Source organism: Marinobacter mobilis (assembly GCF_900106945.1).
GTDB classification, from domain to species: Bacteria; Pseudomonadota; Gammaproteobacteria; order Pseudomonadales; family Oleiphilaceae; genus Marinobacter; species Marinobacter mobilis.
Map to the genome: position 1 here is coordinate 177,729 of NZ_FNNE01000008.1, position 57,671 is coordinate 235,399.

Consider the following 57,671-nt stretch of genomic DNA (forward strand, 5'->3'; position numbering starts at 1 on the left):
CCAGAGCCAGAGCCAGAGCCAGAGCCAGAGCCAGAGCCAGAGCCAGAGCCAGAGCCAGAGCCCGTCGTCCCGATTATTCCGGTGAGCGACGTGGTGGTATCAGGAGAAGCGGCAGGCTCTCCAGCCGAGCCCCGGTTTGTGCCAGCCCGCACTGATCGTTTTGTGCCCCTTGCGGATCTGCGTGCCAGCGATGGCTATACCGCTCAGTACATTGCCGGATACGAAGAAAGCACCGCCCTGAGCTTCATCCAGACCCATGCGGCCGTGCCCGAGCTTCGTTACACGCGAACCAGGCGGGGCGAACGCAACTGGTTTGTGGTATTCTTTGGTGAGTTTCCGGGGTATGCGGAAGCTCGTGCAGTGGTGGAAAACCCACCGCAGAGCCTGGCCAATTCCCAGCCTTGGATTCGAAAGCTGTCCGATATCTGAGATCCCGCCTGAAGCCATATAACAAAAGACCTCCAGGGCACGTCCAACCAGGGCAGGCATAGCTGCCAACGCGCGTTAATCGGCACGCAAACTTGCATCAAAGTTTGAGTACGTATTTCTACGCGTGTAAAATAGCCAGCCCCCATTTTCAGTGTCAGAGGGTGTATTTGGGGAGTTTCTCCCTTAACCTTTTGATTGAAAAGCATTTATACGCGAGAGAACGCTTATGATGACAGGTTTGTATCATCCCGATGAATTCAGGGACAACTGTGGATTCGGTCTGATCGCCCATATGAAAGGCGAGACTAGCCATAAGTTGTTGCAAACTGCCATCGAGTCGCTGACCTGCATGACCCACCGTGGTGGTATTGCTGCGGACGGTAAGACCGGCGATGGCTGTGGCCTTCTTATTCAGAGTCCGGACGCATTCCTGCGCAAAGCGGCAAAGGCCGCCTTTGGCACGGAACCCGGTGAAATGTTTGCGGTTGGCCAGATCTTTCTGAGCCAGGATGAAAGCAAAGCCGCCGCTGGGCGCGCCGCGATTGAAAAGAGTCTGGTCGAGCAAGGGCTGGAGATTCTGGGTTGGCGCGAAGTGCCTACCGACAGTGAGTGTCTGGGGCCCATGGCGCTGGACTGTCTGCCGCGTATCGAGCAGGTTTTTGTCGCCCCTGCCGGCAAGGCTGAGCGTGAGTTCGCTATCGCCCTGTTTGTTGGTCGTCGCCATGCTGAGCGCGACATGGCGGAAGATCAGGACTTCTACATCTGTAGCTTGTCGCACCGCACCTTGTCGTATAAAGGTCTGATGATGCCGGCCGACCTGGCCTCCTTTTATAAGGATCTGGGCGACCCGGAGCTGGAAACCGCTATTTGTGTCTTCCATCAGCGCTTCTCCACCAACACCATGCCTCGGTGGCCGCTGGCCCAGCCTTTCCGGTATCTGGCCCATAACGGTGAAATTAATACCGTTCAGGGTAACCGTAACTGGGCGCTGGCTCGTGCAGCGAAATTCAGTTCCCCGGATCTGCCGGATCTGCAGACCCTGCAGCCGCTGGTGAACCTGACCGGTTCAGATTCTTCCAGTATGGACAACATGCTGGAAATTCTGCTCGCCGGTGGCGTTGATCTGTTCCGCGCAGCTCGAATGATGATTCCACCTGCCTGGCAGAACGTGGACACCATGGACGCCGATCTGCGTGCATTCTACGAATACAACTCCATGCACATGGAGCCTTGGGACGGTCCGGCCGGTCTGGTTCTGTCCGATGGTCGCTACGCGGTCTGTATGCTTGATCGTAATGGTCTGCGTCCTGCTCGTTGGGTCATCACCAAGGATGACTTTATTACCCTGGCGTCGGAAATCGGCACCTATGGCTATCAGCCTGATGATGTGGTGGCCAAGGGCCGGGTCGGGCCGGGTCAAATGCTGGCAATCGATACCGAAACCGGCGAAGTGCTGCACACCAAGGATATCGATGATCGTCTGAAAAGCGCTCAGCCCTACAAGCAGTGGTTGCGTGACAACGGTTTGCGGGTTGAGGCGACCCTGAATCAGGCGACTCCCGAGTTCAAACTGATGGACGCCGACGAACTGCTGGTCCACCAGAAGACCTTCATGGTGTCCTTCGAAGAGCGGGACCAGGTTCTGCGTCCTCTGGCCGAGAGTGGTCAGGAAGCGGTGGGCTCCATGGGTGACGATACGCCGATGGCGGTTCTGTCGAGCCGGGTGCGTCACGTTGGGGATTACTTCCGTCAGAAGTTTGCGCAGGTGACCAACCCGCCTATTGATCCGCTGCGTGAAGCCATCGTTATGTCCCTGGAAACCTGTCTGGGGGCTGAGCGCAACGTCTTTGAGGAAACACCGGAGCATGCCAACCGGATCATCCTGTCCACCCCGGTGCTGTCACCGGCGAAGTTCCTGCGTATCGTTAATGACGAGCGTCCGGGCTTTGAAATGGCCAAAATCCGTTTGAGCTATCGCCCCGAGGTTGGTCTCGAGCAGGCCATCCGCAATGTCTGCGATGAAGCGGCAGACGCTGTGCGCAACGGCAAAGTGCTGCTGGTGCTCTCCGATAAGGATCTGGTTGAAGGTGAGCTGCCGGTAAACGCAATGATGGCGACGGCTGCGGTCCATCACCATCTGGTGGCCCAGGGGCTGCGTTGCGATTCCAACCTGATCGTGGAGACTGGCTGGGCCCGTGACCCCCATCACTTTGCTGTACTGTTCGGCTTTGGTGCCACCGCGGTCTATCCGTACCTTGCCTATCAGGTGCTGAATGATCTGATTCGTACCGGCGAGGTACTGATGGATCCGATTGAGGCCAAGAACAACTACCGTAAGGGTATCAACAAGGGGCTGTTGAAGATTCTCTCGAAAATGGGGATCTCCACCATCACCTCCTATCGGGGTGCCCAGCTGTTTGAAGCGATCGGACTGGCCGATGAGGTGGTCGACCTTTGCTTCAAGGGCGTGGCCAGCCGTATTCAGGGTGCAGGCTTCTACGATTTCCAGCAGGATCAGGAAACCCTGGCCGCCGTAGCCTGGAAGCGTCGCAAGCCGATCTCCCAGGGTGGAATCCTGAAATACATCCATGGTGAGGAATACCACGCGTTCAATCCTGACGTGGTTCGCACGCTGCAGGATGCAGTCACCAGTGGAGAGTACGGGCAGTACCAGGAGTATGCGGCGCTGGTGAATGAGCGTCCGGTGGCAACATTGCGGGACCTGCTGGGCTTGCGCAAGGATGTTCCGGCGATTGAGCTGAGTGAGGTGGAGCCGGTGGAGGCGATCTTCCCGCGCTTTGACTCTGCAGCGATGTCACTGGGTGCCTTGTCCCCCGAGGCCCACGAGGCACTGGCCGTTGCCATGAATACCCTGGGTGGTCGTTCCAACTCCGGTGAGGGTGGTGAAGATTCTGCCCGTTATGGCACAGAGCGTCGCTCAAAGATCAAACAAGTCGCTTCTGGTCGTTTTGGCGTTACCGCAGAGTACCTGCGCAGTGCGGAAGTCATGCAGATCAAGGTGGCTCAGGGCGCCAAGCCCGGTGAGGGTGGCCAGCTGCCGGGTGGCAAGGTCAATGACCTGATTGCACGCCTGCGCTACTCCGTACCGGGTGTTACCCTGATTTCACCGCCGCCGCACCACGATATCTATTCTATCGAGGATCTGGCTCAGCTGATTTTTGACCTCAAGCAGGTCAACCCGGAAGCGTTGGTGTCGGTCAAGCTGGTCTCCGAGCCTGGTGTCGGTACGATTGCCGCCGGTGTTGCCAAGGCTTACGCTGACCTCATCACCATTTCCGGCTATGACGGTGGCACCGCGGCCAGCCCGCTGACGTCCATTCGTTACGCCGGCTCTCCCTGGGAGCTTGGTCTGAGCGAAGCTCAGCAGGCACTGCGGAGCAACGATCTGCGCGGCAAGATCCGCCTGCAGACTGATGGTGGTATCAAGACCGGTCTGGACGTGGTCAAAGCTGCGATCCTCGGGGCCGAGAGCTTTGGCTTCGGTACCACGCCGATGGTGGCGCTGGGCTGTAAATACCTGCGTATCTGTCATCTGAACAACTGTGCAACGGGTGTTGCCACCCAGAACGATCACCTGCGTGAAGAGCACTTCAAGGGCACCGTGGAAATGGCCATGAACTTCTTCCGGTTCGTTGCCGCGGAAACCCGTGAGTGGATGGCGAAACTGGGCGTTCGTACCCTGGAAGAGCTGGTCGGTCGTGTTGATCTGCTGGAAGTGCTGCCGGGGCAGACTCCGCGTCAGCAAAAGCTGGATCTGATGCCGTTGTTGTCCAATGACATGGTGCCGGCTGACAAGCCGCACACCTGTCAGGTTGAGCGCAACGTACCGTTTGATGAAGGTCAGCTGGCCGAGCAGATGGTGGCTGATATGGCCGACGCCATTGCGGGCAAGCAGGGTGGTACCTGGTCTTACAAGGTGACCAACTGTGACCGTTCCATCGGTGCTCGTCTGTCTGGTGAGATTGCCGCTCGTTACGGCAACCAGGGTATGGCTGATGCGCCGATTACTCTGGAACTGAACGGTACCGCCGGGCAGAGCTTCGGTGTCTGGAACGTTGCCGGTCTGAACCTGAATCTCGAAGGGGATGCCAATGACTACGTTGGCAAGGGAATGACCGGAGGCCAGCTGGTGGTGCGTCCGCCCAGAGGCAGTGCCTTCAAGACCCAGGAAACGTCCATTGTTGGTAACACCTGCCTGTATGGTGCGACGGGTGGCAAGCTGTTTGCTGCGGGTACCGCAGGGGAGCGCTTCGGTGTCCGTAACTCCGGTGCCCACGCGGTTGTGGAAGGTGCGGGCGACCATTGCTGTGAATACATGACCGGCGGTCTGATCACCGTGCTGGGTAAAACCGGCCATAACTTCGGCGCCGGTATGACCGGCGGCTTTGCCTACGTGCTGGATGAAAACAACACCTTTGTGGACAAGTACAACCACGAACTGGTGGAAATTCAGCGTATTTCCAGCGAAGACATGGAGCCGTACCGGAATCACCTGCGTAGCGTGATCCGTGAGCATGTGGCTGAGACCCAGAGTGAGTGGGCGGCCCACATTCTTGACAATTTCGATGACTATATTGGCCGCTTCTGGCTGGTTAAGCCCAAGGCGGCGAACCTCCGGAGCCTGTTGGCCAGCACCCGTGCCCGCCCCGAGTAACGTGGCGTAGAGACAGGGAGGGGCGCCCGACAATGAGGCGCTCCCATCGAAATTGAGCTGATGAGAGCATCATGATGAAAGAACGTTTGAATAACGACTTCCAGTTTGTTGAGGTTGGTCGCGTAGATCCGGCCAAGGTGCCGGCCAAGAAGCGTAAGAAAGAATTTGGTGAGATCTACGAGCCGTACAAGCCGGAAGATGCTGCCAGCCAGGCCCATCGTTGTCTGGCCTGTGGCAACCCCTACTGTGAATGGAAATGCCCGGTTCATAATTATATTCCGAACTGGCTCAAGCTGGTGTCCGAAGGCAATATCCTGAAAGCGGCGGAGTTGTCTCACCAGACCAACTCCCTGCCGGAAGTCTGTGGTCGGGTGTGCCCACAGGATCGCCTGTGTGAAGGGGCCTGTACCCTGAATGACGGTTTCGGTGCGGTTACGATTGGTTCGGTGGAGAAGTACATTACCGATACGGCGTTTGCGCTCGGCTGGAAGCCGGACATGTCTGCGGTCAAGTGGACCGATAAAAAGGTTGCCGTCATCGGGGCAGGCCCTGCCGGACTTGGCTGTGCGGATGTTCTGGTGCGTAACGGCGTCAAGCCGGTGGTCTTTGACCGCTATCCGGAAATTGGCGGTCTGCTGACGTTCGGTATTCCCGAGTTCAAGCTGGAGAAGTCGGTCTTGAGCCGTCGTCGTCAGGTATTCGAGGAAATGGGCGTTGAATTCCGTCTGTCGACAGAGGTAGGTAAGGATATCCAGCTCCAGGACATCATCGATGAATACGATGCCGTGTTTATGGGTATGGGTACCTATAACTACATGAAGGGTGGCTTCCCGGGTGAAGACCTGCCGGGCGTTTATGATGCACTGCCGTTCCTGATTTCCAATGTGAACCGTCGTCTGGGCTTTGAAAAGTCAGCCGATGAGTTTATCGACATGCAGGGCAAGCGGGTGGTTGTTCTCGGTGGTGGTGATACTGCCATGGACTGTAACCGTACCTCGATCCGTCAACAGGCCGCGAGTGTGACCTGCGCCTACCGTCGGGATGAAGCGAACATGCCGGGCTCCCGTCGTGAGGTTGCCAACGCCAAGGAAGAAGGAGTGAAGTTCCTCTTCAACCGTCAGCCTATCGCGATTATCGGCGAAGATCAGGTTGAAGGCGTAAAGGTGATCCAGACCCGTCTTGGTGAGCCTGATGAGAATGGTCGCCGCCGTCCGGAAGTGGTTCCAGGCAGTGAGGAAGTCATTCCGGCAGATGCCGTGCTGGTCGCTTTCGGTTTCCGTCCCAGCCCTGCCGACTGGTTTGGTGATCTGGGCGTGAGTACGGATGATTCCGGTCGCGTTGAGGCCCCTGAGCAGGCCGAGTTCGCATTCCAGACCAGCAACCCGAAGATCTTTGCGGGTGGCGATATGGTTCGTGGTTCTGACCTGGTGGTCACTGCGATCTGGGAAGGTCGGCAGGCCGCGGAAGGTATTCTCGATTACCTCGACGTTTAATACCTTCTGGATTGGGGTCGGACGGAAGTCTTTCCCCGGGTGAGTATCAAGGGCGAAGCATGAATAACGGCTCCGCCCTTTTTTATTGCCCAAGAAACGCTATTATTGCAGCCTAATTTTGACGAGCGAGATTGTGCCATGACTGAGTTGAAGAACGATCGCTTTCTCCGTGCCCTGTTGCGGCAGCCGGTAGATCGCACGCCGGTTTGGATGATGCGTCAGGCGGGCCGGTATCTGCCGGAATACCGCGCTACCCGTGCCAAAGCCGGTGACTTCCTCAGTCTGTGCAAGAATGCCGAGCTCGCCTGTGAGGTCACTCTGCAGCCGCTGGAACGTTACCCCCTTGACGCCGCTATCCTGTTCTCGGACATCCTGACCATTCCCGATGCGCTTGGTCTGGGGCTGTACTTTGAAACCGGAGAGGGGCCTCGTTTCCGTCAGACTGTGCGCACTGCAGCCGATGTTGCCGCCTTGCCGGAGCTGGATTCCAGTGTCGACCTGGACTACGTCATGAACGCGGTGTCCACCATCCGTGGGGCGCTCAATGGCCGGGTGCCGCTGATCGGCTTCTCCGGCAGTCCATGGACGCTGGCGACTTACATGGTTGAAGGCGGGTCCTCCAAGGACTTCCGTGAAGCCAAGAAGCTGATGTACTCCCAGCCGGAAGTCATGCATCAGTTGCTGGCCAAGCTGGCGTCGGCGGTGACCGACTACCTGAACTGTCAGATCCGCGCCGGCGCACAGGCGGTGCAAATTTTTGATACTTGGGGTGGGGCGCTGAGCAGTTGGGCCTATGGAGAGTTCTCGCTGGCGTACATGAAGCAGATCGTTGATGGCCTGATTCGTGAGCACGAAGGTCGCCGAATCCCGGTGATCCTGTTCACCAAGAACGGTGGTCAGTGGCTGGAATCCATGGCAGACACCGGAGCGGATGCGCTGGGTCTGGACTGGACCACGGATATCGGTCTTGCCCGCCAGCGGGTTGGTGATCGGGTGGCGTTGCAGGGCAACATGGACCCGGCGATGCTGTATGCGCCTCCCGGCCGGATTCGTGAGGAAGTTGCAGACATCCTTGCCCGTTTCGGTAATGGCAGCGGTCACGTCTTCAACCTTGGCCACGGTATCACCCCGGATGTTGATCCGGCTCACGCTGGCGCCTTTATCGAGGCAGTGGTTGAATTGAGTTCTGCTTATCACGTCTGATTTCGGGGGGGTATAACGGTGGAAGGCGGCGGCGCTGACGGCTATAGTCAATGAATCATGACCGTGTCAGCCAGGAGTCGTCGCTTGAGTAAATCATCCACTGAAAAACGCCGGTTTCACCGGGTTATGTTCGATGCCCCCTGTGATATTCACTGGCAGGATGAGGTGTGGTCGAGCGAGATTCTGGATATTTCGCTCAAGGGACTGCTGGTCAAGCTGCCAGAGGGCTGGAGTGTGCCGCTGAATCAGCCCTGTGAGGTCGTGATTCATCTGGACGGCGCTGCTGCTGCGATCGTGATGGCGGTGGAGTTGCGGCATGTCGAGGGTGGCAAGCTGGGCTTCAAGTGTCAGTACATTGACCTCGACAGTGCCACCCATCTTCGTCGTCTGGTGGAATTGAATCTCGGCGATCAGGCCCTGCTGGAGCGGGAGCTCAATCACCTGATCGACTCTTGAGTCCCGGGGCTGTCCTAGAGGTCTGCCAGGGCTTCCAGCGCATCGCTCAGCTTGCTGACCGGGATCACTTTCATGTTCTCAATGGGTTTGCGGGGGACGTTTGCCTTGGGGACCAGTGCCCGGGTGAAGCCATGCTTGGAGGCTTCATAAACCCTCTCCTGGCCATTGGGCACCGGACGAATCTCGCCAGAAAGCCCCACTTCGCCAAAAATGACCAGATCCTGAGGCAGCGCCCGATCCCGGAATGAGGATACGATGGCTGCCAGTAGCGCCAAATCGGCGCTGGTTTCGTTGACCTTGACGCCACCCACCACATTGACGAATACATCCTGATCGGCAATGTGCAAGCCGCCGTGCCGGTGCAGGACGGCCAGTAGCATTGACAGCCGGTTCTGATCCAGGCCGACCGCCACCCGTCGGGGGTATCCGCCCTGGGCCATATCCACCAGTGCCTGGATTTCAATCAGCATGGGGCGGGTACCTTCCCAGACCACCATGACGACGCTGCCTGGGGCGGCCTCTTCACCGCGGTTGAGGAAGATGGCGCTGGGATTCTTGACCTCCTTCAGGCCTTGTTCCAGCATTGCAAATACCCCGAGTTCATTCACGGCACCGAAGCGGTTCTTGATGCCCCGGAGTGTGCGGTAGCGGCTGTCGCTGGAGCCTTCCAGAAGAATTGAACAGTCGATCATATGCTCGAGGACTTTCGGGCCCGCGAGACTGCCATCCTTGGTCACGTGGCCGACGAGAAACAGGATGGTCCCGGTCTGCTTGGCCATGCGGGTGAGGAAGGCTGCGCTTTCCCGTACCTGGGAAACGCTGCCTGGCGCCGACTCGATTTCGCCGACGTGCATGACCTGGATACTGTCCACCACCAGAATACGGGGCTTTTCGGTTTCGACCACCTGAACAATGCGCTCAACGCTGGTTTCCGACAGGATTTTCAGGTCGCCGGTTGGCAATCCCAGTCGGCGGGCCCGCATCGCTACTTGCTGCAGTGACTCCTCTCCGGTGACATAAAGGGCGGGGACCTGGCCGGCCAGGTGGCAAACCGTCTGCAGGAGCAGCGTGCTCTTGCCCGCCCCGGGGTGGCCGCCCATCAAGATGGCGGAGCCTTCCACCAGCCCGCCACCAAGCACCCGGTCAAGTTCCTGCATGCCGGAGCTGATCCGGCTTTGCTCGGTCAGGCTGACCGAATCCAGGGTCTGGATCGTGGACAGGCTGCCGGCAAAACCATCGAAGCGAGCGCCCCGGTTGGCTTTGCCGTTGCCGGACACGCCACGAACTTCGCTGACGGTGTTCCAGGCCTGGCAGGCAGTGCACTGGCCCATCCACTTGGAGTAGTCGGCACCGCAGTCGGTACAGACATAGGCGGTCTTGGCTTTGGCCATGGTGTCAGGCCAGTTTCTTGTATTTCATGCGTTGCGGCACCAGTGCTGAATCGCCCTTGCGTTTCTTGAGGTCTTCATCGTATTCGCTGAAGTTACCCTCGAAGTACACCACGTCTCCGTCGTCCTCAAAGGCCAGGATGTGAGTGGCTACGCGGTCGAGGAACCAGCGATCGTGAGAAATAACCAGGGCCGCACCCGGGAAGTTGAGCAGCGCTTCTTCCAGCGCCCGCAATGTTTCCACGTCAAGATCGTTGGTGGGTTCATCGAGCAGCAACACGTTGCCGCCTTCCTTCAGGAGCTTCGCCAGATGCAGGCGGTTTCGTTCGCCGCCGGACAGGTCGCCGACGCGCTTCTGCTGATCGGAACCCTTGAAGTTAAAGCGGCCAACGTAGGCCCGGGACGGCGTCTCGTAGTTGCCAACCTTCATAATGTCGAGGCCGTCACTGAGCTCTTCCCATACGGTCTTGCTGCCATCCAGGTCGCGCATCTGGTCAACGTAGGCCAGTTCAACGGTTTCGCCAACAGTGATGGTGCCAGAATCGGGCTGGTCTTTGCCGGCAATCATCCGGAACAGTGTGGATTTGCCCGCGCCGTTTCCGCCGATGATGCCAACAATGGCTCCGGGTGGTACCCGAAACGAAACATTTTCATACAGCAAGCGGTCGTCGAACGACTTGCTGATACCGTCAACCTCAATGACCTTGTCGCCGAGGCGGGGGCCGGGCGGGATGTAGAGTTCGTTGGTCTCGTTGCGTTTCTGGAACTCCTGTGAGCTCATTTCCTCGAAGCGGGCCAGACGGGCCTTGCTCTTGGACTGGCGGCCCTTGGCATTACTGCGAACCCATTCCAGTTCGTGCTTGACGGCCTTCTGGTGGGCGGCTTCCTGCTTGGATTCCATCTCCAGGCGCTTTTCCTTGTTTTCCAGCCACTGGCTGTAGTTGCCTTCGAACGGGATGCCGTGGCCGCGGTCGAGCTCAAGGATCCAGCCGGCGACATTATCGAGGAAGTAGCGGTCGTGGGTGATAGCAACAACGGTGCCGTTGTAGTCATGAAGGAAACGTTCGAGCCAGGCAACGGATTCTGCGTCCAGGTGGTTGGTGGGCTCATCCAGCAGCAGCATGTCGGGGCTCGACAGCAGCAGACGGCATAAGGCGACCCGGCGGCGCTCGCCCCCGGAAAGATTGGCAACCATGGCATCCCAGGCCGGCAGCCGCAGGGCATCGGCAGCAACTTCCAGCTTGCGCTCGATATCGTGACCTTCGCTGGCCTGGATGTAGGCTTCCAGCTCGCCCTGACGTTTGGCAAGGGCGTCGAAATCGGCGTCCGGCTCAGCGTAGGCCGCGTAGACCTGGTCAAGTTCGGCAAGGGCTTCGTGAACACCGGATACGGCCTCGTCGACGACCTCCTTTACGGTCTTGCTGTCATCCAGTTCCGGTTCCTGTGGCAGGTAGCCAACCTTGATGCCCGGCTGCGGACGTGCCTCACCGATGTAGTCCTGGTCAACGCCGGCCATGATGCGCAGCAGGGTGGATTTACCCGCACCGTTGAGGCCGAGTACGCCAATCTTGGCGCCCGGAAAAAAGCTCAGGGAGATGTCTTTGAGAATTTCGCGCTTGGGTGGAACCACCTTACCCACGCGGTTCATGGTGTATACGTACTGAGCCATAACTGGCGCCTTCCTCCGGGTTAACTTCAATCAGGTCTGTAAGGTAGCGAAAGCGCCCGGCTATAGCAATCCGGGAGCACCGGGGCAGAGCCCGCAGCCATTGCCGGCGAAAGGGTGATTTTCCACCACGGAATACGGTAGAATAGCCGGCCTTTTTTCCGGGAGCAGCAGCTGGGGTGTCACCCGTCGGCGTTTGCAGTTCCCGACCCGCTTTCTAACTAGGTCTGCTGGGCAGACGCAGCACTCACAGGGGCAGCGCATCCATGTTTAATCGTGAAATGAAAATCGCCGGTTTTGACGACGAGCTCTGGAACGCCATGCAGGCGGAAAGCAAGCGTCAGGAAACGCACATCGAACTGATTGCGTCCGAGAACTACACCAGCCCGCGGGTGATGGAAGCCCAAGGCAGCGATTTGACCAACAAGTACGCTGAAGGCTACCCCGGCAAGCGCTACTACGGTGGTTGCGAGTATGTGGATGTTGCCGAGCAACTGGCCATTGACCGCGCCAAGGAACTGTTCGGTGCCGCCTACGCCAACGTGCAGCCGCACTCCGGCTCCCAGGCCAACTCGGCGGTGTTCATGGCGCTGGTCAAGCCGGGCGATACCGTTCTGGGTATGAGCCTGGCACACGGTGGTCACCTGACCCACGGGGCCAGCGTTAACTTCTCCGGCAAGATCTATCATGCGGTTCAGTACGGCCTGAATCCGGAGACCGGTCTGATCGATTATGACGAAGTCGAAGCCCTGGCTGTTGAACACAAGCCGAAGATGATCATCGCCGGCTTCTCTGCGTACTCCCAGGCCCTGGATTTTGCCCGGTTCCGCGCGATCGCCGACAAGGTGGGTGCCTACCTGTTTGTTGATATGGCTCACGTGGCTGGTCTGGTCGCTGCAGGCGTATACCCGGACCCGGTACCTCACGCTCATGTGGTCACCACCACCACTCACAAGACCCTGCGTGGTCCTCGTGGCGGCCTGATCCTGGCGTGTGACGATGCTGACATCCAGAAGAAACTGAACTCAGCTGTTTTCCCGGGTGGCCAGGGTGGCCCGCTGATGCACGTGATTGCCGCCAAGGCTGTGTGCTTCAAAGAAGCCATGAGCGAGGAGTTCAAGAGCTACCAGCAACAGGTGGTCAAGAACGCTGCAGCCATGGCCAACGTGTTCATTGATCGTGGCTATGACGTTGTTTCCGGCGGCACCACCAATCATCTGTTCCTGGTCAGCCTGATCAAACAGGACATTACCGGTAAGGATGCAGATGCTGCGCTGGGCAGCGCCAACATCACCGTCAACAAGAATGCGGTTCCAAACGATCCGCGCTCCCCGTTCGTTACCTCTGGCCTGCGTGTCGGTACCCCGGCTGTGACCACTCGTGGTTTCGGCGAAACCGAGTGCCGCGAACTGGCTGGCTGGATGTGCGATATACTCGATAACCTGGAAGATCAGTCTGTTATCAGCCAGGTACGTGAACAGGTCGAAGCCCTGTGTCAGCGCTTCCCGGTTTACGCTGGTTAAGTTGATTGCCTCCCGGGCAGCGCCTTGAAGCTGCCCGGCCCCTGAGGGAGCTGTGAATCATGCATTGTCCGTTCTGTGGAGAAGCCGATACCAAGGTCATCGATTCCCGCCTTGTGGCTGAAGGCGACCAGGTGCGCCGCAGACGGGAATGCCTGTCCTGTCGGGAACGATTTACCACCTTTGAAAGCGCCGAACTGGTGATGCCGCGAGTGGTCAAGCAGGACGGAACCCGCCAGCCGTTTGACGAAGAGAAGCTTCGCTCCGGGATCATGAAAGCGCTGGAGAAGCGGCCTGTCAGCATCGAGGAAATTGAAGCGGCACTCAACCGGATCAAGTTCCGCTTGCGCGCGACGGGTGAGCGTGAAGTCAAATCCATGCAGCTGGGCGAAGAGGTGATGACTGAGTTGCGACAGTTGGACAAGGTGGCTTATGTACGCTTTGCTTCTGTCTACCGCAGTTTCCAGGACCTCAACGAGTTCAAAGAAGAGATTGAGCGGTTGTCGGTTAACGGTAACGAAACGCCTGATCCGGTCGATGTCGCCAAGGCACTGGCTGAAGAGGGCAAGGCCTCGCCGGCCAAAGGCAAGGCATGAGCATCGGATTCGATACCCGGATCATGGCCCGGGCCATTCAGCTGGCCTGGCGTGGGCGTTATTCAACCCACCCCAATCCCCGTGTTGGCTGTGTCATCGTTCGTGATGACACGGTCGTAGGGGAAGGCTGGCACGAGCGAGCGGGTGAGGCCCATGCGGAGGTGCATGCACTGAGCCAGGCCGGTGCTGACGCCCGTGGCGCCACCGCCTATGTCACTCTGGAACCATGCAGCCATTTCGGTCGCACCCCACCGTGTGCCCGGGCGTTGATTGAGGCCGGGGTGGCGCGGGTTGTGGTGGCGACGACTGACCCTAATCCGGCGGTGTCCGGTCGAGGCCTGAGACTGTTGCGCGAGGCTGGTATCGAGGTGGTCGAAGGGGTTTTGGCCGAGGAAGCCGCGGCGTTGAATCCCGGGTTCATGAAGCGGATGCGGACCGGACGCCCATACGTTCGGGTGAAAATGGCGGCAAGCCTGGATGGCCGAACCGCGATGGCTTCTGGCGAAAGTCAGTGGATTACTGGCCCGCAAGCCCGTCAGGATGTTCAACGTTTGCGGGCGATGAGTGATGCCATCCTGACCGGGGTCGGCACCGTCCTGAGTGACGATCCGTCGCTGACGGTGCGACGTGCTGAGCTGGGCGATATTGGTGAGGCCACCGATCCGGCAAGACAGCCCCTGCGGGTTATTGCCGATCGTGATGCCCGTACGCCGACATCGGCAAAGATTCTGCGCGGTGGCAACGTCCGTCTGTTCTGTGCCTCCGATACGCTGGCGACAACCCCGGCCCAGGACTTGGCGGCACTGGGGGTCAGTCTCAGTGGCGTAACCTGGAAGGACAACGGCATTGATCTCGGGGAAGCGCTCGATGTTCTCGGCGAACTGGGGATCAATGACCTGCTGGTAGAGGCCGGGCCAACGTTGGCGGGGACCTTTATCAACGAACGCCTGCTGGATGAACTGTGGCTGTACCAGGCGCCGGTTTTTCTCGGCAGTACCGGGCGTCCAACGGCACATCTGCCACTGGACTCCATGGCAGATAAAGTACAATGGCAAGTACGTGACCGGCGCCAGGTGGGCGCTGACCAGCGGTTGATCCTGACGCTGGCCTGAACGATCTGACTTAAATTCACGGCCTGCTGGCGGCGTGTTCGCGCCCCGGCGGGACGCAAGGGTGCAAACCGTATGGCACTGAACAGTATTGAAGACATTATTGAGGATATTCGTCAGGGCAAGATGGTCATCCTGATGGATGACGAGGACCGCGAGAATGAAGGTGATCTGGTGATGGCTGCAGAATTCTGCGACGCCGAAGCCATCAACTTCATGGCCAAGCATGGTCGCGGACTGATCTGTATGCCGATGACCCGGGAACGATGCGAACAGCTGGGTTTGCCTTTGATGGTGCAGAAAAACGCGTCCGGCTTTGGCACCAAGTTTACGCTTTCCATTGAAGCCGCAGAGGGCGTGACCACCGGTATTTCCGCTGCCGATCGCGCCCGGACTGTTCAGGCTGCGGTTGCCCGGGACGCAAAGGCGAGTGATCTGGTCCAGCCCGGTCACATTTTCCCGCTGATGTCTGATCCTGGCGGCGTACTTAGCCGCGCCGGGCACACGGAGGCATCCTGTGATCTTGCCTCGCTGGCCGGTGCCGAGCCGGCAGGTGTGATCTGCGAGATCATGAACGATGACGGGTCCATGGCCCGTCGCGAGGACCTGGAAGCGTTTGCCCAGGCTCACGACCTTAAGATCGGCACCATTGCCGACCTGATTCATTACCGCACCATGAATGAGCGGACCATCGAGTGTGTGGAGCAATACGACCTGGATACGGAGTTTGGCGTATTCAACCTTCGCACCTACCACGATAGCATTCAGGGTACGACACATCTTGCAATGGTGAAGGGCACAATCACTGCCAACGAGCCGGCAATGGTTCGAGTGCACATCACTGACACCCTGCGGGACCTGTTGGGCGCCCGTCGTGAGGATTCTCACAGCTGGCCCCTGCACCATGCGCTCAAGGCCGTGGCTGACGCGGGTTGTGGGGTGGTGGTGCTGCTCAACAGCGCGGCTGATACCTACGATCTTGAAGATCGAATACACGAATTCTTTGGTGAAGACAGCGGATCTACCGGTAAAGGTCGCTCTGGTGTCTATTTCACCGTCGGCACCGGTTCCCAGATTCTCAGGGACATTGGCGTGGGAAAAATGCGCTTGTTGAGTGCGCCGATCAAGTTTTCGGCGATTTCCGGCTTCGATCTGGAAGTTGTGGAATACGTCCCCTATAACCCAAACTGATTCAAACAGGCCTCGCGCAGAAGCGTAGGCCATGACAGGAGCCAAACATGGCAGAAATCAATATTCTGGAAGGCGATTTTACGCAATGCACCGGCCGTTATGCCCTGGTGGTTGGTCGTTTCAACGAGTTCGTGGTTGAGAGCCTGGTGGACGGAGCGATCGACACATTGCTTCGCCATGGCATCCCCGAAGACGATATCCTGGTCGTTCGGGTGCCGGGTGCCTACGAAATGCCCCTGGCCGTCAAGCGTGTTGCCGAGACCGGTAACTACGACGCAGTGATTGCCCTGGGTGCAGTTATCCGTGGCGGTACTCCCCACTTTGACTACGTTGCCGGTGAAGCTGCCAGTGGCCTGGGTGCCGTCAGCCTCGACACTGACGTTCCTGTGAGCTTTGGTGTTCTGACGGTGGACTCCATCGAACAGGCGATTGAGCGTTCTGGTACCAAGGCTGGTAACAAGGGTGCGGAAGCTGCGGTGACCGCCCTGGAAATGGTCAGTCTTTTCCGCAAGCTGGGTGAGTAATGAGCGCCACAGACGATACTGCCACCAAGCCGGCTGGTCAGCCCAAACCCGGCGAACGCCGCCGGGCTCGTGCGCTGGCCATGCAGGCGCTTTACCAGCGCCATTTCAGCAAGACCCCGATTTCCGACATTGAGGCGGAATTTATGGTGGATAACGACATGAGCAAGGTCGATACCGCCTATTTCCGTGACCTGCTCCGTGGGGTGCACCGGGAGCAGGATGAACTCGACAAGCTGATCGAACCGTTCCTTGACCGGTCGCTCAAGGAAGTCGATGCCATCGAGCTGGCCATTGTACGTCTGGGGGCCTATGAATTGCGTCACCGCATTGACGTGCCCTACCGGGTGGTTATCAATGAGGGGATTGAAATGGCAAAGCGCTTCGGCGGGACCGAAGGGCACAAGTTCGTCAACAGCATCCTCGATAAGTTGAGTGGACGTTTGAGGCTTGCTGAAACCCGTTCACGGTGAGTGATGGGTGAATTTGAGCTGATTCGTCAGATCTTCATGCCGCTGGCCGGGCAATCCGGTTCAGCGGCATTGTTGTTAGGACCAGGCGATGACTGCGCCATCCAACGTGTGCCCCCGGGGCAGGATCTGGTTTTTTCCATCGATACCCTTGTCGAGGGTATTCATTTTCCCCACCATTACGATGCTGAAAAGCTGGGCTGGCGTGCGCTGGCGGTGGCTGTCAGTGACCTTGCCGCCATGGGGGCAGACCCGCGCTGCTTTACCCTTGCCCTGACTCTGCCGGAAGCAAGGCGAGAGTGGTTGGAAGCCTTTGCCCGCGGGCTCGGTTCCGCCGCAGGGGTCTTCGGTATTGTGCTGGCCGGAGGGGATACCACCCGCGGGCCGCTGACGCTCTCGCTTCAGGTACATGGCACGGTGCCAGCGGGCACTGCGCTGTTGCGCTCCGGTGCCCAGGCCGGGGACTTGGTCTGTGTGTCCGGTACCGTGGGGGACGCAGGGCTGGCCCTGACTTATCTGGATGATCCGGATCCGTCTGCGGACGCGGCGGCGGTACTGAAGCGTTATCATTTTCCGATGCCTCGCCTGGAACTTGGGCGGCGCCTGCGCGGTTTTGCCTCGGCCGCGATTGATGTGTCTGATGGGCTGCTGGCCGACCTGGGTCATATTCTTCAGGCATCTGGTGTGGGGGCTCGCATCGATGGGGCTCTTGTCCCCCTGTCGGAAGCGTTGTGCCGACTGTCTGATCACGGCAGACTCCGGGCTGCGGTGACTGCGGGTGATGACTATGAGTTGGCGGTCACCATTCCAGAGCATCGTTGGCGGGCCTTAGCGGATGACGTTCGCGAGCAGTTGACGGTGGTCGGATCGGTAACCACTGAGCAGGGGCTGGTGATTATTAACGGCGATGATGTACAGGGCGCCACGGGTTTTGATCATTTTGGAGACGTTTGATGACTGCAAGTGAGCATCCGGGGGCGGGGAAACAGCCATTGCCCGCGGGGTTTCTGAAGAACCCTGTCCATCTGCTGGCATTCGGATTTGGAAGTGGTGCTGCCCGGGTTGCCCCGGGGACGTGGGGTAGCCTGGCGGCGATTCCGGTCTGGCTGTTGTTTTTCTGGCTGCCGCCATGGGCCTACTGGGTGGTTGTCGCGTTCGCGTTTGTGGTCGGAATATGGCTGTGTGGCCGGACTGCAGATGACCTTGGCGTGCATGACCACGGAGGCATTGTCTGGGACGAGTTTGTCGGCATGTGGATTGCGCTGGGCTTGTTGCAGCCGGCTTTCGGGCTGACCGGAGTGATATTCGCGTTTGTGCTCTTCCGCTTGTTCGATGTCGTTAAACCCTGGCCGATCAGCTGGTTTGATCGCCATATGCCTGGCGGACTGGGGATCATGTTTGATGACGTGGTGGCCGGATTTATGGCACTAGGGGTTTACTACCTGGCAACCTTATGGTTGCCGGCTGGCTGGCTGTAGCTGTCCGGGCAAGGGTGATCCCTGCCCGCTCTGGCTAGTGCAGCTGTGGTTCTGCCGGGAGAAGGCGGACAACACTGAGAAACCGTTTCAGCCCTGTTTCCGCTCTTTGACGGGAGGCAAAAGGCCCGCTGTCAAAGCCTTCGCGAGTGGTGAAGTACCACTTGCTTCCCACACAGAAAAAACGACTGCTTCGAAACGGTACCGTTCCGTTCTCCCCATCCCGGTGTTGAATATCCATGAGGCCTCCTGTGCCCAACCTGGTAATTATTATTTTTGATCAGTTGGGCGGTATGAAATTCTGTTAGCCGACCTGGTTAAAATTAAATCAATTTTACATAATTTAAAACATTTTTTGCGTTTCGTTACTTTCGTTCCCCGCAGCGCTGATTTGACCCCTCTGGTTATCCATGGCCTCAGCCTTGCGCTGGCGCCCGCCGGTCGTCAGAATGCGGGCTCAGTTACTGGCTCTTTTGACTTACATTACAGAGGCTTCAAATGCATCAAAGGAATAGTTTCGGTTTTTTGCCGAACGGCGTTCGTGGGCTTGTCATGGTCTTTCTGGCCGTTGTTGTCGCGACCGCGGCAGGCTGCAGCAGTTCGTTCAAGCGCATCCAGACGTGGGATGGCAGCGCGGTGGATGAGTCACAGCTGGCAATTCTCAAGGCGCCTGGTCAGATTGAGGTGATTGAGGTTAACGGTAATGAGGTTGGCAATTATCTGATGGACGACCTTGCGCTGGACTATGAGCTGTTGCCTGGCCAGAACGTCGTTGTCTTCCAGTACAAGACCATCTGGGGTAAGGCCACGGTGGTCGAGCGGGGCGAATCCAAGGTCAATGTGGTGGAGTCGGGCCGTCAGCAGTTTGTGGTCGATGCCCGCGCTGGCGAGGAATATCGTTTCAGCCTGCCAGAGCCTCAGAATCAACGGGAGGCGGAAGCCATGATGGCCAATTTCCGTGCCCAACTGGTGGACCGGAGTGGCCGCGTAGTTGCGTCGTCTGAGGCCTATCGTGAGCCGGTCGCCGCACCGACCCCGGCTGTGACAACTGCCGGAGTGGTGGCAACGAGCCCCGCGGTGCCGGTTGCCCCGGCCGGGGACCTGAACGCGCTGGATGGCCTTAAAGTTCTCTGGGAACGGGCTAACGCCGATGAAAAGCGGGAGTTCCTGCGCTGGGCTTTCCAGTAAGACGATAAATCACCAGGATTCGGGGGCTGCTCAGCCCCTGAATCGTTGGACAGTCTTTTTCAGTACCCCTTCAAGCAATGTCAGTGCATCTTCGGTCAGCGTCGGCTGTGGTGTGCCGTGTCTCTCAGACAGCGCAGTGTCCGCTGGCAGCTCGGTCGCTGCCAGCTCGATGCTGGTCAGGCTGTCCTGCAGCAGTGACGCCAGTGATTCCCCGCCGGGCACCACATCCGGACACAAGGTAAAGTTGACGGTCAGCGATCCCTGGTAGCTAACGGCGACGACGACCAGGCCCATGCTGTCAAACAGTGGTGCGGTGTTGTACTGGGATTTCAGCTGGGCGCCCTGCAGATACAACGGAACCTGAGGGCCTGGCACGTTAGTGATGGGCACATTGAACACCGGATGATAACGCTGGGCGATCTGCAGTTCAGAATACAAACGCGCCGACAACGCTAGCATGTTGGTGGGCAGCAGTTCGGTTAGCCGGTCTGCGGCGATGGCTTCCTGGTAGGGTTCCGAGGCGACGGCGTTCCAGTGGATTTTCTGGATGCGTCGGGCCGGGTTTTCCTCATCCGTTGCCAGATCAAGCAGCATGGCAGACATTTGGTTGCCGGTGGAGCGACGCAGGCTTTTGGATCGCACGGAGATGGGGGTCATGGCAACCAGTGAGCGGCTGACGTCGGCATCACAGTTTTCCATGTAGCGACGCAGTGTTTCAGCACAAAGGCCAAGCACCACATCGTTGAGCGTAACGTCGCCCAGGCTGGCCTTGATGGCTTTCAGGCGCGCCAGCGAGAGTGTGGTAGAGATAATCCGGCGGTTCGCAGTGATTTGCCGGTTAAACGGGCTGTGCGGAGCGGTGAACAGCGGGAATGGCAGTGGCAGCTTGTGCAGCTGTTTCTGAATCAGCCCCCGTGCGGTCGCCTCCATGGCGTTTATCGTCAGATTGGCAATCTGGAAGGGCTTGCGCACCAGGTTGAGGCCGGTCTGCAGGTAAACCCGTTCCTCGGACGGTTCGGGGCGCGGCTCCCAGGGCAGGGGGGCGGAGATCGGGCTGGGTTCGGGACTGTATTCCAGCAGCTTGCCAATGATTTCTTCACCGCTGAAAGCATCAATGGCGGCGTGATGAAGTTTGACGATCAGGGCAAAGCCGGCGCTTTCCGGGTCGTTCTTGTCGTAGCGGAAGCCATCGACGAACGTAATGTGCCACAGGGGGCGGTCCCGTTGCAGCGGCTTTTCCAGAATGCCCGCCGCCAGTTCCCGAAGGTTCTCCATTTCACCTTGCTGGCTCAGGTTGACGTAGGCAAGGTGTCGCTCAAGGCTGAAGTCGGGATCGTCCACCCAGTAAGGCAGACCAAGGCGAAGCGGGATTTCGCGTAATTTTTGCCGGAACAGGGGGACGACATGGAGACGGCTGCGAAGATAAGCCACGAAGGTACTGAAGGCGAGCGGTTCGTCCCGGTCCCTGGCGTCAAATAGATAGACGCCGCCAATGTGCATGGGCGCAGTGTCAGACTCGAGATAGAGAAACGAAGCGTCCAGCTCCGATAGCTGCCTCATCAGATGGCTCCTGTAAGCGTTGTTTGTGCTGCATTATAAACCGGTGCCAGGGGGCACCGGTTGGCTCAGTCGCCCCCTTTTGCGGGTTGTTTGCGACACCCGGTGAGGTCTTAGCCGACGATGTGATCACTCAGGGTTTCATCGACCCCCAGCCGATCCCAGAACCACATCAGCGCCTTGCCACGGTCGTCACTGTGACGGGCGAGGTAAAGTTCGACGTTCTGGCGGGTGTCTTTGACTTCCAGTGCCACCAATCGGCCGTCGGCCAGTTGGGGGCGAATCCTCGCCGTTGGTAGCCAGCCCACCCCGAGCCCGGCTTCCTGGACGGCGATCTTCTGATCCAGGTTGGAGACAGTCAGTGTGCGCTGACGGCGGAAGATCCCTGCGGTTCCGGGAGGCAGGCGGCGTGAGGTGTCGGCAGCAACCGCTGCGGGGTACTGCTGGATGTCGTCTTCGGTCAGCGGCTGGGAGGCTCTGGTCAGTGGGTGGTCTGGTGCCACGGCATAGACAAATGGCATGTCCCCAAGCTTGCAGGTGGTGAAATTGCCGGCAGGCTTGCTGAAATGGTCGGCGCCAATGGCGAGATCCGCGCGCCGACTCTGCAAGGCATCCCAGGTGCCCGCAAACACTTCCTCAATCAACTGTACGTCAACCGGAACTCCCAGGTCGTGAAAAGCTCTGATGGCGGGGAACAGCGCCTGCAGCGGGATCAGCGAGTTGACCGCAATTTTAAGCCGGGTCTCCCAGCCTTGGGCCACTTGGCGGGTGGTGTGAGCGAGCGTTTGAGCGGCTTCCAGCAGGCTGCGCCCTTCTTCCAGCAGGTAACGGCCGGCTGGCGTCAGGGTTGCGCGATGGCCGCTGCGGTCGAAAATGCTCACATTCAGGTCTTCCTCCAGCTTCTGGACGGTGTAGCTGATGGCGGAAGGTACCCGGAACAGTTCGTTCGCCGCGCCCGCAAAGCTGCCTTTGCGATCAATGGCGTCCAGAACTTTGAGGGCGTCAATGGTGATCTCGCTGTGCATGTTCAGTTTATCTGAATAAATTGGCCAAAATTGATTGTTTGTGAGGGTATCAGGGAGCTGGTTATCCTGTCTTCCACTAAACGGTGAATCGTCAAAATCAGTTCTACAAGGGGAGGGCCGCTATGGGCTTGTTGGTGGAGGGTCGCTGGTACGACCGTTGGTACGATACGGCGAAAAGTGGCGGAAAGTTTGAGCGGGAAGCGTCCAGCTATCGTCACTGGATTACCGTGGACGGTTCCGCCGGGGATAATGGCGAGGCTGGTTTCAAGGCAGAATCCGGGCGATACCATCTGTATGTCTCCATGGCCTGTCCCTGGGCTCACCGCACACTGATTCTGCGTAAACTCAAAGGCCTGGAGCAACACATCTCGGTGTCTGTGGTCCATCCCGACATGTTGGAAGATGGATGGCAGTTTGCTCCGGACAGCGATGATCATTGTGACCATCTCTACGGATTGCGCTACCTTCATCAGCTATACACCCGCGTAAACTCAGTCTATACCGGCCGCGTGACCGTGCCGGTGCTGTGGGACAAGCAGGCCCAGACCATCGTCAATAATGAATCTGCAGACATTATCCGTATGCTGAATTCGGCGTTTGATGGCCTGGACGGGGTTCGTAGCGACCGGGATTTTTACCCCGAAGCCCTGCGGGCGGAGGTCTCGGCTGTCAATGAACGGGTCTATCACGCCGTCAATAACGGGGTCTATCGAACCGGCTTTGCGACCTCTCAGGAAGTCTATGAACAGGCCTGTTCGGAAGTGTTTTCCGGGCTGGACTGGCTGGATCAGCGACTGTCCGGTCAGCGTTACCTTGCGGGCAATCGGCTGACGGAAGCCGACTGGCGACTGTTTACCACGCTGATCCGGTTCGATGCGGTTTACTATGGCCATTTCAAGTGCAACCTGCGCCAGATCCGCGATTACCCTCACTTATCGGCCTACCTGAAAGACCTCTACCAGGTGCCGGGGGTGGCCGAGACGGTCGATTTCGAACAGATCAAGCGTCATTACTACGTCAGTCAGCGCAGCATCAATCCGACCCGGGTCGTGCCACTGGGGCCTGAACTGGATTTCTCGGGGGAGCATGGCCGCGGGAAGCTGGGGCCGGATCTGGTCTGAGTGTCGGGCAGTCTGGATAAAAGGGAGGCTCAGCCAGCCGGAAAACCGGTCTGGCTGGTCGCTTTTGGGGAAGGCGTGCCGGTCAGTTAACCCGGGCGACGGCTACTTCGGTCAGCAATTCCAGGGCTTCTCTTGCAGGTGAGGCCTCAAGGCAGGCCAGGCAAGCCCTTGCCTTGCCAGCTTCTTCTCTGGCTTTTGCCATGGTGTACTCAAGGGCGCCGGAGCGATCAACAATCGCCAGAATTTCACTGAGCTGGTCGAGCCCCCCTTTACGGATGGCTTGACGAATCAGGGTGCTTTCACTGTCGCTGCTGTTGGCCATGGCGTGAATCAGGGGCAACGTCGGCTTACCCTCTGCGAGATCGTCGCCGACGTTCTTGCCCATGGTTTCTGCATCGCCGCGATAGTCCAGAACATCGTCCACCAGCTGGAAAGCCATGCCCAAGTGCTTGCCATAGTCCCGCAGCGCGGTTTCCTGGGTCGGAGTGGCGCCGGACAGCAGGGCGCCGGAATGGGAGGCCGCTTCAAACAGCTTGGCGGTCTTGTTGTGGATGACCTCCATATACTGTGCTTCGCTGACATCGGGGTTGCGGACGTTCATCAATTGCAGAACTTCGCCCTGAGCGATGACGGCGGTGGCGTGAGACAGGACCTCCATGATTGCAAGGCTTTTCAGCTCAACCATCATCTCAAAGGCGCGGGCATAGAGGAAATCACCTACCAGCACGCTTGGCGCATTGCCCCACTTGGCGTTGGCGGTGGAGCGGCCGCGCCGAAGGTCCGATGTGTCGACGACATCGTCGTGCAGCAAGGTGGCGGTGTGCAGGAATTCAATCACTGCGGCCAGCTTCAGGTGCTCGTCACGATCATGCCCCAAGGCTTTGGCGCTAAGGAGAACCAGCAGTGGGCGCAGGCGTTTGCCGCCACTTTCAATGATGTAGTGGGCGATTTTCTCGACCAGCGGGACATCGGATGAGAGTCGACGGATAATCAGGTCATTGACGCGGCTAAAGTCTTCCGCGACGGTATCGTAAATGCGCTGCGCTGTCATGCGGGCGGTTCCGGTCTGTTGAAAAGTAAGGCGGGACGCGGCCATGCTAGGTACTGGCGCAGTGAGTGTCAATATGAGAGCGAATCACCCTTGTAAAGCATGGGCGGTTTTCGTACAATTCGCGCCCCAACTCATCCCAACCTGCGCTCCCTGCTATAGGGTTGCCAAAGCGCTTCCCTTAGAACCAGGTGGATAAGAGCAGGGATGGGTCCATAGCGGAGATCATCCATGTACGCAGTAATTGTTAGCGGTGGCAAGCAGCACCGCGTGAAAGAAGGCGAAACTCTCAAGCTGGAAAAGCTGGAAGTGGAAACCGGTGGCAACGTTGAGTTTGATCGCGTCCTGCTGGTTGCCGACGGCGACAAGATCCAGGTTGGTGCGCCGGTAGTTGAAGGTGCCAAGGTGACTGCCGAGGTGGTTAGCCATGGTCGTCACGACAAGGTTCAGATCATCAAGTTCCGTCGTCGTAAGCATCACATGAAGCGTCAGGGCCACCGTCAGTGGTTTACTGAAGTCAAGATCACGGGCATCAAGGGCTAAGGCTCTTAGACAGGTCCCAGTAAAAGGAGGCTAGCAATGGCTCATAAAAAGGCAGCAGGTAGTACCCGTAACGGTCGCGATTCCGAGTCTAAACGACTTGGTGTCAAGCGCTTCGGTGGTGAAACTGTTTCTGCAGGCAGCATCATCGTTCGTCAGCGCGGCACCCGTTTCCACGCTGGTAGCAACGTTGGCCTGGGCAAAGACCACACTCTGTTTGCGAAAGCAGACGGTCAGGTCAAGTTCGAAGTCAAAGGTCCTCAGAACCGCAAGTTTGTGAGCATCGTTCCGGCGGCCTAAGCCGCGGCGATCTCAGGTTCTGTAGAACCATGGATTGCTCTGATAAGATCTGATCATCAGAGCAATCCGGAGCCCCGCAATGCTTCTCAGAGGCTGCGGGGCTTTTTAGTTTATGCGCCATAGCGCAAAGGGTTAACCGATGAAATTTGTAGATGAAGCCACCATTATTGTGGAAGCCGGCAAGGGCGGGCATGGTTGTCTGAGTTTTCGGCGTGAGAAGTACGTCCCCAAGGGCGGCCCGGATGGTGGTGACGGCGGCGATGGCGGTTCCGTGTATTTGCAGGCCGACAGTTCGCTGAACACCCTGATTGATTACCGGTTTCAGCGTAAATTTCGGGCTCAGAATGGCGAGCCTGGTGCGGGCCGGAACTGTTCGGGAAGCAAGGGTGAAGATCTGGTGCTGCCGGTTCCCGTAGGTACCACTGTGGTCGATATGGATACCGATGAGGTGCTGGGGGATCTGACCAGTGAAGGTCAAAAGCTCAAGGTGGCCCAGGGTGGGTTTCATGGGCTCGGCAATACCCGCTTCAAGTCATCGGTGAACCGGGCGCCGCGTCAGACCTCGCCCGGTTCTGAGGGTGAGGCGCGTAACCTGCGACTGGAGCTGAAAGTGTTGGCCGATGTTGGGTTGCTGGGGTTGCCTAATGCGGGAAAATCTACCTTTATTCGTGCGGTGTCGGCGGCAAAGCCGAAGGTTGCCAACTACCCGTTCACCACGCTGGTTCCAAACCTGGGTGTGGTCAGCGTGCAGGCGCATCAGAGCTTTGTGATAGCGGATATTCCCGGGTTGATTGAGGGTGCCGCAGAGGGGGCGGGTCTGGGTATTCGTTTCCTCAAGCATCTGGTGCGTACCCGTTTGTTGCTGCATCTGGTGGATGTGGCGCCTTACGATGGTTCTTCGCCGGCGGACAATGTCAGGGCGATTGCCCACGAGCTGGAAAAGTTCAGTGAGACGCTGGCTGGCCGGGATCGCTGGCTGGTTCTGAATAAGGTCGATATGGTGTCGGAGGATGAGCGCGAGGCTCATTGTCAGGCGATTATTGATGAGCTCAACTGGACCGGGCCGGTGTTCCGGGTTTCGGCGCTGAGTGGCGAAGGTACCCGGCCGTTGGTGCAGGCTGTTATGCGCTGGATTGAGTTGCGGGCCGAAGAAGAAGCTCAGAATCCGGAAGCGGCTGAGCTGGAGCGTGAACGCCGGGTGCGGATGGATGAAGAGGCGCGCGCAAGGATCGAGGCGGATCGTGCTGCCCGCCGGGCGGCGCGTGAGAACAACGATGATGACGATGACGATTTCGACGACGATGATGATTACGGCGTCGAAGTGGTGTATGCACCGGAGTAAATGAAATCCCATGAGTGAACGTTCCCAGCTGTCCCGGGCTCGCCGACTGGTCGTCAAGATCGGCAGTGCTCTGTTGACGAATGATGGTCGCGGACTTGATGTGGCAGGTCTTGGTCACTGGGTTGATCAGATTGCGGCGCTTATCGCTGACGGCGTCGAGGTTGTGGTGGTGTCTTCGGGATCGGTTGCCGAAGGTATGAGTCGTCTGGGTTGGGCAAGTCGCCCGGAACAGTTGCATGAATTACAGGCGGCGGCAGCGGTTGGTCAGATGGGGTTGGTGCAAACCTGGCAGGATCAGTTCCGCCGCCATGATCGTCATGCTGCCCAGATTCTGCTGACTCATGATGACCTGTCTGATCGCAAGCGTTATCTCAACGCTCGCAGCACGCTGCGGGCGTTGCTGGATTTTGGCGTTATCCCGATTGTTAACGAGAATGATACGGTCGTTACGGATGAGATCCGTTTTGGGGATAACGATACCCTGGGAGCGTTGGTTGCCAATCTGATCGAGGCGGATGGTCTGATCATTCTCACAGACCAGCTGGGGTTGTTTGACAAGGATCCGCGCAAGAATCCGGATGCTGAAATGGTGATTGAGCGCAAGGCCGGGGACCCGGAGCTCGACGCCATGGCGGCGGGTGGCGCTGGTGCTTTGGGTCGTGGTGGTATGCAGACCAAGGTTCGTGCGGCCCGTCTGGCGGCCCGTTCTGGCGCGTTTACGGTCATTGTTGGTGGTCGAATTGAGCGCGTGGTGAATCGTTTGGTGCAGGGTGAGGTGCTGGGGACCCTGTTGCTGCCGGAGCAGGGGCGGATTGCGGCCCGTAAGCAGTGGCTGGCAAGTCATCTCAAGACCCGTGGTCAGTTGGTGCTGGATGCGGGGGCGGTCAAGGTGCTGTGCCGGGGAGGGCGTAGCCTGCTGCCGGTTGGCGTGAAAGGGGTGAGTGGCCGGTTCCGCCGCGGCGAGATGGTGTCCTGTGTCGATGAGGCGGGGCGGGAGGTTGCCCGGGGGCTGGTGAACTACGATGCCGATGAGGCGACGGCCATTGCTGGGCGTTCCAGCGATCGCATTGTTGAGGTGCTTGGTTATATTTCAGATGAAGAGATGATTCATCGGGACAATATGGTCATTGTCTGAGCTGGCGTTGTCCGGGTTTGCTCGCCCGGGGTTTTTCCAGACATAAAAAAACCGGCTTCTGCCGGTTTTTTTATGTCCGCTAAGATTAGGCGCTTTTCAGGGCCTTGATCTTGGCGTTCAGGCGGCTCTTGTGGCGAGCAACCTTGTTCTTGGCGAAGATGCCCTTGTTGACCATGCTGTCGATGATCGGCTGGGCCTTCTGCAGGGCTTCCTGTGCACCCTCGTAGCTGCCGGCTTCGATCTGGGCGTTTACTTTCTTGAGGTAAGTGCGCGCCATGGAACGCAGGCTGGTGTTGTGCTTGCGGTTCTTCTCGTTCTGACGTGCGCGCTTCTTGGCTTGTGGGGAATTTGCCACCGTGTAACTCCTGAAAATCTGCTGTTCGTTGCTGATAACGATCTGTGTGAAATCGCGTGCGCGCCAAACCACCAGCGCGTCGAAATAAATGACGCGGAACTATGCCGCCACTGCCGCAAAAAGTCAAGGCTGTTGCTGAATTCGTGCCGTATTGACAGGTCTCTGTGATAAACTCGCCGCTCGCTCTAGCCGGGCGCTTGTGGGCCCTGTCCGGGGGTTCCTTGTGGATTTCCGAGACGTTGGTTTTCCAACGCTGTGGGTTCCTGAATCTCAGGCGCTGGCTGATCTTTGACTGTTACGGGCCTCCATCTTTATGAGTGCTGACGCACCGCAACCAAAAACTCCGCCCTCGGCGGCTCCGAAAGCTCCGGGCCTGCTCCGTTCCTCTGCTGTCGTTGGCGTCATGACCATGTTGTCCCGGGTTCTCGGGTTGGTCAGGGATATGGTCATTGCTCGCTATTTTGGTGCCGGTGCGGGGGCCGATGCCTTCTTCGTTGCCTTCAAAATCCCCAACTTCCTCCGTCGCCTGTTTGCTGAAGGCGCCTTTTCCCAAGCGTTTGTACCGGTGCTGTCGTCATACCGGGAAACCGGTTCCATCAGCGAGGTTCGTCGTCTCGTCAATGCGGTGTCTGGAACGCTGGGGCTGGTGCTGTTGGGTGTGACGCTCGCTTCGGTGCTGGGGGCGCCCCTGCTGACCGCGGTGTTCGCCCCCGGATTCCTGGATGAGCCGGCCAAGTTTGATCTGGCCAGCAGCATGCTGCGGATCACCTTTCCATACCTGTTGCTGATCTCCCTGACGGCCTTTGCCGGCGCCATACTCAACAGCTACGATCGCTTCGCGATTCCGGCCTTTACGCCGGTGTTGCTGAACCTGGCAATGATTTGCGCCGCAATCTTCCTGTCGCCGGTCATGGAAACGCCGGTGCTGGCACTGGCCTGGGGGGTATTCATTGCCGGGGCTCTGCAGCTGTTTTTCCAGCTGCCGTTCCTGATGCGTCTGGGGTTGCTGCCGCGGCCGCGGGTGGACTATCGGCACGAGGGCGTTCGCCGGGTGCTGAAGTTGATGGCGCCCGCGCTGTTTGGGGTATCTGTCAGTCAGATCAATCTGCTGCTGGATACGATTCTCGCCTCCCTGTTGCAGACCGGTTCGGTGTCCTGGCTGTATTACTCGGACCGCTTGTCAGAGTTGCCGCTGGGGGTCTTCGGCATAGCGATTGCGACGGTGATCCTGCCCAGCCTTTCCCGTAAGCACGCGGCGGATTCGCCGGATCAGTTCGCGCAGACTCTGGACTGGGCTGTGCGGGGGGTGTTGCTGATCGGTGTGCCGGCGGCGTTGGCGTTGGCGCTGCTGGCCGATCCGTTGATTGCCACCCTGTTCCATTACGGAGAGGTTACCGATCGTGACGTCGTCATGGCGGGTGGCAGCCTGCGCGCGTACTCGCTGGGGTTGTTGGCGTTCATGCTGATCAAGGTGCTGGCGCCAGGTTTCTTTGCCCGCCAGGATACCCGAACGCCGGTTAAAATCGGGGTGATTGCCATGGTTGCCAATATGGCCTTCAACCTTGCGCTGATCTGGCCGCTTGCCCATGTCGGGTTGGCGTTGGCGACGTCGTTATCCGCCTGGCTGAATGCCCTGTTGCTATGGCGGGGGCTGAAGAAAGACGGTGCCTGGAAAGGGCAGCCGGGGTGGGGAAGATTCCTGTTGCAGCTGGCGGTTGCCAATGGCGCGCTGGCGGGTGTCATTCTCTGGCTCGGTCAGCCAACTGACGCCTGGCTGGCGATGCCGGGGTTGCAGCGGGCATCTGATATGGCGGTGCTGGTTGGTGCTGGGCTTGGCTGCTACTTTGTTGCCCTGGCGGCGGTTGGCGTGCGGGTAAGACATTTTCGCCAGAGGTAGGTTATAATCGCTCGTTTTCTCGCCAGCGGGCTTGGTCCGCTGGGTTGTCAGTAACCGCTGCGTATCCCTGCGAGGAGACGTGGGCGGAAGAAAAAAGAAACAGGGGTGCGCATTACATGCGGCTGATTCGAGGGCTGGCCAACCTGCAATCGTTGTCTCGGCAGGGAACGTCTCCGCTGGCCAGCGGGTGTGTGGCAACGATCGGTAACTTTGACGGTGTTCATGTCGGGCACCGGGCAATTATCAATCAGGTGTGCGACAAGGCCAGGGAGCTGAAACTGCCAGGTGTGGCGATTGTGTTCGAGCCACAGCCCCGAGAGTTTTTTCAGGGTAACGACGCTCCCCCGAGATTGAGCGATTTCCGCGAAAAATACCGCCTGCTGCTGGACGCCGGTATCGATACGGTACTGTGCCTGCGTTTTGATGAGCAATTCCGCAGTTACTCCGCCATGGGGTTCATTAACGATCTGCTGATCCAGGGGCTTGGTGTTCGCCATCTGGTGGTTGGCGATGATTTCCGCTTTGGCTGCGACCGTGCCGGAGATTTTGAGCTGTTGCAGCGGGTAGGTCAGGAGTGCAGTTTCTCCGTCGAGAATACCCGAACCATCACGGTGGATGGTGAGCGGGTCAGCAGTACCCTGGTCCGGGAATCCCTGGCGGCCAATCAGTTGGCACGGGCAGAATCCCTGCTGGGGCGTCCTTATGCCATTGCGGGCAAGGTGATCTACGGCCGCCAGTTAGGGCGGCAGATCGGCGCACCTACGGCAAATATTCGCCTGAAACGCCAGGCACCCCTGCGAGGCGTCTATGTGGTGCAGGCTGAACTGCCCGATGGCCGGTTGTGTGACGGTGTCGCCAATATCGGCTTGCGGCCCACGGTAGACGGGCGCCAGCCGTCACTGGAAGTGCACCTGTTTGACTTTGCTGGCACACTGTACGGCCAGCGCCTGCGGGTGACATTCCGGCACCCGCTGCGTGACGAAGTAAAGTTTTCATCCGTCGATGCCCTGAAAGCACAAATTGCCCAGGACATGGTGGATGCCCGTCAGTGGCTGGCCGGACACTGAATTTGGCCGAGAAGATGACTCGGTAATACACAGTATTAATCGTTGTACTTAGCCGTTTTGTACTTAACCGTTTGAAAGTACCCACAGGTAACCATGAGCGACTACAAGCATACCCTGAATCTGCCTGAAACCGCCTTCCCGATGCGCGGCAACCTGGCCAAGCGCGAGCCGGACATGCTCAAGCGCTGGCAGGACCTGGATGTCTACGGCAACCTGCGCAAGCAGCGGGAAGGACGTGACAAATTCATCCTGCACGATGGCCCTCCCTATGCCAACGGCAGCATTCATATCGGTCACGCGGTCAACAAGATTCTGAAGGATATGATTGTCAAATCCCGTAGCTTCATGGGCTACGATGCGCCATATGTGCCGGGCTGGGATTGTCATGGCCTGCCCATTGAGCACAAGGTCGAGCAGGATATTGGCAAGGCCGGGGTCAAGGTTGACTACAAGACGTTTCGTCAGGCTTGCCGTGAGTACGCCGCCAAGCAGGTTGAGGGCCAGAAGGCCGACTTTATTCGTCTCGGTGTCATGGGTGAGTGGGACAAGCCCTACCTGACCATGGACCCCAAGGTTGAAGCCGGTATCGTTCGGGCATTGGGCAAAATTGTCGCCAAGGGCCATCTGGTGCGTGGCTACAAGCCGGTGTACTGGAGTGTGGTTGGTCAGTCGGCCCTGGCCGAAGCCGAAGTGGAATATCAGGACAAGACATCGACCCAGATTGATGTTCGGTTCACCGCAGTGGATCAGCCCAAGGCGCTGTCACTGTTTGGTACGGAGCAGGGCGAAGGCGCTGTTTCTGTAGTGATCTGGACCACCACCCCCTGGACTATCCCTGCGAACCAGGCGGTTTCACTGAACGCCGATCTGGACTACGCCCTGGTTCAGGTGGATGCCGGAGCGGGGCCTGAGCGACTGATTCTCGCAGCCGCCATGGTGGATGACATCATGGCGCGCTGGTCGTTGGAGGGCTTCGAGGTTCTGGGAACCTGCCGAGGCTCAGAACTCGAACACCTGGCCCTGCAGCACCCGATCTTTGACAAGCAGGTGCCGGTAATCCTGGGTGATCACGTGTCTACCGACGCTGGTACCGGTGCTGTTCATACCGCACCGGACCACGGCATGGAAGATTTCGTGGTGGGCCAGCACTATGGCATTGGCACCCTTAACCTGGTGCAGGCCGACGGCACCTACACCTCCGCTGCAGGCGAGTTTGCCGGTATCCATGTCTACAAGGCTGACGAGCCGGTTTGTGAGGCGCTGACCCGCGAGGGCAAGTTGGTCTTTACCGAGAAATTCCGTCACAGCTACCCTCATTGCTGGCGTACCAAGACACCGCTGATCTATCGTGCAACACCGCAATGGTTCATCAGCATGGAGAAGGAAAATCTCCGTGCCGATGCCCTGGAAGCGATCAAGGGCGTGCGTTGGGTGCCTGCCTGGGGTCAGAACCGTATTGAGGCGATGTTCGAGCAGTCGCCGGACTGGTGTATCTCCCGCCAGCGTACCTGGGGGGTGCCAATCACCCTGTTCATTCATAAAGAAACCCAGGAACTGCACCCGGACACTGCCAGCTTGATCGAGGCTGTGGCGAAGGAAGTTGAAGCCGGCGGCATCGACGCCTGGTACGACCTGGATGCCAGTACGTTGCTGGGAGCTGAAGCCGGTCAGTATGAGAAAGTCCTCGATACCCTGGATGTCTGGTTTGATTCCGGAGTGACCCACGACTCGGTTCTGCGTCCGCGCCCTGAACTTGGTCAGTTCCCGGCCGATCTGTACCTTGAGGGTTCTGATCAGCACCGGGGCTGGTTCCAGTCGTCACTGAAAACCTCCATCGCGATGAATGGTGTGGCTCCGTACCGCCAGGTGCTGACCCACGGATTTACGGTGGATGGCCAGGGTCGCAAGATGTCCAAGTCCCTGGGTAACGTGATCGCGCCTCAGGAAGTCATGAACGAGCTGGGCGCCGATATTCTCCGCTTGTGGGTATCTGCGACTGACTACAGCGGCGAAATGACCGTATCCAAGGATATCCTGCGTCAGACTGCGGATGGCTACCGCCGCATCCGTAATACCGCCCGCTTCCTGCTGAGTAACCTCAACGGTTTTGATCCGACAGAGCACCTGGTGGCAAACGAAGACATGATTGCCCTGGATCGCTGGATGGTTGATCGCGCGTTGCAGCTGCAACAAGAGCTTAATGAGGAATACCAGAACTACGCCTTCCTGCGGATTTTCCAGAAGGTGTACAGTTTCTGTGAAGCCACGCTGGGCGGTTTCTACCTCGATATCATCAAGGATCGTCAATACACCACCAAGGCCGACAGCCTCGCCCGTCGTTCCTGCCAGACCGCGATGTACCATGTTGCCGAGGCATTGGTGCGCTGGATTGCCCCGATTCTCAGCTTTACCGCTGATGAGATCTGGCAGCATCTGCCCGGTGAACGCGGCGATACCGTGTTCTACGAGACCTGGTACGAAGGCCTGACCGCTTTGCCTGATGCCGAAGAGCTTGGCCGTGAATACTGGCGTGAAATCTACAGCGTTAAGGAAGCCGTGAACAAGTGCCTGGAAGACGCCCGTGGCCGTGGCGAGATCAAGGGTTCTCTCAGTGCGGAAGTGACGCTCTACTGCGAAGGCCAACTGGCTGAAAAGCTGGGTCATCTGGGGGAAGAGCTGCGTTTTGTTCTGATCACGTCGGAAGCCACGGTCAAACCGGTTTCCGAGGCCGAAGGTGCCGAGCAGACGAACCATGAAGGCTTGCTGGTCAAGGTTCAGGCGACTGGACACAGTAAGTGCGAGCGTTGCTGGCATCACCGCGAGGATGTTGGCCAGAACGAGCAGTTTGGCGATCTCTGTGGCCGCTGTGTCGACAATGTGGAAGGGGCCGGTGAAGCCCGTTCGTTCGCCTGATGGATCATGTCATGACTGAGCAGGATTCAACAGGCTCCAAGTTACGCTGGTTGTGGCTGGCGGCGCTGGTCATTGCACTGGATCTTGGTACCAAGGCCGTGGCCAGCGCCATGCTGAGCTACGGCGTGCCGGTGCCGGTGATGCCGCTGTTCAACCTGACCCTGCTGCACAACACCGGTGCCGCCTTCAGCTTCCTCGCGGATGCTGCTGGCTGGCAACGTTGGTTCTTTGTAGTGCTTGCGCTGGTGGTCAGTGTGGTACTGGTCGGTTGGCTGCGGGGCCTGGGACGTAACGAAACCTGGACCGCTATTGCGATCACCCTGATTCTCGGCGGTGCACTGGGTAATGTCTACGACCGGGTCATGCATGGCTATGTGGTCGATTTCCTGCATTTCTATTGGCAGGACTATCATTTTCCCGCCTTTAACCTGGCTGATACCGCCATCACCATCGGGGCAGGAATGTTGATTCTCGATATGTTCCGCAAACCGTCCGATGAATCCGGAAGGAGTAGTGATTCCAAATGAATGAGCTTCCCGTTGACAAGGGTACTCGTGTCACCCTGCATTTTGCCCTGAAGTTTACGGACGGTCAGGTGATTGATTCCACCTTTGACAAGGAACCGGCCAGTCTCGAAATTGGCGACGACAACCTGCCGGAAAATTTTGAGGCTTACTTGCTGGGCATGAAGGCTGGAGATCAGGCGAGTTACGAAGTGCCGCCGGAAAAGGGCTTTGGTCAGACCAACCCCAACAACGTCCAGGTGTTCAAGCGCTCCGATTTCAGTGCCGAAATGGTGCTTGAGCCCGGCGTGATGATCTCCTTTGCCGATGCGCGCCAGACGGAACTGCCAGGCGTCGTCAGCCGGGTTGAGGGCGATGAGGTCACCGTGGACTTCAACCACCCATTGGCTGGGCGTACACTGGTGTTTGAAGTGCAGGTCATTGATGTGGAGCCGGCAGGGCCGGCCCACTGATTCGTCAATCCGCAACCGTCAATGCAGGACTCCAGTATGCAGATTCGTCTCGCTAACCCCCGTGGCTTCTGTGCCGGTGTGGATCGCGCCATCGAAATCGTCAACCGGGCGCTGGATGTATTCGGGGCACCCATCTATGTGCGCCACGAAGTGGTTCATAACAAGTTTGTGGTCAACAATCTGCGTGACCGTGGTGCGATCTTTGTCGATGAGCTGGACGAAGTCCCAGACGATCATTTGGTGATCTTCAGTGCCCATGGCGTCTCTCAGGCGGTGCAGAATGAAGCTGCCCGGCGCGGCCTCAAGGTATTTGATGCGACCTGTCCGCTGGTCACCAAGGTTCATATGGAGGTGATGCGCTACAGCCGCGACGGCCGCGAATGCGTGTTGATCGGGCACCAGGGGCATCCGGAAGTCGAAGGCACCATGGGCCAGTACGACTACAGCAACGGCGGCCAGATCTATCTGGTGGAAGACGAGGCGGATGTGGCAAAGCTGGCGGTCAACGATCCGTCAAAGCTGGCGTTTGTGACTCAGACAACGCTGTCCATGGATGACACTGCACGGGTAATCGACGCCCTGCGTGAGCGCTTTCCCGATATTCAGGGGCCCCGCAAGGATGACATCTGCTACGCCACCCAGAACCGTCAGGATGCGGTCAAGCAGCTCGCCGGAGACTGTGACCTGATGTTGGTGGTTGGCTCCCCGAACAGCTCCAACTCCAACCGCCTGCGTGAGCTGGCGGAACGGATGGGTACGCCAGCGTACCTGATCGATGACGCCAGTCAGATCGACCCAACATGGTTGAATGGCCGCAGGGCTGTTGCCGTAACCGCAGGCGCATCGGCACCAGAGGTGCTGGTCAGCGAAGTGGTCAAACGGTTGCAGACACTGGGTGGCGAGGCGCCGCAAGAGGTCGCGGGACGGGAGGAGAACATTGTGTTCTCGATGCCGAAAGAGCTGCGGATTGATGTGGTTGAGGTGAGTTAAGGTCTTTCGAATTTCCTGCAGGGGGAGGCTGGAAAGTGTGATGTAAGTTGCTAATTCTCCCCCTTGCTCTCCGTTTATCCTCTCTGACACACCGTTTATCGCCCCATCATGGTCAGTTACATTGCCGGCAGTTAACCTTAAGGTGGCTGAAAATGGAAACTGACCATGAATTTTCTCAAAAAATCCCGCGGATTTACTCTCATTGAGCTTATCGTCACGATAGCTGTGTTTGGCGTGATCATCGCATTAGCGGCGCCGTCTTTTCAGAATATGGTGATCTCTAATCGAGTCGCCTTTGATCGTGATGAATTTTTTAACCTGTTGCAGTTTGCCCGCAGTGAAGCCATCAAAAATGGCACGGCCGTCACCATCTGCAAATCTTCCAACGGCAGCAGTTGCGACAACTCACTCGGTTGGAACGGTGGTTGGCTTCTATTTGCCGACACTGATCGTGATGGCGTTCTGGATGCCTCTGGCGACAAAGTCATCAAATCAGTTGATCCACTTGAAGGCCTGGTGGTTGTTACCCAGAGCAATGGTGACAATCTAGTGACGTTTGAAAGCCGTGGGCTATTGATCGATGGGGATGGGGTCTTTACGTTTTCGCATTCTGCTGGTGCTCAGTTCACCAAATCAGTGGACTTGGGGATAACCGGCAGGGCAACGAAAGGATGACTGTTATGGCGAGAATTAACGCCCAGCGTGGGGCGGGTCTGATCGAGGTATTGGTCGCTGTGCTGGTGCTTGCGGTTGGTCTCTTGGGATTAGCGGGTTTACAGACGCAAAGTCTTCGTTTTAACAACGAAGCTTACTTTCGCACGCAAGCCAGCCTTCTGGTTATGGATATGGCTGATCGGATGAGAACCAATATGGAACAGGTGCGAGAGCAGGTCAGTACCTACACCATTGAGAAAACAGATACGGTCCCAGTAACGGTAAGGTCCTGTCAGACCAGTGTTTGCAATGCCAGTCAGTTGGCTGAGTTTGATTTTCAGCAGTGGCGCCAGCGAGTGGACCAGGTGCTGCCGGGGGCCACGGTTGAGGTTAAGCCTGATTCTGCGGGGGTGGGTACGCCATGGCGGGGTTTTACGATCACTATTGAATACGAGAGTACAGATAGCCCTACGCCACAGGTACTTAGTTATAGAGTTAGGATATAGGGACTTCCTTTATGAAAGATCTATTTGCTTTAAACCGGCAATCCGGGTTGTCGCTCGTGGAGTTGATGATTGCCTTGGTCCTTGGGCTCATTCTGTCGGCTGGTGTCATCACAATATTTATATCTGCAAAACAGGATTATCAGCTGCAGGATGCAGTTTCCCAGATTCAGGAGAACGCACGCTTTAGTCTGGAATTTCTTGCTCGGGATATCAGGATGGCCGGTTACTCTGGCTGTTCCAATGATATGCCAACGGCAAACTCCATTGAGAACGCACCGGCGAATGTCGGCGACTATGATAGCGGCATCAACGGTTATGATGGTGATAACGGTACGTTGCCTTCTACCTTCACCAATGCCCTCGCGGGCACCGATGCCGTTGTTATTCATACTGCAAATGTCGCTTCTGATCTTCAGGTTCAGAATCATAACCCTAATGCCGCTCAGATTGATGTTACGACCGATCATAGTTTTAAGCCCGGCGCCATCATGATGATTGTTGATGCAAACTGTTCGAACCGCGGAATTTTTGTTATGTCGGGGCCAACGAACAACAATGACAATGCGGACAACGTGGTTCACAACACGGGGCAGACCTTCTCCTATGGCAGTGTGACAGGTGTCACTAATTGCACCAAAGCGCTCAAGGGCGAGTTTGATTGTGACAACATGGCGGGTGCATCGAATACGGCATACTCGGATGGCTCCAGTGTCTTTGGTATTACCTCCGTTGGCTACTACATCCGTGACCCCGCGCTGGACGCGACCATCTCCTCACCCACGTTATACCGTGTTGATTTTTCCAGTGACTATATCGTTGGCGCCGCGGATAGCATGCAGCCACTGGTTGAAGGTGTTTCGGATATGGATGTTCTTTACTGTGTTAAAAATGGCGCTGAAGTGCAGTACAAAACAGCCGACGCCGTTGAAGCTGCTGGCGAATGGTCTCAGGTGGTAGCGGTAAGACTGGAAGTGGAGGCCGAAAGCATCACTCAAGTTGACGGAGCTCCGCTGACCCGTACGTTTGTTCGAACTATTCAGTTGAGGAATCGCGGATGAGTAGTGCACACCTGCAACGGGGAAGTGTGTTGATAGTCAGCTTGATCTTTCTGCTGTTGTTAACACTGGTCGGAATCAGTGGGATGAACATGACCAGCCTCGAAGAGAAAATGACGGGGAATTTTCGAGACCATGATCTTGCCTTTCAGGCTGCAGAGGCCGCGCTGATTGAAGGTGAACAGTATGTCGAAGAAAATTTCGACATTCGTTTTGCTTTAACCAATCCAGCGTGTACTGGGGCTAATTGCTACACGGCCTCTTGCACCAACGGATTGTGTTTCTATGGGACCTTTGAAAACTCTTCCACTCCGGTACCGGACTGCAACGCTGGAACCACAAAGGAATGGGAAGACAATGCGATTTGGACCAACGCGACAAAACATCGGGTGGTTGCTAGTGGAAACCAACTGGAAGGCACGGTTGAGAACGCTCGTTTCATTATTGAGTTTCGTTGTTTTGTTCCCCGGGATTCACAGAATGCCTCGCCAGACCCAGATGTGTTTGCTCAGTGGACGCCAGCCTTTCGGATAACGGCATTGGCAAGTGGTGCGTCTACGGATTCCCAAGTGATGCTGCAATCAACTTACAAACTGGTGCAGTGAAAACTGTGCCGGGAGAGCTGAAATGAAAAAATTGACGAAGTTCTTGTTTGTTTCCAGCCTGGTTTTGCTCGCCCAGGGCGCAGGTGCGGTGACGGTTAACTCGGATTTACTGAGTTCCGGCGACTTTACATTGCAGCCACCGGTGTTGACTGCACGGGAAACGCCTTTGGTCATGCTAGGCTTGTCTGTTGATAATCAGTTGTTTTATAAGGCATATACTGACTATACCGATATAGATAGTGATGGTTTGCTGGACACCACCTACAAAGGTGGCTTTGACTATTTTGGCTATTTTGATAGCAAATGGTGTTACGACTACGACGAGACGAATAAGGTATTTACCCCTGACGTTTTGGCCACCGGGCCCAATGGCCACAGCTGTGATGGAAGTAACTGGAGTGGGAATTTCCTTAACTGGGCGACTATGACGCGAATTGATATTCTGCGTCGGGTGCTCTATGGCGGACAACGCTCAACCGATACTGACAGTGGAACCATTCTTGAACGGGCCTACATTCCCAGTGATGTTCATGCTTTTGCCAAGGTATACAGTGGGAGTGATATCAACACGCTTACCCCTTTTTCATCGGCAGAATTGACCAACGGTACGCTGACTATCTGTAATGTGTCTTCGGCCCATCCATACACGTCCACGAGTCTTCCGGAAATGAGATTGGCCAGCGGTAATTACCGGCGTTGGTCCATCAATGAAGCGACGCAGTGTCAGTGGGACTCTGGAGACAACGCTCCTCCCAGCGTGGAAAGGCTGAACGAGCGCGTTGTTCGTGTTCAGGCCTGTGTGGCCGGAAAAGATGCTGACAGTGCCGATTGTAAAGCCTATTCAAATGGTACGGTTAAACCGGTTGGATTGTTGCAGCAGTATGGTGATTCTGGCGAGCTCAAGTTTGGTCTGATCAGCGGAAGCTACGAGAATTACGTCTCGGGAGGGCGGTTGCGTAAGAACATTGGCTTCATCGGCTCCAACCCTGATCCGGCCTTGGATGAAGTCAGCCAGAGCTCAGGCCGCTTCAATGCGGTGGACGGTATTATTTCCTCAATAGATTCTCTGAGAATTATCGGTTGGAACGGATCGACTTACACCGAAGCGTACGCATGCGGCGACTTCGTGATAAGTGTTGACGATTTTGAAAGTAAGACAAAGCCTTGTCGTGACTGGGGCAATCCGGTTGCTGAAATTTATGCCGAAGCCGTGCGTTACTTTGCCGGTGCGACGGCGCCCACGGCTGCGTACTCTTCCGGTAGCGATACCACCTACATTGCAGCCCTGAAAGATGCGACCTGGCCTGCAAGCCTTGGGGTTAACCCGTTGAATGCCAACACCGCTTGCGCGGCATGTTCCATCATCATGATTTCGTCCGGTGTAGGCTCCTTTGACGGCAATGAGCTGGACTCGGTTGCCGATATCGAAGGGCTCTCCGGTGTTACTGACGTTGCGGCCAAGACGGATGCGGTGGGTGTGTCAGAGTATGGTTCATTCCCTCAAAGCTTCCTGATTGGGGATGATTCCGTGGCTGGGAATAACAACGAAAACTTACTGTGTACCTCTAAAACAATCGCCGGTCTTAGTAAGGCTTTCGGACTCTGTCCTGAAGCACCTGCATTGGAAGGCGGGTTTCTGATAGCCGGGCTTGCGAACCACGCCAAGACAACGGATCTTCGTACGGATGCCGGAATGACTGGGCGTCAATCCGTGGATACCTACGGAGTGGAGTTATCCGAATCTGCTCCCAAAATTGATATCAAAGCGGGGGCAGGGCTCATCAGTTTCCTGCCCGCATGTCAGGCCGCAGAAACCAACGGAAATGACTGGAGTCCTTGTAGTCTTTTTGATGTCGAAGTGCTGAAGACCGAGAGGAATGCCGAAGGCAATATCGTGTCCGGAACGCTGTTGTTCTACTGGGAAGCGTCATCTTGGGGCAGTGACTACGATCTGGATGGTGCTCAGGTGGTAAGCTTCTGTGTTGGGGGCAGCAGTAGCGCCTGTGATTCGGGATTCACGGATGATCGTACTGGAGCAACGTATGATGACTCCGTGGTCGAAAGTGGTCGTGTCCGTTTTACCCAGGGGGTGGCGTATTCCGCTGCTGGCCGTAAGATGCGATTTGGAATTGTCGTCTCCGGAAGTGAAGGCAATGATGGCGTGGGGGACTGGCTGGAGCGTCCGGGAGGTCAGAATCGCAACGATCTTTGCCAGTTAAGCTTTCTTGGAGACGATGGCAACCCCGTGATGCCTATCCCCAATGATACGGCAGCCGCAGAGGCCGGGTGTACCGACTCTCAAAACGACTACGCCTACAACCCAGAGGATGACTCTTATGAACCTTCTGCGACTCCCGGGGCAAATGTTCTGACTAAACCGTTGTTGCTGGCGGCCAAATACGGTGGTTTCAGAGACCTTGATGGCAGCGGCGATCCTTCCTACAACGGTTCTGTCACTGACACCCGGGAGTGGGACCTGGTTAACAACCGTACGGGGGCTAATGGGCGTGACGGTGTCCCGGATAACTACTTCTATTCAAGCAACCCTGGATTGCTCGCGGGGCAATTGCAGCGGATCTTTGCTTCGTTGGTGGCTCGGACGGCCTCCGGTACTAATGCCGCGGTAGTAGCCAATACCAGTTCTGGAATTGGTGCCGTTTACCAGGCCTTATACCAGCCAAGGTATTCTCTGGGATCCCAGACTGTTACCTGGACCGGAACTCTTCGGGGGATCTTTATCGATGATGCCGGAAATTTGCGGGAAGATTCTAACGGTAATGCTCAGCTGGATGATTATGCGACCGACAAGCGCGTTGGGTTGTACTTTGATCCAAGCCTGGAAAAGACGTTTGTCCAGCGATACGCCCAGGACGTAAACGGCAACTTTGTACCCAGTGGTGCGCCTGTTGACGTTCATGAACTGAAGCCTATCTGGAGTGCGGTGGACAGGCTGGCGTTGTCGAGTGCTCCGGATGAACAACGAGCTTCCTACGGAAATGTCGATACAGATCGGCGGTACATTTTAACGGCTTTGGACCGAAACGCCGATGACGAAGTCGATCAGAACGATGTGGTTCCGTTGCTGTCATCGTCATTGTCCAGCGTCTATGCCAATTACCACGAGTATTTCGGCTTGTCACAGGCTTCAGAGGCACCAGGTCTTGTTGATTATCTTCGCGGGAAGGAAGTTGCGGGCTATCGAAGCCGGACCATCGACTATGACCAGGATGGTATCAGCGAGGTGTGGCGTCTGGGCGACATCATCCACTCAACGCCTGCGGTTGTGGCCACGCCGAAGGAAAATTACGGTGACCTGTTCAGTGATCCGACCTATGAGGCGTTTGTGAATCAGTACCGTAATCGCCGCCAAGTGGTTTACGTCGGGGCAAACGACGGGATGATTCATGCATTTAACGGTGGATTCTGGGACTCCGGAAGCCGCGCGTTCATGACACAGCCAACGGGGGCTGTTTCTGTTGCCAACCGGCCTTTGGGTCAGGAACTTTGGGCTTACGCTCCTTATAACCTTTTACCTCACTTGCGTTGGCTGACAGAGCAGGATTACCAGCATGTTTATTACATGGACGGTGAGCCTCTGACATTTGACGCCAATGTTTTCCCCAATGACGCCACCCATACCGATGGCTGGGGAACGATTCTGGCTGTGGGTATGCGGTTTGGCGGTTCACCGATCCAGATAAGCGTTGATGGTGGAACTGAGGTGATGAGGTCTGGGTATGTTTTGTTTGATGTCACGGATCCGGAACAGGCACCCCGATTGCTGGGTGAAATCACAGCTCCTGATTTAGGGTTCACTTTGGCTAAGCCTGCCGTGATTAATAATCGTCAGCCAGCTGTGGATTATGATGCCGGCACGATCGACTGGGATAACCCTGCGGTCAATGATTGGTATCTGGTCCTGGGCAGTGGCCCCCGTGGTACCGGTGCCTTGTCCTCGGCTGAAAGTGACCAGACTCCCCGGTTATTTGCCATCGACCTGGAGCAGCTGGTTTCCAATTCCTATACCGATGCTGCTGCGGCCAGCGTGTTTACGACCATTGCTGGCGGTAACCCGTTGGATCTGGGAGGCGGTAACGGGTTTGTTGGCGGGATAGAGGTGTCTGACTGGGACAACAGTAACTCGGATGATGCTCTTTACGTTGGCACGGTAGAGGGTCCAGCTGCCACTCCAATCGGCCAGCTACACCGGATCCTGCTTGAAGATAATGATGGAGAAAGTCAGGCTGTCTATGGTCTTAGTGGTGCTCAGCACAGCGTGATCATGAATCCTGCACAACCGATCCAGGCTACACCGATAACCACCAGAGATAGGTATGGGGAGCGTTGGATTCTGTTTGGTACAGGGAAGCTGCTGGTTCCAGTCGATAACAATATCAATGGTCAACAGCATTTTTATGGCATAAAAGAGCCCAGAAGTAATGGCGAGCTGACCTATGGTCCGGTGTCTCCGTCGGCGCTGGTGGATACCACGGATATCGCTGTATTTGAGTCCAGCGGAGAAGTTAAAGATATTTCTTCCGGTACCCCCAGTCAGTTGACTATCGGTGGCGTTAATATCGATACATTTAGTCAACTGGAGTCAGAAATGACGGGGTATCCGGGGTGGAAAGTGCGGATGCATTACGACGGCTCTTTACCGTCAGGGCGAGTGACCGGTCATGCCACGCTGAACCCTGCGAACCGTTCCCAGTTTGCGTTCACCGAATATGTTCCACCAGCGCAGAGTTGCGATCTCGATGGCGATAGCTATCTGCGCTTGCTGTCGCTGCTGACGGGTACCTCGACACCGGATGCACCGTTGTCCACATCGTCAGACCACGTGGTGAACGATCACGAAATGTCTTTGAGCGTTGTCAGTATTGGCGCGGGATATGCGTCAAGTGTGACGTTCCACCAAGGCGGTACGGGTACCTTGAACGCCATCACCAACATGTCCACAGGGTCCATCAATACGACAGCTACTTCGGTCGTAGTCCCCGCGAGTGGGCGACAGTCCTGGCGTCAGATTGACACTTTGTCCTTCTAAAGGGAGCGAATTAAATGCAACGTGGATTTACATTAATTGAGCTGATGATCGTGGTTGCAATCGTGGGGATTCTTGCCGCGATTGCATACCCCAGTTACCGTGACTCAGTGATGCGCTCAAACCGGTCGGATGCTCTTACTACGTTATCGAGCTTGAGCGCGGCGCAGGAGCGCTTCTACACGCGAAGCGCCCCAGCGTCGTATGCCGCAGATTTCAGGGATCTCCTGGGAACGGCCTATGCCGTTGGAACCACCCAGATCACCTCAAATGAAGGTTTATATACGATCACTCTGGCTAACACCGGGTGCAACACAACCGTTGGCGGTGTCACTGTGTATTCCTGCTTCACCCTCACAGCACAGCCCGCAACGGGCCGTGGGCAGGTTGACGATTCTACGTGTTGGAATATTGTCCAAACCCAGATAGGGAAAAGTTCCGCCAACAAGGGAGGGACAGCAAATGCAGCGGGTACCTGTTGGTAGCTATTAGCGCTAGCACCGAATTGGATCACCAACGGTTTTCTCAACAAGGCCATCGCCGTTATAGTCGATGGCCTTTCTCATTCTACCCAGCGTCGAAATGATCAACATGGCGCCATTCTTGTCGGCTGTACATAAGGTGAAGGTGCCGTTTGTGCCTGCGGAGTGTCCCAGCGGCGTGAACCTCAGGAAGGGGCGATTGTAGCTAATGGTGAGCCCCTTCTGAATGGTCGGTATGTGATGGATGATTTCGCTAGGGGTAGTTGGCGTTCCGGTACGATCTTGATCGGCAAACAGCAATAGCTGGGTGGGATTGTTCCCGGAACATTGGTGGCCGTCGTTGCTGAGGCATAGTGTGACCCATTGCCCTCGTTTTATTGCTTCCGATCTTGCGAGATATACAGCTCTGCCAATTGTGTCTGTTGAACTGTCGAGGCGCTGGCTTTCGATAAGTATAGAAAAGCCAGGAATACTGATGGAGAGGATTGTTGAAACAACTGCGACGGTGATCAAAAGTTCGACTAGAGTATAGCCTCCAGCGAGTGCTCGAATTGACATGGTTGGATTCCTTTCCGTTTATTAGCTGCTCATCCTGAGCAGGGCCGCTATGTCACCTGAGTGTGTGGCGGCTGGGTTGACTCAGCGCCACTTTCTTCATTGGCGCTGACGAAATATAACCTGACAACCTGATTTACCTCTATAAGTAACAAGCAACATAATGAGCCCGGGGAATAATCTCCATGAGTGGATTGCCTCGTTGGGCGCGAAATTAAACAGGAGTGAATGAGTATGATCTTAGGTGAGGCGCAACACGCGTTGTCGCGGCGTGCTGTTGGATTTACGCTGATTGAGCTGATGATTGTGGTTGCAATCATCGGAATCATTGCTGCGATCGCGTATCCGAGTTACCAGCAACATGTGGAGCGGACGCGGGCGACGGATGCCCAGGGAGCCTTGATGTCCCTCGCGAATGCGTTGGAGCGGTATCATACCCAGAACAATACGTACGTTGGTGCTTCAGTCGGGGCCGGGGGAATCTTTCCGGCCGAATCACCGGTTGATGGTAGTGCCAAGTTCTACGATCTAGCGATTGTCGATGCGGCCGACCCCTCAATCGCCAACACGGCTGCAAACTCATACCGGCTTGAAGCCCGCCCTAAAAATGGTCAGGGCGGGGGAACCATTATCCTGATGTCGACAGGGCAGAAGACCAACTGGAACTGAGTGATCCTGATACCCGGTGAATGCTTCAGTTCACCGGGTATCGGAGTGGATTCCCATAGGCATCCTCCACAACGCCGTCGTTGTTCTTACCCCTGGTGAACATGACACGCCCTCTGCTTGTTTCCGGAGCCTGAAGCATGTAATTCCGCCGAATTAACCTTTTTCAGGCCGCCGGTATCGCGAAATACCGTGATCGGTAAGCGCCAGTCCGCAGCGCAACAACGCTGAGAATCGAATGGGCATCCTGTCCTTGGTCTCGGAGTTGGCGCCCCAGTATGGCATTGGCCCAATGAAAGCGATGGGGCCGAACCGCGAAAATGTTGACGGCGTCACACGCATGGCCTGCGGCGGAATTGAGCTGAGGATTGCCTGGGTTGGGTAGGAAATAGTGTTACTGGATTGTTAATACTTGTAAAAAGCAACAAATACTGTCTTTAAAGACAAATAGACTTTTACCCCGATCCGCTAAAATCGAGGTCAGTGCTGGTAGAGGTTATTCCAGCCGTGGGGCGGTTGTCGTTAGCTACTAATGGATAAGTCGCTTGTTAGGGCATTCCCGTCCTGAGTATTTAGGTTTACCCATATATGACGCACAGAGCAGGGAAAGGGTTCACTTTAATTGAGCTGGTTATCACGATTGCGGTATTGGCCGTAATGGTGGGATGGGCGATCCCCTCATTTTTTACCCTGATTAACCAGAACCGGCTCACCTCTACCAGCAATCAGATGTTAGGTCTGATCAACCAGGCCCGCAGCGAAGCACTGCGAAAATCCGACCGAATCTGGGTATCACCGCTTACCGGCACTGATTGGGTGTCAGGTGCGGCCATCTGGCTGGATGTGAACGGTGATGGCCTGCGGTCCGATGGCGAGATTATTCGGTTGCTGGCCATCGACAATGGTTCCCTCTCAATCGCTGCGCCGGCCTCGGCGCTGACCGTCGCACCGTTCGGTTTTGACGGTGCCGGGTTTGCGATTGAGGACCAGCCGTATACGTTGACGTTTTGCAGTAATGGTATCGCTCAAGGACAGCTTATCGAGATCAATGCCGGTGGCCAGATCCGCGCTTCCCGGACGGCGTGTGGAGGAGGGGGATGATGCGGCAGCAACAAGGCTCCAGTCTGATCGAAATCCTGGTGGCGGTGCTGATCTTTGCGATTGGCCTGCTCGGTGTAGCGGGAATGCAGGTCTATTCCCTGAAGATGAACGCCAACTCGCACATCCGCACCCAGGCCAATCTGTTGGCCCAGGATATGGTGGAGCGTATGCGCTCTAACCCTTTTCAGCGGGGCGCCTATGCCATGAGTTTCAGTGAGTGCACCACGGCAGTCACGGGCAATCCGTCAAGTGCCGATATTGCCGCCAGCGACCGGCGCAACTGGTGTCGGCAGCTGGACCGGAATCTCCCGGCAGGCCAGGGGTCGGTGGATGTGGACAATGGGCTGGTAACCATCACGGTTCGCTGGCAAGAGCGGGCAGGACGGGAGCAGGTCGACGGCAACGGAAACGGGACCGGTTCTGAGCAGAGCAGTCACCAGTTTGTGATTCGGGCGAGGTTGGATAATGCGTAGGCAATACGGTCGGGTGGCCGCTCGTCAGCTCGGTCTGTCGCTGGTTGAGCTCATGGTGGCGTCAGCGCTTGGGTTGATCCTGATGGCCGGTCTGGTGCAGATCTTCGTGGCCAGTAAGCAATCGTTCGTGCTCAGCCAAGGGCTGGCCAATGTCCAGGAATCGGGGCGCCAGGGGGCGATGATTCTGGCTCGGGAAATTCGCAATGCGGATTACTGGGGGTGCATATCCCGGGTGAGTTCTGTTCAGAATAACCTTAACCCCGGGTCGGCTGGCAGTATTCTCGATTTCTCCCGCGGGCTGGAGATCTATGTCGACACCGACAGCAATAATGCCATCGTCGACGGTTCCCACGTCATTGTCATGCGAGGTGTGACCGGCGATCCGGTGGTTACTGTCGAGAAGGTGCCTGCTGCGGATTCTGCCTCCCTCCATGTCACTGATGCCTCTCAGTTTGATGTGGGTGACGTGCTGCTGGTGAGCGATTGTGAAGACGCTACGATCTTTCAGGTCAGTAAGGCCAATGAAAACGGCAATGACCTGGTTGTTCACAACACTGGGGGGCAAATGGTACCGGGCAATGCGGTCAAGAGCATGCAAAAAAAATACACCAACAATGCCAAGGTGTTCCGGCCGACCATGGTGCGTTACTCCATCCAGATGGATGATGCCGGTCAGCGCTCCCTGGTCCTGGAGCGGGCGCTCACTGCGAACAATACCGGGGGTGATGCGACCACCGTGGGTGACCCGGTTGAGCTGGTGGCCGAGATTCGCGATATGCGTACCCTGCTGGGGGTAGACACTGATGATGATGGCAATGTGGATGTCTGGCGGGAGCCTCCCGCCCCGACGGATGCCGATGCCGCAGAGGTGCTTGCCCAGACCCTGTCCGTCAAGGTGAGCCTGCTGGCCCGCTCCCGCGATGACAATGTCAATGACGGCGCTGTGCCTTACTGTTTCCCTGGCTGGCTTGACTGCGCTGACGCTGCCACCGGCTTACAGACCCCAGCCGACAGTGGCCTGTATCGCGCCTATACCTTCACCTCGACCATTCGCAACCGGATCGGGAGTAACGGCTGATGACCGGGAACCGACAAAATGGCGCAGCGCTATTGATGACGCTGCTGATTCTTTTTGTGCTGACCCTGCTGGCGGCCAGCAATATGGAGCGGGTGACCATGCAGGAAATGATGGTTAATGCCCAGCGCGACGGTGATCTCGCCCTGGAGTTAACCGAAGAGGTATTGCGTGAGGCTGAACGGCGGATCGGTTCGGGGCTGGTGGTTCTCTCAGATTTTGATGACAAGGGGCCTTTGTATAGTCCAGGCACCGCTCCGGTTGATATCGCCTCGGCGGAATGGACGGAAGACAACAGCTTTGCTGCCACAGAGACCTTTGATGCCTGGTCGGCTTCATTCAGTGGCCCACAGATTCCGGTACCCAGATATTTTATTGAACTTATCGGCGATGTTGAGGGGACCAGTCAGGTGACGGATGTTGTCATGCAGGGGCGCGTGGATGCCACTACGGGCGACATACGTCCCACAGGGTTCCGTATTGTGGCTATGTCCCAAGGGCTCAGCGGAAGTACCCGCCGAATTGTTGAAGTTTATTACGCAGGTGAATTATGAAGGATCGATACGTGCGCCATCTACGCAACCTGATGTTCGTGTTTGGGCTGATGCTTCCGGTCGCCGGATTCAGTGCCTCTACCGGCGGGTTGTCACAGACGCCGTTGTTCATCAGCCCGGGCACTCAGCATAACCTTGTTTTCTTGATGGACGATTCCAGCCAGATGGATCTCGAAGTGCTGGTTGACGGTGCCGATTACGGAAAAGTTGATGGCGAGACCCTGACCTCGTGGTTCGGTTATCTGCTGAGGGACTCGGGTATCGACGTCCTAAACTGGTCGGAGCAGCTGATTGGTTCGGCCAATTACGGTTATCTGTTTGAAACCTATCTGGCACCGGAATCCAATGGGGTCCGGGTATACAACGGCCAACGCCTCAATGAGCAGTATATGGCGGTGCCCCCGATCAACGCCTTTGGCTTTATGCGTTCAAGTGCCTACAACCGTCAGTACTATGACCCTGCTGTTGAATACCATCCCTGGCCGGGGCTGAATTACAGCGATGCCGGGTTCGGCAACCCGCAGATGGACCCGAACTACCCGCTGACCTTTGAAGACGCCTCGTCGGTCTTGAATTCAGACTTGCTGAGTAGCTGGCAACTGGATTTTCTGACTGGTCTGATCGACATTCGCGACGCCTGGAAGCAAGTCAAATGCGACTTTTATGAGAGCCCGCTGAACCTCTTGCTTGAGGTGCCGGAGTATTGTCAGGACCTATATCCACCATTGGCGCAACTGCATATCCTGCCGTTTGCTTTCTCCGGAGGTCTGCGAGATCAGCTTAAAATTGGGGGAGAGGCCTCGGAAGCCAGTCAGCTTATTTTTGACAATTTTATCGATGGCAGCCTCAGCTTCGAGGACTATCAGAATCTGCAGGAGCCCTGTCTGTATGCCCAGACCGAGGCTAATGTCGAAGACTTTTTTGAAGACGGCCTTCAGGACGTGTTTTACCAGTGCCTGCCATACGTTCCAGCCACCTATTTTGTGCCTGTGGCGGAAGGGTCTTATCGGCTTTGGGGGGATGTGGCGGGACTGTTTGTCAGTGGCAACTGCGCGGCCCCCAATCCAGCCCACTATGGCGAGCTGGTCCAGAAATGGTCGATAGAGAACAACCTTGTCTTCACACACGCCGATGGCAGTTCATTTGACGGGGTTTTGGCCCCAGACGGCCAGTGCCTGGAAAAAGTCACGGTTAACAATGTCGATGGGACCTATAACCCCGGAACGTCCTATGAGCGGGGTTTTGTGGCCGAGCTGCAGAACTTTTCCAATTGGTTCCAGTACCACCGTCGTCGTCACCATTCCGCCCGTTACGGCCTGGGTGAATCGATGCAGACGGTGGTGGGGGTTAATGCAGATCTGCTGACCGTCAACGATCAGTCAACCCCGGTCAGCATGCTGGACATGAGTGACAAGTCTGTGGGCGGTGACTTTGAGGCCATGATGACAAAGGTCTATCACTCCTACGATGATGTGCCGTCCAGCAATGCCAACCCGCTCCGGCAGGCCCTGGGTTATGTGGGCACCCAATACCAGCGCAGCGACAACAATGCGCCCATCCAGTACGAATGCCAGCGCAATTATGCGCTGATGTACACCGGGGGTTACGTCACGGACTACGACGTTAGCACCGACACGCTGGCGGAATTGGCGGCCAGCTATTTCAACACGAACCTCCGCTCTGACCTGGCGGCCGGGAAGGTCCGGGTGCCTGGACAATGTTTGGATGCCAGTCCTGATCCCCGGCTGGACTGCAATACGAACCTGCATATGAACACCTACGGCGTGGTGCTGGGGGCTCAGGGTACGCTGTTTGGCCAGACCATTGACGGTGTGACCTACACGACCGTTGCCGATGCCTATGAAAATCAGCCTGACTGGCCGGATGCCAATGACACCTCCAGTTCGGACATTCTCCTGCGGCAGATCGACGATGTGTATGAGGCCGCCTACCAAGGCAAGGGCGAGATCTATAATGTTCGGCTGCCGACGGATATTGCTGACGGCCTGAACCGGGCCCTTGAGGACCTTGGCAATCAGTCCGGTGCGGCCGCCGCGGTGACCTTCAGCACCGCCATGGTGGAATCAGGCTCTCTGATCTTCAGTGCGGCGTTCAACAGCCAGCGCTGGAGCGGCCAGTTTTCGGCCCGGAGCCTGAACAGTGCCAGTGGCAAGCTGATCCGGGGCGATACGGGATCCTACATTGGTAACACCGTCTGGGATGCGGCTGAGAAGCTCGATAACCGCAACCTGGCCACCAATGACCGAGAAATCCTGACCTTCAATCCGTCAACCGGAGAGGGTGTGCCTTTCCGTTGGGGCAGTCTGGTTGAATCCCAGCGCAAGGACCTGCTGGTAGGTACCGACGGTATGACTACCGCACAAGCCGAACTCATCGCCCGGGAACGACTGGCCTGGCTGCGCGGTGACCGCTCCGATGAGGAGCCCTTAGGGGACCTCCGCACCCGCGACAGCCGACTGGGGGATCTGGTCCACAGCGCCCCGGTGTTCGTCGGTCGGCCATCCTTGAGCTGGCCCGATCTCTTCCCCTATGGGGTTGAAGGTGCCCGCTATTCGGACTTCCGCAACTCAAACGATATGTCCGCTCGCACGCCTGTGGTCTACGTAGGGGCGAATGACGGCACGCTCCACGCCTTCGAAGCCACCCGTGAGGCGACCGGCGGGCGCGAGCTGTTTGCCTTTATACCGAACCTGGCCTTCAGCGATGATGCTGCGGCCGGACTGAACTATCTGACGGATCCCGCATACCTTCATCGCTATTATGTCGACCTGACACCCACCATTGCTGACGTGTATGTCGATGTGGGCCGCGGCGACAGCTGGCGCACCTTGCTGATCGGGGGGATGAGGGCTGGCGGTCGCGGACTGTTTGCGCTGGATGTCACCAATCCTGATGCGATTAACGAATCGTCAGCGTCGGACGTGGCGTTGTGGGAATTTTTAAGTGACGACCTGGGCTATGTCATCGAGCCGGTTAACGTGATGATGACGGACCTGGGGGCGGGTTATGAATGGGTAGCGGTGTTCGGTAATGGTCTGGATGCCCCCAGTGGCCGTAGCGGGCTGTTTATGCTGCGGCTTGAAGGGGGGCTTGATGGCGTCTGGAGCGAGAATACGGACTATTGGTTCTTCGAGGTCGATGCCGGTCCATCCGGTGGCATGAACGCCGACGTGCGCCTTCTTGATCTGGATTCCGACAACCTGGTGGACCGGATTTACACCAGTGATCTTGAGGGGCGTATCTGGGCGTTTGCCTACGACCAAGACAACGATGCCTGGCTCAACGCCCACACCATTAAGGTCGCTGGTCAGGATGTGGCGGTTCCCCTGTTTACTGCCGCAGCCGGGCAAAAGATTAGTTCTGCGCCCATGGTGGTCCGCAATCCGCAGGTCTCGCGAACGATTCACAATGTCCCGAACCTGCTGGTGCTGTTTGGTACCGGCCAGTACCTCAACCAGAATGATGTGAGCGGAAGTCAGGTGACCGAGTCGTTCTACGGTATCTGGGATTCGGGTGCGGGAGAGATTACCCGCTCAAGCCTGTTCAACCGGGACATTACGGAGACCGATACTGCGGATGGCCGGGTTCGCAATCTGACCAGCGGTGACATTACCTGGGGAGACAGGAATGGTGAACAACAGGGGTGGTACATCGACTTTGATACCATCTCCGGTGAGCGAGTGGTCATGGTGCCTCAGGTGCGTGGCAATACCATTCTGTTCAACACCACTATCCCGCCCACGAATGAATGCTCGTCCAACGGGGGCAGTTTCCGTATGTTTGTGGATCTGGATGGTTCCGATCCGGATGAGCAGGTCTTTGATACCAATGGCGACGGTCTGGTGAATTCCCAGGATATTCTTGCCTCGGGCTTCTTCTTTAGCGAGGGCGTGCTTTCGATGTCGCGGGTATTGGGGAATGTCATGTTCGACAATACTGCCGGGGGCGTCGGCGACCTTGAGGACTTCACCAACGAAAATGTGGTGAAGTTCGGGGATCAGACCAAGAGCGGGCGACTGAGCTGGCACGAAGTGATTGGCCGCTAGTTGCCCGGCAGGCGGCCCAGAAGGGCCGTCCGCCGATAGCCAGGTTATTCCATTCCCAACTTCTTCAGCTTGTACCGCAATGCCCTGAAACTGATCCCCAGCCGCTTGGCGGCTGCGGTCTTGTTCCAGCGTGTCGCTTCGAGTGCTTTGCTGATCGCCTGCTTTTCGATAGATTCCAGATAGCCTTCAAGATCCATGTCGCCCTCTGGAATATCTGGCAGGCTGGTTGTGTTATCCGGGTTCAATGAGGGGGCGGTGAGAGCCGTCTGGTGACCGTTGCCCAGTTGCAGGTCATCGCCGGAAATGACGTCGTTGTCGCACAGGGTGTAGGCGCGTTCGAGAATGTTTTCAAGCTCACGGACGTTGCCGGGAAAATCGTAGCCTTTGAGTCGGTCAATGGCGTCCGCAGTCAGCGTTGCAGGGTCGCATTCATACTCCCGGGCAACACGCTGCAGGATATGATTGGCCAGCAGTTCGACGTCATCCTTGCGTTGACGCAGCGGTGGGACTGACAGTTCAATCACATTGATGCGATAGAACAGGTCCTGGCGAAACGCGCCTTCGGCCACCAGTTCAGGCAGATTCTTGTGGGTGGCGCTCAGTACACGGATATCGACAGGGATTTCCTGACTGTCTCCGACCGGGCGAACCGCCTTCTCCTGAATGGCCCGTAACAGCTTGACCTGCATGGCCAGTGGCAGATCGGCGACTTCATCCAGAAACAGGGTGCCGCCATTGGCCGAGCGGAACAGGCCATCCTTGTTGTCGACAGCGCCGGTAAAACTGCCTTTCTTGTGCCCGAAGAACTCGCTTTCCATCAGCTCCGAGGGGATGGCGCCACAGTTCACCGCGACGAAAGGCCCTTCGCTGCGAGGCCCCTGCAGATGAATCGTTCTTGCCACCAGCTCCTTTCCGCTGCCGGATTCGCCACTGATAAATACCGGGGCCTGGCTGCGGGCCAGTTTGCGCACCTGATTGCGAAGGCGTTTGATCTCGCTGGAGTTGCCCAGCAGCAGGCCTGGGTCGTCGCCTGGCGTGTCTTCTGATTCCGCTGCCGGGGACAATTTCAGGGCACTGTTGACCAGTTCCCGTAAACGGGAGAGCTCCACCGGTTTGGAAACAAAATCGAAGGCGCCAGCCTTAAGGGACTGGATCGCTGCGTCCATGCTTCCGTAGGCGGTAATGACCGCGACGGGTGTATTGGGGCTGTGCGTCTGAATCCATTTCACAAGCTCTATGCCGTCGCCATCGGGCAGATTCATGTCGGTCAGGCACAACTGTGGCGCCGTTTCCTGCAGCAACTTCTTGGCAGTGCTGACATCCGGGGCGGTCTGGGTCTGGATGCCCATTCGGCTCAAGGTGATCTCGAGCAGTTCGCGGATATCCGGTTCATCATCCACGATCAGCGCGCTGGGTATGGTCATCGGGGCTTGCGGGTCCATGGTATTAAAGTGGATGTTGTTATCAGATCAGTCGCCCGGGATGTGCAAAGGTAATACGGAAGCAGCACCCTGGCTGATCGTCGTTAAGCAATGACAGGTGGGCCTGATTAGCCTCGCACAGTTCCCTGGCGAGATAAAGGCCCAGTCCGGTACCGCGTTTATCAGTTGTGAAGAACGGCTCAAAAACCGAACTGCGGTCTTCTCTGGAGATGCCGGGACCCTGGTCGCGAACATCGATAAAGGCCCGTTCGCCGTCGCTGGTCACCCCCCCATGAATATGCAGCGTTGCGGCTCCGCTATGGTTCAGGCTATAGCGCAGGCCATTGTCACAAAGGTTAACCAGCACCTGATCGATCTGGCTCGGGTCAAAGCGCGCCTGGGGTACGTTGTCATCAATGTCCAGGGAAATGACCGGCTGTGGATCGGCATCGTTGCGCGCGGTTTGCTGATAGTCGGCGACAAATTCCGGAAGCCAGGATTTGACCTCAATCAGTTCGCTGCGGGCTTCGCGGCGGCGGGAAAGGTCCAGTACGTTCTCGATGATGCCGTTTGCCCGGCGGGAATGTCGGCGAATGATGTCCAGCATCTTGAGGTCGCCGCTGTCGAGGTGGTCCGATTCTTCCATCAGCTGCGCGGCGTGGCTGATGGCGCCCAAGGGGTTGCGGATTTCATGGGCAATGCCGGCAGTCAGGCGGCCAAGGGCGGCCAGCTTCATCTGCTGGGCTTGTTGGGTGACTTTGCTGATGTCTTCGACAAACACCAGAATCAGGTCTCCGTTGTCCTGATCCAGCTGGGTGAAGTTGGCTTGCACCAACGGCGCGGTGGCACTGGCTTGGAACGGGGTTGCACGATGTTCGCTCTGTTTCAGCCAGTCATCCAGTCGCGCGCGGAGCGGGAGTGGAAGTGTTTGCCCTTTGGGCGAGCGCTTGGCCAGTGAGCCGCCGGGGATCCCGAACAGTAATTCTTCTGCGGCGGCATTGACCAGCCGAATACTGCCAAAGCGGTCGACCACCAGAATGCCGGTACGCATGCGCTGGATAATCTGCTGGTTGATCTGCTCCAGCTGCAGGATACTTTGTGCCCGCGAGCTGGCCAGGGCTTCGCTGCGGGTCATGCGGCGGGTGATCGACTGCAACACGAAGGCCGCAGCGAAGTAGAGAATGCCCAGGGTACCGGCCCTTACAATGACGTCGGCTTTGTCGCCCAGTGCCAGTGTGCTCCACGACGCCAGCAGCAGCGAGCCGATGGCAGCCAATGCGGCATAGAGAGTGCCAATCCGGCTCGGGGTGAGGATATTGCCGGCGGCAACGGCCACAATCACCAGGTTGGCAAGCCCGCTTTCGATACCCGACGTGCAATACACAAAACCATGCAGGACGATGATGTCCAGAGTCACCGAAAGCACAATGTGCCGGGGTTGCGGCTTTGCTCCGGCGACCAGCAGCAACGCGATAAACGCATTCAGGGAAAGATAAACGACAACCCCGATGCGGAACAGTTCGGGGGCACGGAAGTGGATGCCGAGGTCACCGGGTTCGACGAACAGCAGGCCTATCAGCAACAGGCAGATGGCCAGGCGGTAGTGATTGTAAATACGGAACAGGCGTGTTGCCTGCTCGCTGGATTGGCTGCCGTGAGTTGGCAGGGATACGGACTGTTTGCTGTTCATGCTCGTCATCGGTTGTTCAAGGGCAGGAAATCCGCTCCGGCTCGGGTTTATAATAGCCTTTTAGCGGCAATGAGTTACAGGAGCATCGAATGTCCCATACGTCTGGGCAGGTTTCCCCGGATTCTCCGGCCACAAAACTTCGGGTCGTTATGGCGCAAGTTGACTGTCTGGTCGGTGACATACCGGGTAATACCCAGCTGGTCATTGAATCAGCCAGAACGGCCCATCAGCAGCACCAGGCTGACGTTGTAGTCTTTCCCGAGCTTTGTCTGACCGGGTATCCGCCAGAGGATCTGCTCTTGCGCCCCAGCCTTGATGTACGCATCGACGAGGCGCTTGAAACCCTGAAGCAGGCTCAGCTGCCCGTCGCTATCGTCTTTGGGGCGCCGGTCCGGGACAAGGGGCTGTTGTATAACGCAGCGTTGGTTCTCGAGTCTGGTGAGATTAGCCAGACCTATTACAAGCAGTTCCGCCCGAACTATCAGGTATTCGATGAAAAACGCTATTTCGCCCCCGGGCGGGATACCTGCGTCTTTACCCTGTGCGGTGTGCCGGTGGGGATCAGCGTCTGTGAAGACATCTGGAATGATGGGCCGGTGGAGCGGGCTGCCGAGGCTGGTGCCAAGCTGATCATAAACCTCAACGCGTCGCCGTTTGATACTGACAAGCAGGAGAGTCGAAAGGCGCTGCTGGCACGCAAGTCGTCCCAGAACCAAGTGGCTATTGTCTACGCCAATCTCGTGGGTGGCCAGGATGAACTGGTGTTTGATGGTGGCTCCATGGTCTATGACCACTCAGGAGTGCTGGCGGCTGAAGCGCCCCAGTTTGAGGAGGGCTTGTTCTGTGTCGACTTTATTTATGATCATCATTGCCAGCCAGTCTCTCAGCCGCCCAGGTCTCCGCTTTCCCTCGAAGAGAGTGTCTATCGTGCACTGGTTCTGGGGGTGCGGGATTACACGAACAAGAACGGTTTCAAGTCCGTTGTCCTCGGCCTTTCCGGAGGTATAGATTCGGCAGTCACACTGGCGGTGGCGGTCGACGCGCTCGGCGCAGACCGTGTAAGGGCGGTCATGATGCCGTTCCGTTACACCTCCAGCATGAGCCTGGAAGATGCCGAGGCGGAGGCCCGGGCCTTGGGCGTACAGTACGACGTCTTTTCCATCGAATCCATGTACGACAGCTTCATGGCAACCCTGGCCGGGCCGTTCGCCGGCACTCGCCCGGACACCACCGAGGAAAACCTGCAGGCCCGTTTGCGGGGGGTGCTGCTGATGTCGCTGTCCAACAAGTTTGGCGCTCTGGTGCTGACAACGGGCAACAAGAGCGAGATGGCCGTGGGCTATTCGACGCTCTATGGTGATATGGCTGGTGGATTCGATGTACTCAAAGATGTGCCCAAGACTCTGGTCTTCCGGTTGGCACGTTATCGCAACACGGTCTCGGAGGTGATCCCGGTTCGGGTGATCACGCGGCCGCCTTCAGCGGAGCTTGCGCCGGACCAGAAGGACGAGGACAGCCTCCCGGATTACGACACGCTGGATCAGATTCTCAATCTCTATGTCGAACGGGATTTCAGTGCTGATGCCATCGTTGCCGAAGGCTTTGAGCGGGCGGATGTGGAGCGCGCAGTCCGACTGGTGGATATTAATGAATACAAGCGGCGTCAAGCGCCGATAGGGGTCCGTATTACCGAGCGCGGATTTGGCAAGGACCGGCGTTATCCGATCACCAACAAATGGAAGATTGGCAAATAACCGTTGAGTCAGGCTCCCCGGGGGGGGAGCCCTGGACGTTATTCGTTACCAAACAGGCCGAACGTGACCACATTCAGCAGTGAGCGGTTTTGCCGCTTCAGGATGTGTGGCTGGTACGCCATGTTGGCATCGAATGCCTCGCTGTCAGGGAAGTTGATCGCGAGCAGCTGAACGGTATCCTTGGCCGCATCATCCATGCCCAGGAAGCGGTAGGTCTCAGTCATGATGATAAGCGCTTCCTCTGCAGCCGGCGTCGTGGAGTAGTTCTCGAAAACGTAGCGGGCCCGGTTGTTGGCAGCGAGATAGGCCTCGCGTTTAATGTA

At 57.2% G+C, this 57,671-nt stretch carries 49 protein-coding genes and 1 pseudogene (1 of these 50 only partly in view); 39 read left to right on the plus strand and 11 right to left on the minus strand.

The features are described 5' to 3' along the window. From BLV11_RS18535 to BLV11_RS13770, 5 genes and pseudogenes are all read left to right on the plus strand, one after another. Positions 1-429: pseudogene (locus tag BLV11_RS18535) on the plus strand (sporulation protein); the annotation flags it as partial. A 226-nt stretch (positions 430-655) separates the two neighbouring features. Beyond that, complete coding sequence (gltB, locus tag BLV11_RS13755) at positions 656-5,104, plus strand: glutamate synthase large subunit (protein WP_091815530.1); 4,449 nt, start codon at positions 656-658, stop codon at positions 5,102-5,104. A 74-nt stretch (positions 5,105-5,178) separates the two neighbouring features. Continuing rightward, complete coding sequence (locus BLV11_RS13760; protein WP_091815742.1) at positions 5,179-6,597, plus strand: FAD-dependent oxidoreductase; 1,419 nt, start codon at positions 5,179-5,181, stop codon at positions 6,595-6,597. Between the two features lie 138 nt (positions 6,598-6,735). Beyond that, on the plus strand, positions 6,736-7,800 hold the full coding sequence (gene hemE / locus BLV11_RS13765) for a uroporphyrinogen decarboxylase (protein WP_091815532.1): 1,065 nt from the start codon (positions 6,736-6,738) through the stop codon (positions 7,798-7,800). Between the two features lie 84 nt (positions 7,801-7,884). Then, positions 7,885-8,256, plus strand: a complete 372-nt coding sequence (locus BLV11_RS13770; protein WP_091815536.1) for a PilZ domain-containing protein — start codon at positions 7,885-7,887, stop codon at positions 8,254-8,256. 14 nt (positions 8,257-8,270) lie between these two features. Here BLV11_RS13770 and radA read toward each other — a convergent pair whose 3' ends face one another. Continuing rightward, positions 8,271-9,647: a DNA repair protein RadA gene (gene radA, locus BLV11_RS13775; protein WP_091815539.1), complete on the minus strand. Its 1,377-nt coding sequence runs from the start codon at positions 9,645-9,647 to the stop codon at positions 8,271-8,273. Between the two features lie 4 nt (positions 9,648-9,651). Continuing rightward, the gene (ettA, locus tag BLV11_RS13780; RefSeq protein ID WP_091815542.1) at positions 9,652-11,313 is read right to left on the minus strand and encodes an energy-dependent translational throttle protein EttA; all 1,662 of its coding nucleotides are present in this window, start codon (positions 11,311-11,313) and stop codon (positions 9,652-9,654) included. 263 nt (positions 11,314-11,576) lie between these two features. Between ettA and glyA the strand changes: the two genes are divergently transcribed. The 8 genes from glyA to BLV11_RS13820 all read left to right on the plus strand — a co-directional run bounded on the left by glyA (position 11,577) and on the right by BLV11_RS13820 (position 18,195). After that, positions 11,577-12,833, plus strand: a complete 1,257-nt coding sequence (gene glyA / locus BLV11_RS13785) for a serine hydroxymethyltransferase (protein ID WP_091815544.1) — start codon at positions 11,577-11,579, stop codon at positions 12,831-12,833. 59 nt (positions 12,834-12,892) lie between these two features. Continuing rightward, on the plus strand, positions 12,893-13,426 hold the full coding sequence (gene nrdR / locus BLV11_RS13790; RefSeq protein ID WP_091815547.1) for a transcriptional regulator NrdR: 534 nt from the start codon (positions 12,893-12,895) through the stop codon (positions 13,424-13,426). Beyond that, positions 13,423-14,538: a bifunctional diaminohydroxyphosphoribosylaminopyrimidine deaminase/5-amino-6-(5-phosphoribosylamino)uracil reductase RibD gene (ribD, locus tag BLV11_RS13795; RefSeq protein ID WP_091815550.1), complete on the plus strand. Its 1,116-nt coding sequence runs from the start codon at positions 13,423-13,425 to the stop codon at positions 14,536-14,538. Before nrdR ends, ribD begins: the two co-directional genes overlap by 4 nt. A gap of 72 nt (positions 14,539-14,610) precedes the next feature. Further along, positions 14,611-15,726: a bifunctional 3,4-dihydroxy-2-butanone-4-phosphate synthase/GTP cyclohydrolase II gene (gene ribBA / locus BLV11_RS13800; protein ID WP_091815553.1), complete on the plus strand. Its 1,116-nt coding sequence runs from the start codon at positions 14,611-14,613 to the stop codon at positions 15,724-15,726. 47 nt (positions 15,727-15,773) lie between these two features. Beyond that, positions 15,774-16,250 carry a 6,7-dimethyl-8-ribityllumazine synthase gene (ribH, locus tag BLV11_RS13805; protein WP_091815556.1) on the plus strand — a complete coding sequence of 159 codons (477 nt, stop codon included), beginning with the start codon at positions 15,774-15,776 and terminating at the stop codon, positions 16,248-16,250. Then, positions 16,250-16,720: a transcription antitermination factor NusB gene (gene nusB, locus BLV11_RS13810; protein ID WP_091815559.1), complete on the plus strand. Its 471-nt coding sequence runs from the start codon at positions 16,250-16,252 to the stop codon at positions 16,718-16,720. Before ribH ends, nusB begins: the two co-directional genes overlap by 1 nt. Before the next feature lie 3 nt (positions 16,721-16,723). After that, positions 16,724-17,671, plus strand: coding sequence for a thiamine-phosphate kinase (thiL, locus tag BLV11_RS13815; protein ID WP_091815561.1), 948 nt, complete (start codon positions 16,724-16,726; stop codon positions 17,669-17,671). Further along, positions 17,671-18,195, plus strand: coding sequence for a phosphatidylglycerophosphatase A family protein (locus BLV11_RS13820; RefSeq protein ID WP_091815563.1), 525 nt, complete (start codon positions 17,671-17,673; stop codon positions 18,193-18,195). The genes thiL and BLV11_RS13820 overlap by 1 nt, the downstream gene beginning before the upstream one ends. 34 nt (positions 18,196-18,229) lie before the next feature. On the opposite strand, the gene BLV11_RS18540 is transcribed toward BLV11_RS13820, so the two are convergent. Next, complete coding sequence (locus tag BLV11_RS18540) at positions 18,230-18,433, minus strand: DUF6316 family protein (RefSeq protein ID WP_091815565.1); 204 nt, start codon at positions 18,431-18,433, stop codon at positions 18,230-18,232. 257 nt (positions 18,434-18,690) lie between these two features. Here BLV11_RS18540 and BLV11_RS13830 point away from each other — a divergent pair, with 257 nt between their 5' ends. After that, positions 18,691-19,380, plus strand: coding sequence for a DUF2057 family protein (locus BLV11_RS13830; protein ID WP_091815567.1), 690 nt, complete (start codon positions 18,691-18,693; stop codon positions 19,378-19,380). Between the two features lie 30 nt (positions 19,381-19,410). Here the strand turns inward: BLV11_RS13830 and BLV11_RS13835 are convergent, their stop codons facing one another. Together BLV11_RS13835 and BLV11_RS13840 are read right to left on the minus strand one after the other, a co-directional pair. Next, entirely contained in the window at positions 19,411-20,940 is a 1,530-nt protein-coding gene (locus BLV11_RS13835; protein ID WP_091815570.1) for a WS/DGAT/MGAT family O-acyltransferase, read from the minus strand. A 110-nt stretch (positions 20,941-21,050) separates the two neighbouring features. Then, complete coding sequence (locus BLV11_RS13840) at positions 21,051-21,962, minus strand: LysR substrate-binding domain-containing protein (protein WP_091815572.1); 912 nt, start codon at positions 21,960-21,962, stop codon at positions 21,051-21,053. Positions 21,963-22,084: 122 nt separating this feature from the next. Between BLV11_RS13840 and BLV11_RS13845 the strand changes: the two genes are divergently transcribed. Next, complete coding sequence (locus BLV11_RS13845) at positions 22,085-23,083, plus strand: glutathione S-transferase family protein (RefSeq protein ID WP_091815575.1); 999 nt, start codon at positions 22,085-22,087, stop codon at positions 23,081-23,083. 82 nt (positions 23,084-23,165) lie between these two features. Here BLV11_RS13845 and ispB read toward each other — a convergent pair whose 3' ends face one another. Beyond that, positions 23,166-24,134, minus strand: a complete 969-nt coding sequence (ispB, locus tag BLV11_RS13850; protein ID WP_091815578.1) for an octaprenyl diphosphate synthase — start codon at positions 24,132-24,134, stop codon at positions 23,166-23,168. Between the two features lie 228 nt (positions 24,135-24,362). Between ispB and rplU the strand changes: the two genes are divergently transcribed. From rplU to proB, 4 genes are all read left to right on the plus strand, one after another. Further along, complete coding sequence (gene rplU, locus BLV11_RS13855; protein ID WP_091815583.1) at positions 24,363-24,674, plus strand: 50S ribosomal protein L21; 312 nt, start codon at positions 24,363-24,365, stop codon at positions 24,672-24,674. Between the two features lie 36 nt (positions 24,675-24,710). Beyond that, positions 24,711-24,971 (plus strand): 50S ribosomal protein L27, encoded by a 261-nt coding sequence (gene rpmA, locus BLV11_RS13860; protein WP_091815587.1) that lies wholly within the window; start codon positions 24,711-24,713, stop codon positions 24,969-24,971. Positions 24,972-25,110: 139 nt separating this feature from the next. Continuing rightward, positions 25,111-26,313: an Obg family GTPase CgtA gene (cgtA, locus tag BLV11_RS13865; RefSeq protein ID WP_091815590.1), complete on the plus strand. Its 1,203-nt coding sequence runs from the start codon at positions 25,111-25,113 to the stop codon at positions 26,311-26,313. A 10-nt stretch (positions 26,314-26,323) separates the two neighbouring features. Continuing rightward, positions 26,324-27,448, plus strand: coding sequence for a glutamate 5-kinase (proB, locus tag BLV11_RS13870; protein WP_091815595.1), 1,125 nt, complete (start codon positions 26,324-26,326; stop codon positions 27,446-27,448). 85 nt (positions 27,449-27,533) lie between these two features. On the opposite strand, the gene rpsT is transcribed toward proB, so the two are convergent. After that, the gene (gene rpsT, locus BLV11_RS13875; RefSeq protein ID WP_091815598.1) at positions 27,534-27,803 is read right to left on the minus strand and encodes a 30S ribosomal protein S20; all 270 of its coding nucleotides are present in this window, start codon (positions 27,801-27,803) and stop codon (positions 27,534-27,536) included. 313 nt (positions 27,804-28,116) lie between these two features. Between rpsT and murJ the strand changes: the two genes are divergently transcribed. The 12 genes from murJ to BLV11_RS18420 all read left to right on the plus strand — a co-directional run bounded on the left by murJ (position 28,117) and on the right by BLV11_RS18420 (position 43,995). Further along, positions 28,117-29,700, plus strand: coding sequence for a murein biosynthesis integral membrane protein MurJ (gene murJ, locus BLV11_RS13880; RefSeq protein ID WP_091815600.1), 1,584 nt, complete (start codon positions 28,117-28,119; stop codon positions 29,698-29,700). A gap of 116 nt (positions 29,701-29,816) precedes the next feature. Further along, on the plus strand, positions 29,817-30,767 hold the full coding sequence (gene ribF / locus BLV11_RS13885) for a bifunctional riboflavin kinase/FAD synthetase (protein WP_091815604.1): 951 nt from the start codon (positions 29,817-29,819) through the stop codon (positions 30,765-30,767). A 93-nt stretch (positions 30,768-30,860) separates the two neighbouring features. Beyond that, positions 30,861-33,680 (plus strand): isoleucine--tRNA ligase, encoded by a 2,820-nt coding sequence (gene ileS, locus BLV11_RS13890; RefSeq protein WP_091815606.1) that lies wholly within the window; start codon positions 30,861-30,863, stop codon positions 33,678-33,680. Continuing rightward, positions 33,680-34,207, plus strand: coding sequence for a signal peptidase II (lspA, locus tag BLV11_RS13895; RefSeq protein ID WP_091815609.1), 528 nt, complete (start codon positions 33,680-33,682; stop codon positions 34,205-34,207). Before ileS ends, lspA begins: the two co-directional genes overlap by 1 nt. Then, positions 34,204-34,656 carry an FKBP-type peptidyl-prolyl cis-trans isomerase gene (fkpB, locus tag BLV11_RS13900; RefSeq protein ID WP_091815615.1) on the plus strand — a complete coding sequence of 151 codons (453 nt, stop codon included), beginning with the start codon at positions 34,204-34,206 and terminating at the stop codon, positions 34,654-34,656. Before lspA ends, fkpB begins: the two co-directional genes overlap by 4 nt. A 36-nt stretch (positions 34,657-34,692) precedes the next feature. Next, a complete protein-coding gene (gene ispH / locus BLV11_RS13905; protein ID WP_091815618.1) occupies positions 34,693-35,646 on the plus strand; it encodes a 4-hydroxy-3-methylbut-2-enyl diphosphate reductase in 954 nt (317 codons plus the stop codon). A 165-nt stretch (positions 35,647-35,811) separates the two neighbouring features. Next, positions 35,812-36,321 (plus strand): GspH/FimT family pseudopilin, encoded by a 510-nt coding sequence (locus BLV11_RS13910; protein ID WP_091815747.1) that lies wholly within the window; start codon positions 35,812-35,814, stop codon positions 36,319-36,321. 5 nt (positions 36,322-36,326) lie between these two features. After that, a complete protein-coding gene (gene pilV, locus BLV11_RS13915; protein WP_245726036.1) occupies positions 36,327-36,806 on the plus strand; it encodes a type IV pilus modification protein PilV in 480 nt (159 codons plus the stop codon). Between the two features lie 11 nt (positions 36,807-36,817). Further along, positions 36,818-37,864 carry a PilW family protein gene (locus BLV11_RS13920; protein ID WP_091815750.1) on the plus strand — a complete coding sequence of 349 codons (1,047 nt, stop codon included), beginning with the start codon at positions 36,818-36,820 and terminating at the stop codon, positions 37,862-37,864. Next, complete coding sequence (locus BLV11_RS13925; protein WP_091815626.1) at positions 37,861-38,466, plus strand: pilus assembly PilX family protein; 606 nt, start codon at positions 37,861-37,863, stop codon at positions 38,464-38,466. The genes BLV11_RS13920 and BLV11_RS13925 overlap by 4 nt, the downstream gene beginning before the upstream one ends. Positions 38,467-38,488: 22 nt before the next feature. Continuing rightward, positions 38,489-43,513 carry a pilus assembly protein gene (locus BLV11_RS13930; protein ID WP_091815633.1) on the plus strand — a complete coding sequence of 1,675 codons (5,025 nt, stop codon included), beginning with the start codon at positions 38,489-38,491 and terminating at the stop codon, positions 43,511-43,513. Between the two features lie 14 nt (positions 43,514-43,527). Further along, positions 43,528-43,995 (plus strand): type IV pilin protein, encoded by a 468-nt coding sequence (locus BLV11_RS18420; protein ID WP_091815637.1) that lies wholly within the window; start codon positions 43,528-43,530, stop codon positions 43,993-43,995. 9 nt (positions 43,996-44,004) lie between these two features. Here the strand turns inward: BLV11_RS18420 and BLV11_RS13940 are convergent, their stop codons facing one another. Next, positions 44,005-44,550, minus strand: a complete 546-nt coding sequence (locus BLV11_RS13940; protein ID WP_091815640.1) for a GspH/FimT family pseudopilin — start codon at positions 44,548-44,550, stop codon at positions 44,005-44,007. 225 nt (positions 44,551-44,775) lie between these two features. Here BLV11_RS13940 and BLV11_RS18630 point away from each other — a divergent pair, with 225 nt between their 5' ends. The 7 genes from BLV11_RS18630 to BLV11_RS13970 all read left to right on the plus strand — a co-directional run bounded on the left by BLV11_RS18630 (position 44,776) and on the right by BLV11_RS13970 (position 52,483). Beyond that, positions 44,776-45,216 carry a type IV pilin protein gene (locus BLV11_RS18630; protein WP_091815643.1) on the plus strand — a complete coding sequence of 147 codons (441 nt, stop codon included), beginning with the start codon at positions 44,776-44,778 and terminating at the stop codon, positions 45,214-45,216. 235 nt (positions 45,217-45,451) lie between these two features. Further along, on the plus strand, positions 45,452-45,598 hold the full coding sequence (locus tag BLV11_RS18345; protein ID WP_175528355.1) for a hypothetical protein: 147 nt from the start codon (positions 45,452-45,454) through the stop codon (positions 45,596-45,598). A gap of 203 nt (positions 45,599-45,801) precedes the next feature. After that, positions 45,802-46,314, plus strand: coding sequence for a GspH/FimT family pseudopilin (locus BLV11_RS13950; protein WP_091815754.1), 513 nt, complete (start codon positions 45,802-45,804; stop codon positions 46,312-46,314). Next, complete coding sequence (gene pilV / locus BLV11_RS13955) at positions 46,311-46,787, plus strand: type IV pilus modification protein PilV (RefSeq protein WP_091815648.1); 477 nt, start codon at positions 46,311-46,313, stop codon at positions 46,785-46,787. Before BLV11_RS13950 ends, pilV (BLV11_RS13955) begins: the two co-directional genes overlap by 4 nt. Then, the gene (locus BLV11_RS13960) at positions 46,780-47,865 is read left to right on the plus strand and encodes a PilW family protein (RefSeq protein ID WP_091815652.1); all 1,086 of its coding nucleotides are present in this window, start codon (positions 46,780-46,782) and stop codon (positions 47,863-47,865) included. Before pilV (BLV11_RS13955) ends, BLV11_RS13960 begins: the two co-directional genes overlap by 8 nt. Continuing rightward, positions 47,865-48,416, plus strand: a complete 552-nt coding sequence (locus BLV11_RS18350; protein ID WP_091815656.1) for a pilus assembly PilX family protein — start codon at positions 47,865-47,867, stop codon at positions 48,414-48,416. The genes BLV11_RS13960 and BLV11_RS18350 overlap by 1 nt, the downstream gene beginning before the upstream one ends. After that, positions 48,413-52,483 (plus strand): pilus assembly protein, encoded by a 4,071-nt coding sequence (locus BLV11_RS13970; protein WP_091815659.1) that lies wholly within the window; start codon positions 48,413-48,415, stop codon positions 52,481-52,483. Before BLV11_RS18350 ends, BLV11_RS13970 begins: the two co-directional genes overlap by 4 nt. A 44-nt stretch (positions 52,484-52,527) precedes the next feature. Here BLV11_RS13970 and BLV11_RS13975 read toward each other — a convergent pair whose 3' ends face one another. Both BLV11_RS13975 and BLV11_RS13980 read right to left on the minus strand, forming a co-directional pair. Further along, the gene (locus BLV11_RS13975) at positions 52,528-53,907 is read right to left on the minus strand and encodes a sigma-54-dependent transcriptional regulator (protein WP_091815757.1); all 1,380 of its coding nucleotides are present in this window, start codon (positions 53,905-53,907) and stop codon (positions 52,528-52,530) included. A gap of 40 nt (positions 53,908-53,947) precedes the next feature. After that, positions 53,948-55,603 carry a sensor histidine kinase gene (locus tag BLV11_RS13980; RefSeq protein ID WP_091815663.1) on the minus strand — a complete coding sequence of 552 codons (1,656 nt, stop codon included), beginning with the start codon at positions 55,601-55,603 and terminating at the stop codon, positions 53,948-53,950. A gap of 80 nt (positions 55,604-55,683) precedes the next feature. Here BLV11_RS13980 and BLV11_RS13985 point away from each other — a divergent pair, with 80 nt between their 5' ends. Then, positions 55,684-57,348: an NAD+ synthase gene (locus tag BLV11_RS13985; RefSeq protein ID WP_091815668.1), complete on the plus strand. Its 1,665-nt coding sequence runs from the start codon at positions 55,684-55,686 to the stop codon at positions 57,346-57,348. 38 nt (positions 57,349-57,386) lie between these two features. Here the strand turns inward: BLV11_RS13985 and BLV11_RS13990 are convergent, their stop codons facing one another. Continuing rightward, on the minus strand, positions 57,387-57,671 hold the final stretch of the coding sequence (locus BLV11_RS13990; RefSeq protein WP_091815671.1) for an outer membrane protein assembly factor BamD. Its footprint extends 549 nt past the window's final position; only the last 285 of its 834 coding nucleotides appear in the window; its start codon lies off the right edge, out of view; it ends in the stop codon at positions 57,387-57,389.

Bases quoted from the DNA above. Each gene is read 5' to 3' on its own strand.
- gltB (WP_091815530.1), top strand. From the start codon at position 656: ATGATGACAGGTTTGTATCATCCCGATGAATTCAGGGACAACTGTGGA.
- BLV11_RS13760 (WP_091815742.1), top strand. From the start codon at position 5,179: ATGAAAGAACGTTTGAATAACGACTTCCAGTTTGTTGAGGTTGGTCGC.
- hemE (WP_091815532.1), top strand. From the start codon at position 6,736: ATGACTGAGTTGAAGAACGATCGCTTTCTCCGTGCCCTGTTGCGGCAG.
- radA (WP_091815539.1), bottom strand. From the start codon at position 9,647: ATGGCCAAAGCCAAGACCGCCTATGTCTGTACCGACTGCGGTGCCGAC.
- ettA (WP_091815542.1), bottom strand. From the start codon at position 11,313: ATGGCTCAGTACGTATACACCATGAACCGCGTGGGTAAGGTGGTTCCA.
- glyA (WP_091815544.1), top strand. From the start codon at position 11,577: ATGTTTAATCGTGAAATGAAAATCGCCGGTTTTGACGACGAGCTCTGG.
- nrdR (WP_091815547.1), top strand. From the start codon at position 12,893: ATGCATTGTCCGTTCTGTGGAGAAGCCGATACCAAGGTCATCGATTCC.
- ribD (WP_091815550.1), top strand. From the start codon at position 13,423: ATGAGCATCGGATTCGATACCCGGATCATGGCCCGGGCCATTCAGCTG.
- ribBA (WP_091815553.1), top strand. From the start codon at position 14,611: ATGGCACTGAACAGTATTGAAGACATTATTGAGGATATTCGTCAGGGC.
- ribH (WP_091815556.1), top strand. From the start codon at position 15,774: ATGGCAGAAATCAATATTCTGGAAGGCGATTTTACGCAATGCACCGGC.
- nusB (WP_091815559.1), top strand. From the start codon at position 16,250: ATGAGCGCCACAGACGATACTGCCACCAAGCCGGCTGGTCAGCCCAAA.
- thiL (WP_091815561.1), top strand. From the start codon at position 16,724: ATGGGTGAATTTGAGCTGATTCGTCAGATCTTCATGCCGCTGGCCGGG.
- BLV11_RS13820 (WP_091815563.1), top strand. From the start codon at position 17,671: ATGACTGCAAGTGAGCATCCGGGGGCGGGGAAACAGCCATTGCCCGCG.
- BLV11_RS18540 (WP_091815565.1), bottom strand. From the start codon at position 18,433: ATGGATATTCAACACCGGGATGGGGAGAACGGAACGGTACCGTTTCGA.
- BLV11_RS13830 (WP_091815567.1), top strand. From the start codon at position 18,691: ATGCATCAAAGGAATAGTTTCGGTTTTTTGCCGAACGGCGTTCGTGGG.
- BLV11_RS13835 (WP_091815570.1), bottom strand. From the start codon at position 20,940: ATGAGGCAGCTATCGGAGCTGGACGCTTCGTTTCTCTATCTCGAGTCT.
- BLV11_RS13840 (WP_091815572.1), bottom strand. From the start codon at position 21,962: ATGCACAGCGAGATCACCATTGACGCCCTCAAAGTTCTGGACGCCATT.
- BLV11_RS13845 (WP_091815575.1), top strand. From the start codon at position 22,085: ATGGGCTTGTTGGTGGAGGGTCGCTGGTACGACCGTTGGTACGATACG.
- ispB (WP_091815578.1), bottom strand. From the start codon at position 24,134: ATGACAGCGCAGCGCATTTACGATACCGTCGCGGAAGACTTTAGCCGC.
- rplU (WP_091815583.1), top strand. From the start codon at position 24,363: ATGTACGCAGTAATTGTTAGCGGTGGCAAGCAGCACCGCGTGAAAGAA.
- rpmA (WP_091815587.1), top strand. From the start codon at position 24,711: ATGGCTCATAAAAAGGCAGCAGGTAGTACCCGTAACGGTCGCGATTCC.
- cgtA (WP_091815590.1), top strand. From the start codon at position 25,111: ATGAAATTTGTAGATGAAGCCACCATTATTGTGGAAGCCGGCAAGGGC.
- proB (WP_091815595.1), top strand. From the start codon at position 26,324: ATGAGTGAACGTTCCCAGCTGTCCCGGGCTCGCCGACTGGTCGTCAAG.
- murJ (WP_091815600.1), top strand. From the start codon at position 28,117: ATGAGTGCTGACGCACCGCAACCAAAAACTCCGCCCTCGGCGGCTCCG.
- ribF (WP_091815604.1), top strand. From the start codon at position 29,817: ATGCGGCTGATTCGAGGGCTGGCCAACCTGCAATCGTTGTCTCGGCAG.
- ileS (WP_091815606.1), top strand. From the start codon at position 30,861: ATGAGCGACTACAAGCATACCCTGAATCTGCCTGAAACCGCCTTCCCG.
- lspA (WP_091815609.1), top strand. From the start codon at position 33,680: ATGGATCATGTCATGACTGAGCAGGATTCAACAGGCTCCAAGTTACGC.
- fkpB (WP_091815615.1), top strand. From the start codon at position 34,204: ATGAATGAGCTTCCCGTTGACAAGGGTACTCGTGTCACCCTGCATTTT.
- ispH (WP_091815618.1), top strand. From the start codon at position 34,693: ATGCAGATTCGTCTCGCTAACCCCCGTGGCTTCTGTGCCGGTGTGGAT.
- BLV11_RS13910 (WP_091815747.1), top strand. From the start codon at position 35,812: ATGAATTTTCTCAAAAAATCCCGCGGATTTACTCTCATTGAGCTTATC.
- pilV (WP_245726036.1), top strand. From the start codon at position 36,327: ATGGCGAGAATTAACGCCCAGCGTGGGGCGGGTCTGATCGAGGTATTG.
- BLV11_RS13920 (WP_091815750.1), top strand. From the start codon at position 36,818: ATGAAAGATCTATTTGCTTTAAACCGGCAATCCGGGTTGTCGCTCGTG.
- BLV11_RS13925 (WP_091815626.1), top strand. From the start codon at position 37,861: ATGAGTAGTGCACACCTGCAACGGGGAAGTGTGTTGATAGTCAGCTTG.
- BLV11_RS13930 (WP_091815633.1), top strand. From the start codon at position 38,489: ATGAAAAAATTGACGAAGTTCTTGTTTGTTTCCAGCCTGGTTTTGCTC.
- BLV11_RS18420 (WP_091815637.1), top strand. From the start codon at position 43,528: ATGCAACGTGGATTTACATTAATTGAGCTGATGATCGTGGTTGCAATC.
- BLV11_RS13940 (WP_091815640.1), bottom strand. From the start codon at position 44,550: ATGTCAATTCGAGCACTCGCTGGAGGCTATACTCTAGTCGAACTTTTG.
- BLV11_RS18630 (WP_091815643.1), top strand. From the start codon at position 44,776: ATGAGTATGATCTTAGGTGAGGCGCAACACGCGTTGTCGCGGCGTGCT.
- BLV11_RS18345 (WP_175528355.1), top strand. From the start codon at position 45,452: ATGGGCATCCTGTCCTTGGTCTCGGAGTTGGCGCCCCAGTATGGCATT.
- BLV11_RS13950 (WP_091815754.1), top strand. From the start codon at position 45,802: ATGACGCACAGAGCAGGGAAAGGGTTCACTTTAATTGAGCTGGTTATC.
- pilV (WP_091815648.1), top strand. From the start codon at position 46,311: ATGATGCGGCAGCAACAAGGCTCCAGTCTGATCGAAATCCTGGTGGCG.
- BLV11_RS13960 (WP_091815652.1), top strand. From the start codon at position 46,780: ATGCGTAGGCAATACGGTCGGGTGGCCGCTCGTCAGCTCGGTCTGTCG.
- BLV11_RS18350 (WP_091815656.1), top strand. From the start codon at position 47,865: ATGACCGGGAACCGACAAAATGGCGCAGCGCTATTGATGACGCTGCTG.
- BLV11_RS13970 (WP_091815659.1), top strand. From the start codon at position 48,413: ATGAAGGATCGATACGTGCGCCATCTACGCAACCTGATGTTCGTGTTT.
- BLV11_RS13975 (WP_091815757.1), bottom strand. From the start codon at position 53,907: ATGACCATACCCAGCGCGCTGATCGTGGATGATGAACCGGATATCCGC.
- BLV11_RS13980 (WP_091815663.1), bottom strand. From the start codon at position 55,603: ATGACGAGCATGAACAGCAAACAGTCCGTATCCCTGCCAACTCACGGC.
- BLV11_RS13985 (WP_091815668.1), top strand. From the start codon at position 55,684: ATGTCCCATACGTCTGGGCAGGTTTCCCCGGATTCTCCGGCCACAAAA.